This is a genomic window from Parvibaculum sedimenti, from assembly GCF_009184905.1.
Taxonomy (GTDB): Bacteria; Pseudomonadota; Alphaproteobacteria; order Parvibaculales; family Parvibaculaceae; genus Parvibaculum; species Parvibaculum sedimenti.
Genome location: NZ_WESC01000006.1, coordinates 1 through 57,671, shown reverse-complemented (window position 1 = coordinate 57,671; position 57,671 = coordinate 1). Strand labels below are relative to the sequence as shown.

Below are 57,671 nucleotides of genomic sequence, written 5' to 3'. Positions count from 1 at the left end.
TGCTCAACGAGCTTTCGGCGCTTTTCACGAGATCGGCCATGACTTCCGCAGCCGGCTTCACCTTGTGAATGAGACCCATGCCCTGCCCCGCGAAACCGGGAGCGATATCTTTCCGCTTTACCGCCGCCGCCGCCGCCAGCACCGGCATCGCAACCATGGGCTGGAAGGGCATGGGCAACGGCTCCAGACCCGCCGCGACAAAAGCCTCGGACCACTTGTTGCGAATGATCCGGGCCGGCTTTCCGGTGACGGTTCGAGAAACAAGTGTGTCACCGTCACCCGACTCGACAATCGCTTCCTTCTGGAAGTCCTCGATGCCCGCCTCGTCGGTCGCGAGAAACGCCGTACCGATCCAGGCGCCTTCGGCGCCGAGCATCATTGCAGCCGCGATGCCGCGCCCATCGGAAATGCCGCCCGCACCGAGCACGGGAATGCGACCCGCGACCGCATCGACAACCTGCGGAATGAGCGCCATCGTTCCGATGGGTGAATTGTGCCCGCCCCCGTCATGGCCTTGCGCGACGATCAGATCGATGCCGGAATTGACCACCTGCAGGGCATGCTTTACCGCGCCGACGACCGCCATCACCTTGGTGCCGTTGGCGTGGAGCCGGTCAAGCCAGGGCCCCGGATTGCCAAGACCCGCCGCATAGACAGGAACCCGCTCCTCAACAACGACTTCCATTTGCGCTTCGAAGAATTCTTTCGAAAACAGCGGCGCGTTCGATTTGGACGACCGCTGAGCTTCCTCGGATTCCCGCGCCCTGGATTTCAGCGGCGGTATGTTTTCCTTCTTCATAAAATCCTGCGCGAATTTCTGGTACTCAGGCAGCAGATCCATCGGAGACGGACCCGCCTTGCCCTTGTAGGCTTCCCTACGCACGGAGGCTGGTAGCAGGGTGTCTACACCAAATGGCTTGTCCGTCAGCGATCGCGTTTCCCGAATCCATTCGCGCAACTGATCGGGAGAACAAGCAGCCGCGCCAAGCACACCGAGGCCACCCGCATTCGATACCGCCGCCGCAAGACGCGGAACGCTCGCGCCGCCCATACCGGCCAGCAAGATCGGGTATTTAATACCCAGAATTTCACATACTCGGCTATGCAGAGTCATAGCTAACCTCCCATCGGGCGACTTCATCGGCCGCGTTATTTATGATCATAAATTAGCGACGCCCGGGGAGCGGCGCAAGTGCCGCAAAAATGACATCGAAATCGCGAACACTCGCCTAGCGTTTCCGTCGGGGAACCCGCGGCACGCTCAGGTCGTCCGCATCCTGCCAACGCACGATTTTGGACATGATATCGGGATGACGAGCTTCCAGATACTTGTCGGATCGGCTTATGAACCGGGACATTTCGGTGAAAGCGAGGTCTGGATTGCGATCTTCAATCGCCTTGAGAAGTCGTCCGTACGCCTTGATCTGATAGTCACGCTCACCCTCCGTATAAGTTATGCCGACCTCCGACGCATTCGTGATGTTGTGAAGCGAACCGATCAAGAATCCGATCAAGGGATTGCCAGACGCCCATGCAAGCACGTCGTGGAAACGCCTGTTCTCCTCCGCATAGGAGTTGCAAGATACAGACAGCGTCTTCAAAGTGGCCAATGACGTATTCAGCTTGTCGATATCTTCATCGGACGCTCGCTCCGCCGCAAGCGCCGCCATGGTCGGACCGACCGCTTGCCTCACTTCAATTAGCGAACGGAATGTGGTGCCGAGAAATTGCAGCAGCAACGCCATTGTACTGGCAAAATCTTTCGGTCGGGGCTCCTGAACGATCGGCCCGCCGCCGGGGCCGGGCCGCAGAAAAATGATGCCCTGCAGTTCCAGAAACCTGAGCGCCTCCCGCAAGGTCGCGCGGGCCACTCCATACCGTACGAGCATCTCCTGTTCTGGCAGCAAACGATCTCCGACCTCGGCACCTTGCTGCTCGATGTCCTCGACAATCTGCCTCGCAACTGAGAGGGCACGCTTGCCGGACCCTTTCGGAAATCGGCTGACTCGTGAAACGGACACGATCGCTTTCATTTCAGATACCCGCATTTTTCATTTTCAAGACCAATCGCCTCTGATCAGGGAACGGTTGGGAGAAGCCGACTACAACACCATCGTCCGTGTTTGCAACATCTCAGCAATTCATCATAATGGATTTCGGCCTTTAATACACATACGAAAAGCATTGGAAAAAGCGTTTGATGTCAGCAAACCAGACCTTGTTCACCCTTGCCCAAAATCTCAAAATTGCGGCGGACGCATTCGGTCCCGACCAGGGGCGTCCTGTTATGCTCGCCCATGGCGGCGGGCAGACACGCCATGCTTGGCAAGCCTGCGGTAAAAGGTTGGGGGAAAGCGGGTATTACGCCCTCGCCGTCGATTTGCGCGGACACGGCGAAAGCGACTGGTCTCCAGACGGAGACTACAGAATGGAGCGTTTCGCGGAGGATCTCCTCGACGTCGCGGACGGCTTCTCCGTGCCTCCGGTCCTGGTCGGCGCATCTCTAGGCGGCATCGCGGGCATGATCGCGCAGGGAGAATACGCAAAGGCCGGACGGCGCGGGTTTGCGGCGCTGGTCCTCGTCGACATCACCCCTCAGATGAACATGGAGGGGGTTCAAAAAATCCTCGGATTCATGTCGTCGAATCTGGAAGAAGGCTTCGCATCGCTTGAGGAAGCGGCCGATACGATCTCGCGCTACATGCCCGGCCGGCCTCGCCCCGAAAACCTGAGCGGACTGGCAAAGAACCTTCGCCTCATGGAAAACGGCCGCTACTACTGGCATTGGGATCCACGCTTCATCACCGGCACGCAAAAGCCGCAAGGCAGCCGCGAACCCGAGCGCCTCCAAATGGCGGCACGTTCCCTGAAAATACCGACGCTCCTCGTCCGGGGCCGCGACAGCGACCTCGTGACGGTCGAAGCGGCGCGGCAATTCGCCGAAATTGTTCCTCATTCCGAGTTTATCGATGTCGCAAATGCGGGCCATATGGTAGCTGGCGACAAGAACGACATATTTACAAGCGCCGTTCTGGATTTTCTGACGCGAATGGCACCTGCCGCGAGTGCATCGTAGCCCCAGCCCGGGTGGATTCATTCCCGCGTATACGTCTTCGACAGATGAAGACAAGCCAAACAAATAAAGATCGATAAGGGGAAGGGAGAAAGCCGATGTCGAATCTGGTTCTTCGCAAGGACAGCGGGCGTATTTGTACGCTGACGCTCAATCGTCCGGAAACCTTGAACGCGCTCAATGTCCCGCTGTTCGAAGAATTGCGCGGGCATGTAGATGCGCTTCGTGGACAGGTTCACGAGGTGGCATGCGTCGTCATCACGGGCGCGGGCAAGGCTTTTTCAGCCGGCCACGATCTGAAGGACATCCAGAAGGGCGAGCGCCCGCCGGAACCGCATTTCCAGGCGAAGACCATTCAGGCGCTGGCCGAACTGCCGCAACCGGTCGTCGCCTGCATCCGCGGGCATTGCTATACTGGCGGACTGGAGCTTGCGCTCGCGGCAGACATCATCATCGCCGCGCGCTCCGCCAAGTTCGGCGACACGCATAGCAAGTGGGGACTGAGCCCGCTCTGGGGCATGACGCAAAGACTGCCGCGTCGCGTCGGGCTGTCGAAGGCCAAGCAGATGATGTTTACCTCCGATATTTTCGCGGCGGAGGTGGCCGAGCGCATGGGGCTGGTCGACATTTGTGTCGACGATGCCGAACTGGAACAGGCGACAAACGACCTTGCTCAGCGTATCGCCGCCAATTCGACCTACAGCAATCAGGTCAACAAAGGTCTGTTGGGCGCGACCGATGGCATGACCGCCCAGGCGGGGCTGGCCTACGAACTCGCGCATAGCCCCGGTGCCTGTTTCGACGCGCGCGAACGCGTCGCCTCATTCGGAAAAAAATGACGGCGGCCACTCGCCGCGCCGTCTTCAAAAATATGTGGCGGGTGGAAGTTTTCCACCCGCCACCTCCAGGTTCAGCCCGGGATTCTTACCGGCAAGGCCTCATAGCCCTTGATGAAGTTGGAAAAGACCCGCTTTGGTTCGCCGACCACTTCGATCGGCTTGTCGGGCCAGCGCTTCAGGATTTCTTCCCAGACGATGCGGAGTTGCATTTCCGCCAAGCGGTTGCCGACGCAGCGATGAATGCCGAAGCCGAAGGAGAGATGCTGACGCGGCCTTGGGCGATCGATGATGAAACGGTTCGGCTCGTCGATCGCCTCCTCGTCCCGGTTGCCCGAGACGTACCACATGACAACCCTGTCGCCCTTCTTGATCTTCCTGCCGGCCAACTCCGTATCCTGGAGCGCGGTGCGGCGCATATGGGTGAGCGGCGTCTGCCAGCGGATGATTTCCGGTATCATGGTTTCAACGAGCGCCGGATTTTCGCGCAGTTTCCTGTACTGATCCGGGTTCTCGCTGAGCGCGAGCAAACCGCCGGTGAGCGAATTGCGGGTCGTATCGTTGCCGCCGACGATCAGCAGAATGACATTTCCCAAATACTCCATCGGACTCATGTTCTTGGTGGACTCACCCTGGGCCAGCATGGTGATCAGATCGCCGCCCGGTTCAGTTGCATTGACGCGCTGATTCCATAACTCGGTAAAATAGGTGGCGCATTCGAGAAGCTCCGCTTCGCGGGCTGCCTCGCCTTCCGGTGTCTTGAAGGCTTCCTCCGAGGTTGCGACATCGGACCAGCGGGTGAGTTTGCGGCGATCTTCCCAAGGGAAGTCGAACAGGGTGGCGAGCATCTGCGTCGTCAACTCAATCGACACGCGATCGACCCAGTTGAACGTCTCGTTGACCGGAAGCGAATCGAGAATCTTGCCGGCGCGCTCGCGGATCGTGCCTTCGAGTTTGGCCAGATTGGCCGGCGCGACGATCGGACTTACCACTTTGCGCTGCGCGTCATGCTTCGGGGGGTCCATTGCGATGAACATCGGAAGCTTCAGACCCGCATTATTGTCGCGAATCGTGATGCCGCCCTGCTCGACGTCGGACGAATAGATGCCATGGTTGGTCTCGACATGCATGATGTCCTTGTACTTCGTCACGGACCAGAAAGGTCCATAAGCGCTTTCCGCACAATAATGCACGGGATCCTCGCGACGCAGCCGTTCGAAATACGGCCACATCCGATTGGACCTGAAGAGTTCCGGATCGCTGACATTGATCTTGTCGAGCGGAATGGCATATGGATCGTCCAAGGGATAGACGCTCTCGGCTATGTTGACGCTGCTCATGATCTTATCCTCGTTTGTTGACGAATGTTCATCGGCGCAACCACCCCTAGTCGGCGGCGATCGTCACGCGACCGCGTATGCCGCCGACGCTTCCATTGACTTCCTGACGCTTCAGACGCGGTAAAACCTTTTCCGCGAAAAGTTTCATGTTCTTAGTGGCAAGTTCCTGCGGCATGCCGCCATAGCTGAAAATGGAAATCAGCCCCGCCGCATCGACGCGCTTCTGGTTTTCCATGATCTGCTCGAAGACCTGATCCGGCGTGCCCCAGACCTGAAGCTTCGCCAGAAAATCGACAAACTCGTCGACTCCGTGCTTTTCGATATTACGGGCGAGCGCTCCGTAATACTCATAGCCCTTGATGTCCGCGAGCCCCTTGTTGTGAAATTCGTAGTGGTTCAGGGCCGAACGGCTGTATCCCCTTATGTATTTTTCGTACATCTCCTGAGCGACCGATGCGTCCTCATGACAGGCGATGAAACTGGCGATGATCGGCTTGGGCGCCTCGGTACCGTTTATCTCCCTGTAGATTTCCCGGTAGTTGTTGAGTTCGGCGACCGTCGTTTCCCAAGGCTTCTGAGCGATGATCAGAATGCCAATACCAAGCCGCGCCATGATGCGCGCCGACTCCGGCGAAACCGCCGCCGCATAGGTCCGGCCGCGGAAACTCTGGAACGGGAACGGCCTGATGGCCGTTCGCGGCTGTTTGTAAAACTGCCCGTTCGCCTCGATATAACCCGTTTCGAAGGCGTTCAGAATTGCCTCAGCGTATTCGACGAAGCGTTCGCGGGATTCACCCATATTGATGCGGAAGCCCTCGAACTCGATCCGGCCAAGACCGCGGCCAACGCCCAGAATGGCGCGGCCTTTCGAAACATGGTCGAGCACCAGCACTTCTTCCGCGAGCCGGATGGGATCGTGCCATGGCAGCACCATCACCATCGAGCCGAGACCGACCCTGTTGGTGCGGCCAGCCATATAGGTGAGGAACTGTGCCACGTTCGGGCACATGGTGTATTCGTCGAAATGGTGCTCGGCCGCCCATATGGAATCGAAGCCGAGCGGCTCGGCCATGTCGGCCATCGCGATCTCATGGGCGTAGACCTCCTGGTCGGTATAACCGCCAGCGAGGTTCTGGAAGAACGTACTCATACCGACATGCATGGGAAACTCCTTTTTGTTCAATTCCGCTTCACGCGGCGTCGATCCCCAGCGTCTTCCTGATCGACCGATGGAAATATGCAAGAGCCGGCTCGTTGGCACCGAACGTCACGAAATCCTGTGCACCCGAGTGAAAATCACGCTGGATATTTTCCGCCAGCGGAAAATCTTCCTGCTGCACCGTCGCCATCAGCAAGTCCATGTTCTTGGTCCAGTACTTTCTGGCCTTGTCGGTCACGGCGGGTTCGGGCGTATAGAGAGAGACGTGCATTTTCGATTCATCCACGCTGTCGCCCGGATAAACCCGCCACGTCTCCAGATGATCGCCCTGCATGATGAAAACCGTATTCGGAAAGAGCACGTAGACAAGCGCGGAGTGGCGGACCAGATCCCACTCGCTTTCCGGCCTCTGGCGCAACGCGTCGATCGTCTTGCGGGCGGCAATCATGCGCAGATTTCGCGCCATGCCGTCGAACGCGCCGAGGTTCGAGTGCAGGATCGGTGCGATCGTATTCTTGTGCAGCGTGCTCAGATGGTAGGTTTCGAGAAACGTGTCGATCACGAGCTTCCAGTTGAGCCGCGCCCGGAGCACGCGTGTCTCGTAGTGGCTGTAACTCGCAAGGCCGAACGCGACGAGATCGTCCGCCATCCCCCCAAGATGGCCGTCGATGTCGATCGACCCGCCAGGCGTCGGCATGACCCAGATCATGCCGTATTTCTCCACCACTGGCAGAGGCCGCAAGCCGTGGCTCGTCTTGTCGACGCTCTCGAAGCCCTGCTCGAACGGTATCGACCTCAGCCTGCCGCTCCGGTCATAGGTCCATGCGTGATAGGGACAAGTGAACACGGCCTTGCCGCTGCCGCAGCCCGACGCAACGCGCGCGCCACGGTGGCGGCAGACATTGATGAAGGCATTGACCTGCCCCGCTTCATTCCGCACCACCAGGATCGGGACGCCCGAAAAATCGTCGGTTACATAGTCGCCGGGATTGGGCAATTCGCAGCTCAATCCGATCAGGAGTGGCTCATGCCGGAACAGCATCTCCCGTTCTCGGCCAGCCTGATCCGGACTGATGTAGTCACTGACATGATGACGATACGCGGCATCGCCCATCGCGGTCTCACCCGCGTCGAGATAGCCGAAGATCTTCTGCAACTGCTCGACCTGGGCTTCGTGTTTCATGATCGCACTTCTCCCAAAGAGGTCCACTTGATTATCAGTCAGCGGAATAATGGTTCCCGGCGCTCCCGGAACGCCGCCAGACCTTCCGAAACATTTTCGCTCATCAGCGCGTCCACGACTTCGCTCCGCTCCATATCCAGACCTTCCTGGAGCGATCCGTCGAGCCCGTTCCTGCAAAGCTGCTTCATGGCGGCAAGACCGCCCGGATTCTTTTTGGCGAGATCGGCACAATAGGCTTCCGCCTTGCCGACAAGCGCGCCGTCGTCAACGATATGGTTCACAAGCCCCCAGGCCAGCGCCTCGTCCGCCTTGAGCCAGCGGCCGCTGAACATCAGATCAAGGGCACGCCGCGAACCGACGATGCGCGCGAGACGCTGCGTGCCACCCCAACCCGGCACGAGCCCGTAGCGGGCATGCTGGCATCCCATCTGCGCCGACTGCCCCGCAAAAACCACGTCACATGCCATCATCAATTCCAGCCCGCCCGCAAGACACAGACCGTTCACCGCGGCGACAATCGGCAGAGGCGAGACCTCAAGACGGCGCAGGACGCGATGACCGCCCGTGATAAACGCTTCCAGCCGACCCCGCTCCCTGCGAGCGTCGAGGACCTCGTCAAGATCGGCGCCGGTGCAGAAGTGCTTGCCCCGCGCGACCAACAGAACGGCACGAACCTTCCTGTCTCCCTCGAACTTTGCGAGAGCCTCGTCGAGACCGGCCATGACACCCGATGAGAGGCAATTGAACTTTTCAGGCCTGTTGAGCGTCACGATGCCGACGCCGTCTCGCATCTCGATCTGGACCGGGGCTTCCGCGGCGCTCGTCATATCGCCCCCCTCACGCATAAGGCACGGCCACTCGGCCGACTTTCTCACGCGAAATGATCATCTTCTGGATTTGCTCGGTGCCGTCGCCGATCTGCAGCCCCATCACGTCGCGCAATCTCTGCTGATGAGGCAGATCGGTGCTGTAACCGCCATGTCCGTGCGTGAGCAGGCAACGGTGGATGACCTGGAAAGCCGTCTTGGGTGCCCACCATTTGCACATCGCGGCTTCGGTAGTATGCGGCAAATCATTGTCGCGGAGCCAAAGCGTCTTGTAGCAAAGCAGGCGCGCCGCCTCGAGCAACGTCTGGGCTTCGGCCAGCGGTTCGGTGACGCCCTGATATTTAGCCAGCGGATTGCCGAAGGCAACGCGCTCGGTCACATATTTCCAGGTCTCTTCCACTGATACGAAGGCAGGAGCCAGACATTGCAGGCCGATCAGCGCACGGGAATAATCGAACCCCTGCATGACCTTCCGGAAACCTTCTCCCTCCGGACCGACCATGTAGCGCGTCGACACCTTCACATTGTCGAAGAATACCGAGCCGCGGCCGACGGCTTTCGAACCCACATCGTCGAAGCTCGAGCAGGTGATACCCGGCGCGTCGAGCGGCACCAGAAAGGCCGACACGCCGCCGGCGCCGGGATTGCTTTCATCCGTGCGCGCGAGCACAAGAATGTAATCAGCCTGTTCGGCCATCGAGATCGAGGTTTTCTCGCCCGACAGGACGTAGCCGTCGCCGTCGGCGCGCGCCTTCGTCTGCAGATGCGCCGCGTCGGAGCCGCCTCGCGGCTCCGTCAGACCGAGCGCGACAATCGCCTCGCCCGAGCAAATCTTCGGAACGATTTCATCGGCGACTTCAGGCCTTGCATGAGCGGCGATGATCGACCCCATCAGAGAGCCCAGGAGCTGGACATAGCCGACGCTAATGTCGCCGCGTGATATTTCCTCGATAATAATGCCGGTTGTGACGCTATCGAGTCCCGGCGCCCCGAATTTTTCGGGCAAATCGGCGCCGATAAGGCCAAGCTCGCCCATATCCCGGACGAGCTGTCGATCGATCACTCCAGCGGTTTCGCGCGCCTTGTAGGCGGGCGCAAGCCGCTCACGCGCAAACCGCGCTGCAGTGTCTCGAATGGCTCCTTGGTCGGACGTAAATGCGAAATCCAAGATACCACCTATTTCATATGCTTGCGGAATTCCGGCTTGCGCTTTTCATTGAGCGCGTTGACGCCCTCTTTCGACTCCGCCGAGTTGTAGTAGAGGCGGAGCGCCTGCATGCCGAGACCGCCAATGCCGCGAATATTATCGCTGTCGGCGTTGAACGATTTCTTGGCGATCGCAATCGCCGTCGGACTGCGCTCGACAAGCTCGGCGCACCAGGCATCCACCTCCTCGTCAAGCTTGTCGTCGGGAACGACCGCATTGGCGAGACCCATCGCCAGCGCCTCGCGCGCCGGGTAACGCCGACACATGTACCAGATTTCGCGCGCCTTCTTCTCCCCGACCACGCGGGCGAGATAGGCGGTGCCGAAGCCCGGATCGACGGAACCCATCTTGGGACCCACCTGGCCAAAAATTGCGCTCTCGCCCGCAATCGTCATGTCGCACAACGTCGCCAGCACATTGCCGCCGCCGATGGCGTAGCCCCGCACCTTCGCGATCACCGGCTTGGGCACGTCGCGAATGACCGTGTGCAGTTCCTCGACCGGCATGCCGATGGTTCCACGCGTCTCGCCGTCACCATAGGTGCCGTCATGATCCGATTGATCGCCGCCGGTGCAAAACGCCTTGTTGCCCGCGCCGGTCAGCACGATCGCACCGATCTCCTCGTTCCAGCCCGCCTTCAGGAAAGCGTCAATCAGTTCGACGCAGGTGCGGGGGCGGAAAGCATTATAGACCTTGGGACGATTGATGGTGATGGTCGCAACGCCATTTTTCTCGTCATACAGAATGTCTTCGTAGTCCATGGAAATCCCCCGTCAGCCGTGCATGGAGAGACCGCCCGAGACGCTGATCGTCTGGCCGGTGATGAAACCCGCATCGTCGCTCAGAAAGAATGCGACCATGCCCGGATAATCGTCCGGTCGCGCCAGGCGGCGCATCGGGATCGCCTTGGTGAGCGCTTCGGTCAGACGTCCGCCGCCCGACGCATCCACGGAGGCGAGCAGCGGCGTGTCCGTCGGACCCGGACAGATCGTGTTGAAGGTGACGCCCTTCCGGGCGAACTCGCGCGCCATCGTCTTCATGAAGGCGATGACACCGCCCTTGGCCGCGGAATAGACGGCCTCGCCAGACGAGCCCACACGGCCCGCATCCGACGAAATGCTGACGACCCGACCGGCACCCTGCTCGGCAAGTCGGCGCGCAACGACATGGGTGAGATTGAGTGGCCCGTAAAGATTGATGTCGATCACCTTTTTCCAGAAATCGGGCTCTGTCTGGATAAAAGGCTTCGCCTCGTCCCAACCGGCATTGTTCACCAGTCCATAAATCTGACCGACCGCCTTTTCGAACGCATCGACGGCCCGCGCCACTGCCGCATAGTCGGTGATATCGACCTTATAGGCCCAAGCCTCTCCGCCCTTCTGGCGAATTTCGGCGGCGGCGGCCTCGGCACCCTTCTCATTCATGTCGAAGACGGCAACCCTGGCACCCTCTTCGCCAAGCCTGAGCACGATCGCTTTTCCGATACCGCTCGCGCCACCGGTAACGATGACCGGCTTCCGATCGAGTCCGCGCATGTTTGTCGTCTCCCTCGCCGCATGCTTTAGGCATATTTTTATTTTGCCATAGCAATAGCGGTACATTTTTTCTAATACTAGTTCGATTTTCGATGGAGTGCAACATGTTTCGAACGTACATTAGATTTACGATCGGCACCGCCAGACAGACGTCGAGGGGGCGTTCGTGACGAGCGAGCAAAGCAAATCCGACATCAGCCGCGCGAGGATACTGGACGCCGCCGCCAAGACGTTTCGGCAAAAAGGCTACGCGGCGACGACCCTGATCGAAATCGCGAGAGCCGCCGGTATGCAGGCGGGCAGCCTCTATTACCATTTCGGTTCGAAGGACGAACTCCTCGAGGAAGTTCTCGACATAGGCATGAGGCGGGTTCACGAAGCTGTCGAGGAGAGCCAGGAACGTCTGCCTGCGGATTCATCGCACCGCGACCGAATTCGCGTCGCCGTCGAGGCGCATCTTGCAACACTTCTGAAGCATGACGACTACACATCCGCCAATATCCGCATTTTCGGACAGGTCCCCGAAGAGGTACAAAAGCATCACATCAGGCAGCGCGACGCTTACGCCGAACTCTGGCGGCGCATTCTCACCAAGGCGCAGAAATCGGGCGCCTTGCGCCGCGACGTCGATCTCGGTCTCGTACGCATGCTGCTGATGGGCGCCCTCAACTGGTCGGTCGAATGGTACCAGCCCGGCAGGACGTCCATTCGGACGATAGCCGACCATATGTGCCTGATGCTGTTCAACGGAATCGGAATCGAAGAACCCGCGCGAAGCAGGGAAAACGAAACGGTCGCGTGACGGAAAACATTCGAGGGAGACGCGCATGGAAGTCCAGAAGACTCATTTCGGGTTTTCCGATGAGGAACTGAAGGCTCTGCCCACGGTTTATCGCGCCGATCTTTTTTCGGGCAAAACGGTCGTCGTTTCCGGCGGCGGCAGCGGTTTCGGCAAGGCGATCGCCTGTCTCCTGGCGCGACTGGGCGCGAACGTGGCCATATGCGGGCGCAACGAAGAAAAACTTGCCGCGACGGTTCCTTTTCTGGAAAGCATCGGCGCGCAGGTCTTCAGCCGGTCCCTGACCATACGCGATCCGGATCAGGTCGACAGTTTTGTTGAAGCGGTCTGGGATAAATTCGGCGCGCTCGACCTTCTCGTGAACAACGCCGGTGGCCAGTTTCCGCAAATGGCCCTCGACTTCAAGGTCAAGGGATGGAACGCCGTCATCGACACCAATCTCAACGGCACCTGGTACATGATGCAAAGCGCCGCGCGGCAGTGGGTCGAAAGAAAGACCTCCGGCTCGATCGTGAACATCATCGCGGACATATGGCGCGGAATGCCGGGCATCGCGCACACATGCGCGGCGCGCGCCGGCGTTGCCTACCTGTCCAAATCGGTGGCCGTCGAATGGGCGCCGCATCGCATCCGCGTCAACTGCGTCGCACCGGGCGTCTGCGAAACGAGCGGCTTCGTGCAATATCCGCCCGAAGGTCTCAAGACCTATCCTGGCGCAAATCCGATGTTGCGTGTCGGCGATGCCCACGACATCGCCGAGGCTGTCGCCTATCTCGCCTCGCCCGGCGCCAAGTTTATTACCGGCGAGGTATTGACGGTCGATGGCGGCGAGCAGCTCTGGGGCGACCCGTGGCCCCCCGGACGACCGGATTATTTCCAGCCAAAGAATAGCTGAGGTTCAAGCCCGCCTGCGAGGGGAGCGTTACCGATGTTCGATCCAATTCTGACCAGGAAGCGTGTCGAGGCGATGAACGCCGGCGGCTTCTGGCCGGGCAAGACCGCCGCTGACTACCTCGACGGTTGCATCGCTGAAATGCCGGACAAGACGGCCGTCGCCGATTTCAACTCCACAACGAACGAGGCCACCCGCCTCAGCTACCGCGATTTCGGCAAGATCGTCGAACGTATCGCGGTCGGCCTCGCGGAACTCGGCGTGGAGAAAGGCGACGTTGTTTCCTGCCAATTGCCGAACTGGTGGCAATTCACCGCGCTGCATCTGGCTTGCGTACGGATCGGCGCCGTGACCAATCCATTGATGCCGATTTTTCGCGAGCGCGAATTGTCCTTCATGCTTGGCCTTGCGGAAAGCAAGGTACTCGTCATCCCGCGCGCCTTTCGCGGCTTCGATTATCCCGCCATGGTGGCCAATATCCGGGTCGGCCTGCCGCAGCTGAAGAATGTGCTCGTCATCGGCGGCGACGGCGAAACCAGCTTTGAGAAAGTCCTTCTGGATACGCCGTGGGAGCAGCGGCGCGACGCCGGCCGTCTCTTCGCGGCGCGACGGCCCGATCCCGACGACGTAACGCAGTTGATGTATACGTCCGGCACGACCGGCGAACCGAAAGGCGTCATGCATACGTCGAATACGCTGCTCTCCAATATCCTCATCTGCGCCGAGCGCCTCGGGCTAGGCGCGGACGACGTGATGTTCATGGCGTCGCCGATGGCGCACCAGACAGGCTTCATGTACGGGCTGGTGATGCCCGTTGTGGCCGGAGCGACCGCCATTCTGCAGGATGTGTGGGAGCCGAAGCGCGCCTCCGCGTCGATCTCCCGCGAAGGAATCACCTTCACGATGGCGTCCACGCCGTTCCTGTCCGATCTGACCGAAACGGTGGCGGCGGACGGGAGCGACGTCTCCCGTTTGCGCATCTTCCTGGTGGCGGGCGCCCCCATCCCCCGCGCGCTTGTCGAGCGCGCGCGGCAAATCCTCGGGACGAACATCGTGTCGGCCTGGGGCATGACCGAGAACGGCCTGGTGACGACGACATGCCTCGACGATCCGGACGACAAGGCGATCAATACTGACGGACGCGCGCTGCCAGGCATGGAGGTCCAGGTGGTCGACAGCGAGAACAGACCCCTGCCCGCCGGCGAGGAGGGCATGCTCAAGGCTCGCGCCTGTTCGACTTTTGTTGGCTATCTCAAAAGACCGGACTGGTACAATCATGACGCGGAAGGCTGGTTCGATACAGGCGACCTCGCGCGGATCGACGGCCAGGGCTATATCCGGCTGACCGGACGCTCCAAGGACATCATCATCCGCGGCGGCGAGAATATCCCCGTGGTCGAGATCGAAGGCCTGCTCTTCCGTCATCCCGACATTCAGGATGTAGCGATCGTCGGCGTACCGGATGAACGGCTGGGCGAACGGGCATGTGCGTTCATCGTGCCGAAGCCCGGCCGCGAGGTTGGCTTGCGCGAGGTGGTCGCCTTCCTCGAAGAGCACAGGGTAGCGAGGCAATACCTGCCGGAACGGGCGGAAATCGTCGGCGAACTGCCTCGAACACCGAGCGGCAAGGTACAGAAGTTCAAGCTGCGCGAGATCGCCGTCGCCCTGCCGGCATGACATTCCGCAGGCAGCCGGTGGCGGAAGGCCGGCAACAGGCGTGTGACGGACTGTTCGGAAAGTTGGCGACCCCGCGTCGCCGCCCGATGAATGCAACCTGACAATCCGCGGGAATATGCTTATAATGATTTAATGGGGGAAAGTCGGCTAATCGGCATCCCATATGTCACGCCTTCTCAGGCTTCCGGAAACACAATGGAGACGCCGTCATGAGTAATGCCCTGGCTGCCGATCGAGACAAGTCGATTGCGGACGCCTACGCGATCCCGCTTGAAAAGATCGACGTCAGCGACCCGGAGCTCTTCAGGACAGATACGATGTGGCCGTATTTCGAGCGTCTGCGCCGTGAAGACCCGGTCCATTACTGCAAGGAGAGCGAATACGGCCCGTTCTGGTCGGTGACCAAATATAAAGACATCATGCATGTCGACACCAACCACGGCATCTATTCGTCCGAAGCCACCCTGGGCGGCGTCGCCCTCCGCAATCAGGAGGAAGGTTTCTTCCTGCCCATGTTCATCATGATGGACCCGCCCAAGCACGACGCGCAGCGCAAGGTTGTGAGCCCGATCGTCGCGCCCGGCAATCTGGCGAAACTCGAAAGCACGATCCGCGAGCGCGCCGGCACGATTCTCGATTCGCTGCCGATCAATGAGACGTTCAACTGGGTGGACCGCGTGTCGATCGAGTTGACGACGCAGATGCTCGCTACCCTTTTCGATTTCCCTTGGGAAGAACGCCGGAAGCTCACCCGCTGGTCGGATGTCGCCACCGCAGGCACCGCCTTCGGCGACGAGGAGGCCGAGAAGGCCCGCAGGAATGAATTGCGCGATTGCGCCGCCTACTTCACCGAGTTGTGGAATCAGCGCGTCAACGCGACCGAGCCGGGAAACGATCTCATCACCATGCTGGCTCAGGGCGAAGCGACGAAAAACATGGGGCCGATGGAGTATCTGGGGAACATTCTTCTCCTGATCGTCGGCGGCAACGACACGACCCGCAACTCGATCACCGGTGGCCTTCTGGCCCTGAACCAGAACCCGGCTCAATACAAGAAGCTGCGGGACAACCCATCGCTCGTCGAATCCATGGTCCCCGAAATCATCCGTTGGCAGACACCCTTGTCGCATATGCGCCGTACCGCGCTTCAGGATACGGAGCTTGGCGGCAAGCAAATCAAGAAGGGCGACAAAGTCGTCATGTGGTACGTCTCGGGCAACCGGGATGAGGAGGCGATCGAAAACGCCAACAGCTTCATCATCGACCGCAAGCATCCACGTCAGCACCTGTCCTTCGGCTTCGGTATCCATCGCTGCGTCGGCAACCGGCTTGCGGAAATGCAGCTCCGTGTCGTCTGGGAGGAAATCCTGAAACGCTGGCCCGACAAGCCGATCGAAGTGGTCGGCGAACCGGAGAGGGTTTTCTCAAATCTGATCAAGGGCTACTCGAGCATGCCGGTCAGAATTCCAGGCTGAAGCAAAACACGGGAACGCATTTCCGGGCATCAGTCACAGGATGTCGCGGGCGGGCTGTGTCACCGACGCTACCTGCAAGGAGAGGGCATGCGAAAGATAGGCCTCGGCATGTGCTGGAACGACCTCACGGTCGGCGAGGAATTCCGCACCATCGGCCGGACGATCACTGAAACCGATCTGGTCAATTTCATCAACACGACAGGCATGGTGGAAGTGCTTTTCACCGATGTCGAATATCTCAAGGCCCACGGCCCTATGAACGGCCGCGTGGTGCCCGGCGCGCTGGTCTATTGCATGGCCGAAGGTTTGCTCGTCCAGTCGATGATGCAGGAGACGGGCCTCGCCTTTCTGCACATGGAGTTCAACGTCAAGGGACCTACCTTTGTCGGCGACACGATTCATGTGGAATGCGAAGTTCTTCAGGCGCGACCGACATCCAAGGGGCGCGGTCTGGTCCGCACCCGCAACCGCATCGTGACTCAACGAAACGAAACGGTGATCGAATATACGCCATTGCGAATGATGGCTGGCCGGTCTGACGCCTCCGGAACATAAAATCCTGCGTCCCGCCCCTCAGCGCTCCTCGGGAAATCCCCGGCCCGCGGCAAGAGAGGCCGCCGTGCGCATGGCGCTCAGCATCATCGCCGGATCGGCCGTGCCCTTGCCCGCAATGTCATAGGCCGTTCCATGCGCGACCGTCACATGCAGGTAGGACGGCCCGAGGATGATGGCGCAATTGCCGGAAAAGCCCCATGTCTTGACCGCGATGTGTCCCTGATCGTGATACATGGCGAGGACGATGTCGTATCTGCCTTCGACGCATTGCCGGAACACGGAGTCGGGACTTACGGGCCCTTCGACATCGATGCCTTCCGCCCTCGCCCGCGCGACGCCGGGCGCGATGGCTTCGCGGTCTTCATCTCCCATTGCGTGAGGGTTGAGTCCCGCGACGACAATCCGCGGGCGCGCGATCCCCCAGTTCCGCATAGCGCCGTCTATCTGCCGCAAGGCAAGCGCCACGAGATCGGGGCTGATGATTTCACAAACGCGCCGGAGCGGAATATGGTCGGTCAGATGCGCAACACGGAGCGGTCCGGTCAGCAGAACAAGATAGCTTTCGCCGGGTGTCGGACTGACGATGCTCGGCACCTTGCGGGCAAGTTTGAGGGAGCCGGAACTGATGGGTCCCATGACGCCAGCCGCGATGGCTCCGCCGGATGCAAGGGCGCTCATTTCGTCGAGCCACAGCGCCGACACCTCCCCGCCGCGCACCGTATCCTCCGCGAGCGGCAGTTCGGACGTTTTCATGGCGCCTGAATCGATGATGTCGATGATAGCGGGGTCGTCGCTCAGATCATCGATCGATCGGATCACCCGCACGCTGCACGACGCCCCGGTGATTTCCACGGCGCGCTCCATTGCCGCCGCGCTGCCGATCAGGACAGGAATGGACAGCTTATGCACATGGCCGGTCGCGAGGGCGCGGGCAATCACCTCGGGACCGACCCCTGCCGGATCTCCGATCATCGTGCCGACAATGGGTCGCGCTTGCTTGCTGTTCACGGTCTGCTGTCCTCAGACGTTGTAGACATCGATCATCGTGTCGGCGACGTCGTTCAGAACGACGGTCTTCTTCCGGACGATAAGCCAGGTATCTCCATGCGTCGCCAGATCATATTCCGCCCATCCGTAATAGGTGAGTGTTCGATCATCGCGAATTGACTGAACCGTCCAGGAAGTTCGCACACTGACGCCACCTTCCTGTCCTTCAACGGAAAGCAGCGTAAACATGTGGCAGGTCCGCATGAGCGGCATCGTCGCGGACGACCGGCGCGATCGAATGCGGTAGATGCGATCCTCCAGACCGGCACGGTTTGGATAGTAAATCAGCGAGATTTCGCTCTGCGGATCGACCGTGAGTTCCCCATCATCGTCCCATGCCGGCAACCAGTATTCGGCGTCCTCGCGATAAAGCGCCAGCCAATCATCCCATTTGCGCTCATCGAGGCAAAGCGCTTCCCTGCCAAGAAACCGCTGCACCGAAATCCAGCATCGTTCGCCGTTCGTCATTCCGCGGCCCTCGAATGATCGTTTTCGCGAGTGAGGGACGCTTCCGCCCGTTCCTGCGCGATCGCGTGTTTCATTCGCTCGATCCATTCCTTGTGCATGGTGACGAAAAGTCCTTCATCGGCGACATTGACGCTGCTCAAGGTCGCGTCGATGTCGAGCCCCTTGCCAAATTTTCCCGACCCTTGAACGCCTCTCGTAGCCCCGCGCGACAAGTCGTTATAGCGACCACCATCGCGGCCATATGCGATCTGGCAATTGTTGAACTCCGCCAAATCGTCGGGCGTGGCCATGCCGCTGGCATTGAAAAAATCCTCATACTGTCGAATGCGCATCGCCCGCGCCCGCGCACTTTCTCCAACCGGCGCGATGCAATATGTCGTTATTTCTGTTTCATCGACCGAGATCGGACGCACGATACGGACTTGCGTGCTGACCTGATCCATCAGGAATACGTTCGGAAACAAAAGAAGATTTCGCGTGGTTTCGGTCATCCAGCGGGTGCGCTCCTCGCCGAATTTCTGCTTGTACTGATCGACAAACTCAAAACTGGGCCGGGAAGGAGAACTGGCCGACGCGTTCCAGATCAAAGCGTGTCCGTGATCGAATGAGAAAAAACCGCCCTGATCTGTCTTCATCCACGCGGACACATTTGCGCTCTTGGTAGGGTTCGCTGAACCGCCCGTCATCCGGTTTGCGACGGTCAACAGGTAGTTGGAATGCACGGTCGGCACGTGATACCCGTCGAGACCGTTCTCGGTCTGCATCTTCCAGTTGCCACGATAGGTATACCGCCCGACTCCGCGGATGATTTCAAGCTTCCCTTCGGGCGACTGGTCCACCATGAGGTCGATGAAGGTCTTCGCACCCGCAAGGTAATCGCTCAGCGGCGGCACGTCTGCCGAAAGGCTGGCGAAAATGAATCCCTTGTAGGATTCCAGGCGTCCGACTTCGCTCAGGCCCAGATCGCTCCGGTCGAAATGTTCCGGATACGCGCCATTTTCCTCGTCTGTTACATTCAGCAGCACGCCGTCGTTGCTGAATGTCCAGCCGTGAAACGGGCATGTGAATGTCGTTCGCCTGCCCCGTTTTTCCCGGCACAGCCGCGCGCCGCGATGCGTGCATGCATTGATAAAGCATTTCAATTCACCCGACCGGTTCCGGGTCAGAAGCACGGATTGACGACCGATTGTCAGGGTCAGAAAGGCGCTTTCGTTGACGAGCTGGCTTTCATGGGCGAGAAACACCCAGTTGCGCTCAAAGATGTGCTTCATCTCGAGATCGAACAATTTAGGATCAGTGAATATGGCGCGATCAAGCATGAAGCGACCGCTCGACGGGTCCTCGACAAGACACGAATCCAGACTTTGACGAATGTGATCGAATGAGTTGCTCGCACCGGATGTACTCATAGCGCTTCCTTCCTCGCCGTTTGGCCGGCCACAAGACCGGCACGCGATTGTTTTTCCACCCCAGCGACAAACCGGCTTCGACCTTTACCGAATCCAGAGTCCATCGCATCGCATCGCAATGCGTCACATGGTCGTGTAGCCTCCGTCGACGACAACCTCGGAGCCGGTCATATAAGAGGACTCATCGGATGCCAAAAACAGGACCGCATAGGAAACCTCGACGGGTTCGGCCGGTCGACCAATAAGCGTGGCGCTCAAGACCTGTTTGGCGACATCCGCATCGCCGAGAAGATCCTTTGTCATATTCGTGCGGATGATTCCGGGGTGCACGGAATTCACGCGAATCTTGAAAGGCGCATAATCCACAGCCGTCGATTTCGTCAGCAGGCGAACGGCGCCCTTCGATGCCTGATACGCCGCCGTGGCGGGCGCGCCGATCAGTCCGTAGATCGAGGAAATATTGACGATCGAACCGCCGCCGGCCGCCTTCATCGCGGGCAATATATATTTCGTGCCGTAGAATACGCTCTTTACATTGACGTCGAGAACACGTGCGAAGTCTTCATTCGAGGTGTCCTGCACAGCGGAAAAGACGAGAATACCGGCATTGTTCACGAGGATGTCGACGCGTCCGAAAGTGGACATCGCTTCCTGTGAAATCCGTTCCCAATCCGAGACGCTCGACACATCGTGTTTGAAAAATCGCGCCTGCCCACCGTGATCGTTAATCTCCTCAACCACGGCGTTGCCGCCCTTCTCGTCCATGTCGGTCACGATCAGCGTTGCGCCTTCACGCGCAAGCAGCAAGGCGTGGGAACGCCCCATGCCGTTGGCGCCGCCCGTCACAAAGGCGATTTTCCCGTCTACCCGTCCCATGCAGTCCTCCCATCGGGGTGCCGCGCCGCCTCCGGCGCCATCACTCAAATCGTCGTCTAGGCAACCCCAAGCTCGCGTTTCGCGAAATCGGTAACGCCCTTGTAGTCGGCCTTGCCGTTCGACGCGCGAAGAGGCACGGCCCCAACCAGAATGCGTTTGGGCGTTTTGTAGCCAGCAAGGTGCGAGCGGACGTGTTTGCGCAAATCCTCTTCGTCAAACTTCGCGCCGGTCGCCAGCATGACGATGCCGGTGACCGCCTGACCCCATTTCTGGTCGGGCACACCGACGACAAGCGCGTCCTCGACGGCGGGATGCGTCTTCAGAACTTCCTCGATCTCCTCCGGGTAGACCTTCTCGCCCGCCGTGTTGATGCAGACGCTGCCGCGTCCCAGCAATGTCAGGCTGCCGTCTTTTTCCACAACGCACCAATCGCCGGGAATTGAATAGCGAGCCCCGGCGATGGTCTTGAAGGTCTTGGCGGTCTTTTCCGGATCCTTGTAATAGCCAACAGGAATCGGCCCCCCCAGGGCGATGATGCCCGGCTTGCCGCTGCCGGGTTCGACCGGCTGATCGTTTTCATCGAACACGCGGCACCGGCCGCCGATCTGGAACCTGGCGGTCTTGACCTCGCCGGCGCTCGTCATGATCGAACTGCCGAAACCGAGTCCCTCCGAGGCGCCGAAGGAATCCATCAGGATGACATTCGGCAAATGCCTGAGCAGGCCGCGCTTCACTTCCGTGCTCCACATAACGCCGGAAGAAACGATCGAGACGACGCTGGCCAGGTTGTATTTGCCAGGCGCCTCGTCGAGCGCAGCCAGCATCGGCCGGGCGAAAGCGTCGCCGACGATCGCCAGCGAATTGACACCATTGCGCGAAACCGCCGCCCAGAGCTCATGCGCGTCGAGGGTCGGGCTCTCCAGCGTGACGATGCAGCCGCCACTCATCATATTGCCAATAGCCGTAATGAAGCCGGTGCCGTGCATCAGCGGGCAGGCAGGCATCGCCTTGGGCCCCGGACCGGAAGTCTTGATAAATTCGACCAACGCGGGAAGTGTCTCCGGGATCGGACCCAGCGCTCGAAGCGTCGTAAGCTGAGCTTCGCGCATGTCGTCGTGGCGCCACATGACGCCTTTGGGCATGCCCGTCGTGCCACCTGTATAGATGAACAGTAAATCGTCCGGAGACCGCTCGATGCCGAGAGGCGCGCCATCTCCGCCGGTGACGATCTTTTCGTAATTTTCCGCGAAGGGCGCGGCGGATCCGTCTTCGTTCACCTCAATGAACGTGGCGACTTTCGTCAGCCGGTCTTTCAGTTCGACGATGATGTCCCGGAACTCGGAACCGTAAACGACCGTTTGCGCGTCGGAATCATCGAAGATGTAGAAAACTTCGTCCGCCTTGTAGCGGTAGTTGATGTTGACATGGACAAGACGGCTCTTGAAGCAGGCCGCCATGGTCTCGACATATTCGGGCCGGTTTCGCATATAGAATGCGACCTTGTCGCCGGGTCTGGCGCCGCGCGCGATAAGCGCGCGCCCGAGATTGTTGGATCTCCGTGCCGTTTCTCCCCATGTGATCACCCGATCGCCATGAATAAGGGCGGGCGCATTCGGCGGCAAAACCGGCGAGATACTGTCGAGAATGTCACCGAAATTCCACGCCATATAATCCTCCCTGAAAAATCCGGTCCTCGCGGGTCGGCTTTCTTGCGATCAAGCCGTTCCGTCCTTAACCGTCCGTTGTCTCAACCGACCCGTCGCCGGACGTTCCGGCAGGAAGTCAAACCTGCCGGAATGCCGTTCAACGAAAATTCCGCATCATGCGGACGTGAACACCGGCAGCGCGTATCCGTCGCCGGCTTCGGAGAATTTGACCCTGACTTTCTGTCCGATGCGAATCTTGTCGATTTCGCAATCGACGATATTCGTGAGCATCGAAACCCCTTCATCAAGCTTAACATAGGCGATGACATAAGGCGGCTTGGCTTGCCTCGTGACCGAATAGCTGTAGATCACGCCATTGCCCGAAGCCTCGACGAACGCCGTGTCCTCCGAGAAGCAATGCGGGCAAATAGTCCGCGGATAGTAGTGCGCCTTGCCGCAGGCGTTGCAAGCCCGGATCAGGAGTTGCCCCTTGGCGGCGCCTTCCCAGTAGGGCTTACTCTCGGAATTGACGACAAGATTGATCTTGTTTTTCTGATCGGTGTTCATGCGGCTTCATTTCCAAGAATAACGGTTGCGCTGCCCATACGCGATCCCAGAAGCCCGCCGGTTCCATGCGCCAGTGCAATATCGCAATTGCGAACCTGAACCTTCGGATGAGCCTCACCGCGAACCTGACGAACCGCTTCAAGAACCTTGGTCATGCCGCCGCGATTGCCCGGGTGATTGTTGCACAATCCCCCGCCATCCGTGTTGAAGGGCAACTTGCCGACGCCGGAAATCAGATTGCCGTCCGAGACGAACTTCCCGCCCTCACCTTTTTTGCAAAAACCCAGATCTTCGAGCGTTTCCAGCACTGTAATAGTGAAGGAATCATAGACGGAGGCGTATTTGATATCGGCGGGCGTGACACCGGCTTCAGCGAACGCTTTGGGCCCGCTCCAACGCGCGCCGGAATAGGTCAGATCGACCTGGCCCGCCGCGAGATGCTTGGGCGCCTCACCGGCGCCGAGAACCTTGACGCGGGTACGCTTCAGCGACTTCGCCACTTCCGGGCTCACCATCACAATGCCGCCGCCGCCGTCGGTGATGACGCAACAGTCGAGCCTGTGCAATGGATCGGCAATCATCGGCGAATTGACGACATCCTCCACGGTCACAACGTCGCGGAGCCTGGCATGTTCATTGTACTGGGCGTGATGGGATGCGGCGACCTTGATCCATGCGAGTTGCTCGCTGGTGGTACCGTATTCGTACATATGCCGCATCGCACACATGGCGTACATGTTCGTGACGTTGGGGCCATAAGGCATTTCGAACGGAAAGTCCGGCGCTTGCTGGTTGTAGTAACGGACGGGCTTACCTTCTTTCGCGTCGGCAACCGGCCTGCCTGCCAGCGTGATCAGCGCCACATTGCAATGCCCCGCGGCGATGGCCTGCGCTGCGTGATTGACATGGACGATGTAGGAAGACCCGCCGGTCTCCGTGCTGTCCATATGACGCACATTGTTGAGGCCCATGTATTCGATCATGTTGATCGGGCCCAACCCCGGTGCGTCGCCGGCGCAGAAATATGCGTCAACATCGTCCTTTGAAAGACCTGCGTCCGCCAGCGCGCCCTTCGCGATCTCGGCGTGAAGTTGCGGCAGCGTCTTGTCCAGCGCCGCGCGGCACGGATGCTCGTAGATGCCGACTATGTAGGATTTTCCGTTGATACCCATCCCTATTCCCTTATCATGATTTCCTTATTGCTTAGCGCATTCATGGGGGATACGTCCAGTCCGTCCACGAAAGGCGGAAGCGCCGGTTATGGCCGATCGGAAGAACAGGTCGAGCGAGGGAGGAACGGATTGGGGACGGTGAGGATTGAAAACGCGGGCGGCGTCAGGACCATCACGCTTGCACGCGTTGAAAAGCGCAATGCCCTTGACGGAGGAATGCTCGAGGGCCTGACCGCCGCCTTTCGGCAGACACCGCCGGAGGAAGAACGCGTCACCGTTATTCGCGCCGAAGGCTCTGTGTTCTGTTCTGGCCTCGATTTGCGCGTGCGAGACGCAGGAACGCTCGGGGCGGTATCCATCGAAACGATGCTGCACGCGATCGAGACTTATCCCTTGCCGGTGGTCGCAGTCGTTCAGGGCGATGCAATCGCAGGCGGCAATGAACTCGCGCTGCACTGTGATTTTGTCATCGCCAGCACGGACGCGCGATTTGGCATGTCGCTCGCCAAAATCGGCCTCGCCCCCACCTGGTTCCTGGCGAAGAAAATTCTCGAAGTCGCCGGGCCGGTCGGCGCGCGGGAAATGCTGCTACTGGGCGACCTGCTGACCTCGCGCCGGATGCACGAACTCGGACTGATAGCCCGGATCGCGCCTGCCGCCGGACTGGAGGAGGAGGCCTCGAAAATCGTCTCCCGACTGGCCGCCAACGCGCCGCTGTCCTTGCGGGCCATGAAGGCGGTGCTGGTGCGCGCCATGACTTTCCGCGACGGCGTGCCGCATGACGATATAGACCGGCTTGTGCGCGCCGCGGGAGACAGTGCCGACGCGCGGGAGGGCATTGCCGCCCTTCTCGAACGCCGGACGGCGGTTTTCAAAGGCCAGTAAGAAAGGTGACAAGACCAATGTCTGTTCGAATGAAAAAAGCCTGGCAGGAGCTCACGACCGCCAACGTCGCGGCGCTCGGCGGCGAGCTTGGCATCTACCAGATCGCCGACGAAAAAGAACATGTCCTCCGCATCGGTTTCGCTGGCGGGCGTTCCCTTTTCGGGTTGCGGGGTGAGCTCCTCAAGGCGCTGGAAGAATATCGCGACCGCCGCACCCTCTTCCGCGTCGAAATAAATTGCCAATACATGAGCCGTTACGAAGAACTTCTGATGGTCCATATGGCCGACCACGGATCGCTTCCGGCGGGAAACGCCTTCGAAGGCAACCGCAAAATCGGCCGGCTGAGCATCGGCTGAGATATCCGAAACGACGCGAAAAAGGACAAGGCCGCGAAGGCCGGACGACAGCAAGGGAAGGAAGATCATGGATTTTGCCATGACGGACGAGCAGCGACTCATCATCGAACAGGTACGGCGCTTCGTGCGCGAGGAAGTCGCCCCACTTGAAGACAAGCTCGATCCCGACGAGAGTCGGCTCGGCCCCGACGATTACGCGCGCCTCGTCTCGAAGGTGAAGGACATGGGCCTGCACGGCCTCGGCGTTCCTCCCGAATACGGCGGCCCAGACATCGATACCGTCACCATGACGCTGATCGCGATCGAAATTTCGCAGCATCGCGCAGGCCTATATTCGCCCTGCTACGGAAGCTTCGGCGGCGCCGGGCTCGCCCACCTTTACGAGGCGAGCGAGGATCTGAAAAAGCGTTATCTCTATCCGACGCTGAACGGCGAGAAACACGGCTTTTTCGGACTGACCGAACCGTCCGGCGGCTCCGATCCGGCGCGCGCCATACAAACGCGGGCGGTCAAGGATGGCGATGACTGGGTCATCAACGGCGCGAAGATTTTCATCTCTGGTGCGGACAAGGCGGAATACGGCATCGTTTTCGCACGGACCGATGTCGGCAAGGGCCGCAACGGCATTACCTGCTTCATCGTCGATACGGATACGCCCGGGTTTCACGTCCGCCGCGTCGTCCACACGCTTCGATCTGCCTATTATGCGACGGAGCTTCAGTTCGAGAACATGCGCGTGCCATCAGCGAATGTGCTGGGCGAGGTGAACAAGGGATTCGCGATCGCCAACGACCGGCTGAGCCGACAGCGCATTCCTTATGCGGCCAGTTGCATAGGCATCGCCATCAAGGCACAGGAAATGTGCATCGAGTACGCCAAACTGCGCGAGACTTTCGGGGCGCCTCTCGCCACACGGCAGGCTGTGCAATGGATGGTGGTGGATAACGAAATCGACATCCGCACCGCCAGGTGGGCGACGCTGGACGCCGCCTGCAAGGCGGATCGCGGCGAGCCCTTCCGCACCGAAGCCGCGATGGCAAAACTTCTCTCCACGGAAGGCGCCAGCCGCGTCGTCGATCGCGCCATCCAGATTCACGGCGGCTACGGCGTCACCAAGGATCTGCCGCTGGAGCGCTGGTACCGCGAGATGCGGATCCGGCGCATCGGCGAGGGGCCGAGCGAGGTGCAGCGCCTGGTCATGGCTCGCAATCTTTTCGGCGCATCGCTATGACGACGGCGGACCCGGCCATGGACGACGATGAAGCGAGACCGCAGCCGCTGCAAGGGGTGAAGGTGGTCGATCTGGGTCAGGTATATCAGGGCCCCTACGCCGCCTTCCTGATGGCGAAAGCCGGAGCCGATGTCATAAAGGTCGAGCCGCTCCACGGCGAGCCGGTGCGAATACGCGAGGCGCTGGGCGGCGGAGCGTCGCTGCCGATGGCCATGCTCAATTCCAACAAGCGCGCCATCACGCTCAATCTGAAGACCCCACGGGGATGTGAACTTCTCAAGGCTCTCGTCAGCCGCAGCGACGTCCTGATCGAGAATTACGCACCGGGTGTCATGGACCGCCTGGGCGTGGGCGCGAAAACGCTGTTCGAGGTCAATCCGCGCCTCGTATACGCCTCGGCGACGGGCTACGGCCTGTCAGGGCCGGAGCGGGACAGCCTCGCCATGGACCTTACCGTTCAGGCCGCATCAGGCATCATGAGCGTGACGGGCTTTCCGGACGGACCGCCTCTGAAAGCCGGCCCTGCGGTCGCCGATTTCATTTCCGGCACCCACCTTTACGGTGCGATCGTGACGGCGCTGTTCGAGCGCGAACGGACGGGACTCGGCCGTATGGTAGAGGTGGCGATGGTCGAAACCATCTATCCGACGCTTGCCTCCAACCTCGGCATGATCCAGTCCGATCTAGGGCCACCGCCGCCGCGCACTGGCAACCGGCATGGTGGCCTCGCGATCTCGCCCTACAACGTCTATCCCTGCAGGGACGGACACGTCGCGATCATTTGCCTGGTCGAAGCCCACTGGACGAATCTGCTCAAGGCCATGGGACGCGGGGAACTGAAAGACGATCCGCGCTTCATCGACAACGCCGCTCGCGTCACGCACATGGACGAGACGGACGCCGTCGTCGAGGAATGGACGAAAAACCTGACGCGCGCCGAGATTTTCGAGGCGTCGCGCGCATATCGCTTGCCCACCGCGCCGGTGCGCAATCTCGTCGAAGTAATGAACAGCCCGCATATGCACGAGCGCGGCATGCTGCAATGGATCGACCACTACAGTCTGGGACGCATTGTGGTGCCGAACAGCCCCTTGCGGTATCACGGCACGCCGCAGATGATGGGCGCGTCCAACGCGAGGCTCGGCGAGCACAATCGCGAAATTTACGGCGGCGTGCTGGGGCTCAGCGACAGCGAAATCGACGCCCTGATGGCCGACGGCGTCATCTGACGTCGAGGCTGGGCCGATCTTCCCTGCTACTTGTCGAATATGGTTCGGACAAGAAGTAGGCGCGAAAGCGGCCGCTGCCAAAATTCCCACCAGATCGCTAGATCCGTTTCTTGCCGACACCGATCTGCAGCAGATCTTCGCCAATGACGAGCTTCCCGCCAAAACCATGCTGAGCGGTTTGCAATTCTTCCGATCGAGCGTTCCCGGGCACGATGTGACTCAGCACCAGCATCGATACGCCCGCATCCGCCGCGACCTTGCCCACCTTTTCAACCGGAGTGTGAGCGTTAAGCAAATGGTTATGTATGGATTCCTCAACTTCCGATCGCGGCGCGGGCAGTATCTTGTCAACCCATGCGGACAAAATGACTTCGTGAACGAGTATGTCCGCGCCCCTTGCAAGACGGATCAGATTTTCGCTAACGCAGGTATCCCCCGAAAAGACGATTGATCCATCATCAGTATCGAAGCGGAAAGCGAATGCCGGCCATACGGGAAAATGATTTACGAGGATTGCGGAAACGCGCACACGGTCATCTTCGTAGACCTTGAACGGCTCCATCTTCGGTTCGGGCGTCTCATTGGGACTCTTGAACCCCGCGATTTCCGGAATGACGATGTCCTGAGCCACAATCGTCAAGTTGGGATCGGGACGATGAGTGTCGCGGACGCGATCATTGAGGTCGGTCGCAAATGCCTGGTAGAGATAGCCTGTCATGTCTTTCGTGCCCGGCGTCGGGTTTTCGGGGTTGATCACGGGGAGTGACGTCGGCGCAACTCCGGATGGCGCGAAGACCGGTTCCATTTCACCACGGCGACCGGGCCCGAAGACCTTCAGTGGCGTCTTGACCTGTAGGCCGGCAAACGTGCCATAGAGGATGAGCGTAGGATAATCAGCGATGTGATCCGAATGGAGGTGCGTCAGGAAAAGGGCACGTACGTCCTTTATCGCGCTGGCACCGTCCGTCTCGGATCCCCAGGCATCCTGCAGCCGCCGTCCCGCGCCGTCACCGCAGTCGACCATATAAATTGCGTCACCCACGGCAACGGCCGAAGAAGTGCTGCGCCGATCAGTTCCCGGCCAAAACGCAGGACCGCCCGCCGTTCCAAGCAGCATCAGCTTTGTACGGTATTGGGCGGCCTCGATTTTCGTCGCTTCAATACGCTTTCGCTGGCTCACGATTTCCGCGGCGCTTGCCGGCTTTCCTAGCACGAGGCTCGCGGCGGCGCCCGCCGCCACGCCGGTCAGAACCTGTCTCCGCCCGACGGCCACCTCAATCGCTTCTCCGATAACATGACACATATTATTTTTTCTCCTCGTCATTCTTCATTTTCGACCGGCATCACCGTATCAGATACTGATTATCAAAAAACCGACTGTCCAAATTCGTACGATTCATCAATCCTGTATATCCGTATACGCACGAACTCGCGACATTCCTCAGTGCCGCAAGGCGGCTATTGGCATTGAGTTCTCGCGCTAGAATGCGTAACTCACATTGAACTGCGCAAAGTCCTTGTCATACATAAAGTTCTGAAATCTGTTGCCAAAACTAGAAGTCCAGTTCACGGATGCGTTCCATGTGTTCTGCGGGGAACCCGCAACGCCGAGGGTAATTGTCTTACTGCCCTCGATAAAACCAGACCCCGTCGGACCGGCAGAATATCCGCCCACATCATGCGCCCATTGAACGGAAGGCGTCACAGTCCAAGCCGTGCCGAACGCATTGTTGTATTGTGCCGGCACCACCAGCCGGTAGCCCCATGAGAACGAAGTAACGTATTGAGCACCCGCACTTTTGTTTCCACTCGCGACCGGAGCAAGCGCCTTGGCCAAAGCCTGGGAGCCGCAAGTAACTCCAGAACCGAGCGTCCAGTTGACGAGCGGCTGATCGTGATAGTTGCCGGTCCGCGGAAGCGCAAGATCGTTTTGATGGTCGCCAAGTTCCGGTAGATACTGGAACCCGGCACTGAACACCAGCGGGATAAGGTCCGCGCCAAGCGCAGACGGGACCGGATTCTGTGTGCTCAATACACTGATGACTGAAGACTGCCCAGTCAGCACTGCCTCCCTGTCGTAGCCTGGCGTATTTGCACCGGGGGCCGCCAACGAGCGGCAATCGGTGAGAATCGGTTCGGCCGAAATAGAATTCAGATAAGCGCTCAAAGCGTTCAGATCGGCCGTCGCGTCGCCTGGCCGCTGAAGCCAAGCATCCGTTTGGGAGAGTTTCAACTGGTCGAGGCTGTTGGCGTTGGATTCGGGATTCGGGATCCGCGACCTGGAACGGCATATTCGGCGAGAACGCCAGTTCACCCGAGAGCGCCGAACCGTCGAGGAAGTCCGCGAGCGCCGTGTTGAAGCTGAACCCCAGCATGTGTCCTCCACGTACTGGATAACGCTATTTTTGGTGGACCAGCCGGCGAGCACCACAAGCCCATTTAGCGGTCCACCGGGCAAGCAGTTATGACCAAGTCCTGGTATGTTCATCGCGCCCGCCATTCCAAGCACGCCTCCCTGCGCTTTATTTGCGATGACGGCCGCGTTCGCGCAAGCTGTCGCCATGTTCACCGGGGTCACTGTTCCGTCGAAGGACGTAAACTCGCTTGTTGCATTCGAAATGGCGCCGATCGGCAAGTTGCTATGAAAATTAGCTAGGCCGACTTGCCGGAACGCTACGGACCTTACACCACCTGCTACAATCGCTTCCGCCGCTGGACCAAGGCTGGCATCTGGGACCGGATCATGGGCGCGGTGACCGCTGCCCATGATGGCGACATCCAGATGATCGACGGCACAAGCGTGCGCGTCAGTCACTCTGCCGCTACTATAAAAAAACCACCCGGGTCGACATATGGGTCGAAGCCGAGGAGGCTGACGACCAAAATCCACGCGGTCACCGACGCAACCGGGCTTCTCATTCGCCTTGCCGTCACAGCCAGCGAAACACATGATGCCGTTCCAGCGAGGGAGTTGCTATCGGGTCTCTAGAGGGGGGCAGTTGATTCTGGCCGACAAGGCCTACGACGCCGACTGGATCAGACGGCAGATCGAGGATCAGGGCGCGACCCCGAACATCCCGAGCAAGGCAAACCGCAAGTGGAAGGCCTGCTTCAGCGCTACGCTCTACAAGGATCGCAATTTCTTCGAGTGCTTCTTCAATAAGCTGAAGTTCTTCCGACGCATCGCCACCCGATACGACAAACCCGTTTCGACCTTCATGGCTATGATCAAGCTCGCCTCAATACGCATCTGGCTGCATGCTTATGAGTCCACGGCCTAAATCAAGAATACAAAGTACAATTTACATAAAAATTTACAAATGTTCTCTCTGGAATACTCGCCTTATCCTGGTTCAACTCTTCTACTATTGTTTTCTCTATTGCACGTGGATGTGACCCGAGCGATCGAGACAATATATGGATACTCGACTTTCGGATGCCAACCTCGAATACCATTACATGGAGGTCTCGAGGGATGCCGGATTCGCAGCCCAAGAGCCAAACTGAATTGATCGACTTCGGTTCCGAAACTGCTCCGGCTCGGTTGTCCTACGTCGAGCGGGTGGTCCACGGTGGAGTCAGCGTCAGCCGCTGCACACTGCAGCCCAACGCGAGGACGGAGATCGGCGCCACGCAGTTCGCTGTTGCCATTCACGAAGGCCCACCAATTGACATGGAGTGGCGCCTGCCGGACGCGCGCGAAATCGAGCGCCGGCGGATCGTCTCGGGTAACCTTCATATCACTCCGGGCGACCAGCCGGTCTTCCTGCGCTGGACAAGCTTACCTAGCCTTCTCGTCATTGCAATCGAACAGCCGTTCATCACGCAGGTCCTGGGCGAGGCTTTCGATGGGAAGGAGCCGACCTTCAGGACTCAGATCGGCATCCACGATCCGGTCATCGATGGCATGACCGCAGCGTGGCGCCGGGAACTGGCGGAACGCGGCGCGGGCGGGCGGCTCTACACAGAAGGGTTGGGTTCGGCGCTCGCCGTACATGTCTACCGTACCTATGGTGATGGTCTCAGCCGGCCGCCGCCGGTGATCGGCGGACTCGGCGCGCTGCGCCTGCGGCGCGTCGTCGACTACATCGAAGCACACCTCGCCGACGACATTAGCCTCCGCGACCTGGCCGCGCAGGCTGGCTTGAGCACGCATCATTTCGGCGAGGCATTCAAGGCCTCCACCGGCACATCGCCGCATCGCTACCTGGTCGAACGGCGCATCCGCCGAGCAAAGGAACTGTTGCTCGGCGCCGAACAGTCGATCGCCGAGATCGCGCTCTCCGTTGGCTTCGCCAGCCACAGCCACTTCACCGACAATTTCCGCAGGATGACAGGCACAACGCCGTCCCGCTTCCGGATAGACCGGAGCTGATTTGCATGTGGATGGTCGAGTCCGGTACGCGGGGGCCCTTCGCGGAGTCGTCCCGCATTCCGGACGATACGCGCGAAGCGGTAGCGCGGCTGCGCGGCGTCGAAGCCGCCGAAAGCCTGACTTACCAGCCGGCAGAGGCTCTGCACGCCGGCCGCAAAATCCGCTTGTACGTCGTGGGTTTCGAGCCTGGCCGACCCGGCGGCCCGCTCGCTATCGTCGCCGGTCGCGGTATTGCGCGGAGCCACTACGAGATGGTTCTCGATCGTCGTGCCGGCCTGGGTATCGGCGAGTGGGTGCGACTCGGCCGCAACATGTTCACCGTCGTCGGCTTGACCGAGAATCTCGTGAACTCGGGGGGCGACCCTGCCGCGTTCATTACATTGCTGGATTCGCAGGAGCTTCAGTTCGAACTGGCGTCGCCCGCGGCGCGGCGAGATCTGGCGCGGAGCGCCAATGCATCCACGACGGACATGGTCAACGCCGTGGTGGCGCGCGTGAGCCCGAACGTTCTGCCGGAACAAGCAGCCGCCACCGCGCGGCGTTGGAGGTACCTGGGGGCTATGACCGAGGCGCAGCAGGAGGACGTCCTGACCCGCTCCGTGATCGAGCGCACGAGCCCTCAGATCGATTGTTTACCGTGATCCTCATGTTGGTCGCCACGGCGATCATTGCGCTCATCGCCTACACGATGACGCTCGACAAGCGTCGCGAGATTGCGACGCTCAAGCTGATCGGGGCGCCGGACCGGAGGATCGTCGGACTGATCATCCAGCAGGCGCTCGCGATGGGCATCATCGGCCTCCTGTTCGGGGCCGTCATGGTCAATGCGATCGTCGGCTATTTTCCTCGCCGCGTGGTGCTCCAACTGCGGGACGGGCTCGTTCTGGCCGGTATCGTCGTGCTGGTCCGCCTGCTCGCCAGCACGATCAGCGTGCGCTATGTGCTGAAGATCGACTCGGCGACGGCGCTGGCAGGCTGAGCGATGCCGACCAAAATCCTGCCATTAATCGAGCTTCGCGAGATCTCGAAACGTTTCGGCTCTGGGAGCACGCGCGTCGACGTTCTCCGCGACGTCAGCCTCCACGTACATCCCGGCGAGTTGATCGGCCTCGTGGGGCCCAGCGGCTCCGGGAAGAGCACGCTCCTCAACGTGATCGGTTGCATCGTGGAGCCGAGCAGCGAGCAAATGCACCTCGATGGCGAGCAGGTCTACGACGGCCGTTGGCTGCGGGGCGACCTCCGGCGTTTACGGCTCGAAAAGATCGGGTTTATCTTCCAGTGGTACAACCTTCTGCCCTTCCTCGATGCGGTCGACGATGTGGCGGTGGTTCTCGACCTCGCCGGCGTCGAGCGGTCGGCGGCGCGCAGGCCGCGCGCAAGAGTTGTTGGAATACCTGGACATCGGCAAGCGCCGCGACGCGATGCCGGCCAACCTCTCGGGCGGTGAAGCTCAGCGCGTGGCGATCGCGCGGGCCCTGGCGAACGAGCCACGGATCATCCTCGCCGACGAGCCGACGGCGGCCCTAGATTCACAACGCGCCGGCACCGTCATGGACCTTCTTCGCCATGTCGCCCGCGAGCGCCAAGCGGCGGTTATCGTGGTGACGCACGACGAGAAGGTCTTCGATCGCTTCGACCGCATTGTTCGCCTGCGGGACGGACGGCTGGAGGACGACGGCACTCGGGCCCGAGCGGAGGCCACCGGTTGATCGCGGAATGCATCAGCAACATCGGCAAATAGTCAAAATCCAAAGGCCGCCCAGACACTTAAGTCTGGGCGGCCTTTATCATATCTGGATTTCGAGCGAGTTATAACAAAAGTGGTTGCGGGGGTAGGATTTGAACCTACGACCTTCAGGTTATGAGTTCTGCGATCATTGCCGCTCCATTACACCTTGTTATGAGCGGATAGCCCCCAAATCTGCCCAATCGATTTGGGCAATTATGCGCCACAGCCGCATTCAAAGGCGCATCGTCGTACATAAAGGCTGCAAGAAAATCTGGCATTATGAGCGATCCTTGGTCCGGACATCCAGCGCGAGGCTGCGGAAATTTGGACAGGGACATGATCAAGCGTCAGCAGCACTCAGCCAATCCCGCTGAGCGACGAGAGGACTCCAAGGACGGGCTTCCCGGACTTCCACACGTCGAGTCTCACCCTATTCGGCGCACGATCCGCCGGGCGCATTTGCGGGAGATCGTGCCGCTCGCCGATTCGACCATCTATGAGATGGAGCAACGAGGCGAGTTTCCAAGGCGCTTTCATCTCACGCCCCGCTGCGTGGTCTGGGATCTAGCCGAGATCGAAGCATGGATCGAAGAACGCCGCCTTGCGTCCGATTCCTTTCAAATGAAACGCGCGCCAATCCCTGACGTTAGACAACGCAAAATCCGCCCGGTCAGACAGTAGGTTCAGCGACCATCAACTCCATCGACGGCGGGTAGAGCGTCGGTGTGTGCTTGCGACCTTCGACCCAGGCATCGACCATATCGGCCCATTCCTGCATCATGTGACGGCGCTGATACTCATACTCAGCCTTGTTGTAGATGCCACGCGACGAGCGTCCATCCTCGTGCGCCAGGCACTTCTCGATCCAGTCGCTATTAAAGCCGAGCTCATTGAGGAGGGTTGAGCCGGTCCGACGGAGATCGTGGACCGTGAAAGGTTCCAAAGGCAGCCCCTCTTTCTTGGCCCGCTCAACAACAGCATAGGTAATCCGATTGAAGGTCGCGCGCGACATCGGCGCGTCCGCGTCATAGCGGGATGGCAGCAGATAACGCGAGTTGCCTGCACAGGTTTTCAGCGCGATCAAAATGTCGAGCACTTGCTGCGAGAGATAGACGTTGTGCGGCTTGGATCGTTTCATCCGCTCCTTCGGAAGGGACCAGACCGCATTCTCGAAGTCGACCTCGTCCCACGTAGCGTCCTGCAGTTCGCTCTTACGAACCATCGTCAACAGAAAGAGCTTCATTCCCAGTCGGATGGTAGGCAGCGTCGGAACATGTTCGATCTGCTTCAGCATTATCCGGATTTCACTGGGCGACAGAGACCGGTCCTTCGGAACGAATGTCGCGATCGACGCCGGTCCAACCTCGCCAGCGGGGTTCGGCACTTTCTCGCCGTGCAGGATTGCGAAGCTATAGACGAGCTTGATGATGTCGCGAACGTGGACTGCGGTCGCAGGAGCACCACGATCCTTCACCTTTGCGCACAACGCCCGCACGTCACCCGACGCAATTTCCGTCAGAAGCCGGTTTCGCAAAGGCGGTAGAATATCACGCTCAAAGATCGCCCGCCTCATCGCCCGCGTACTGTCTGCCATCCTGGCTTCTTTGAGCCACCGTTCGCCAAATTCACCAAAGCTCTTGGCCTCCTTGATGCGGCGCTTCTCTCGCTGCTTTTCTTGTGCTGGCGACCGCCCTTCTGCGATCGCCCGTCGCGCGTCGATGCACTTCTCGCGGGCGCGGGCAAGCGACAACCCCGATGGCCCATATCGCCCGATGGTCAATGTCTCGCGGCGACCGTTGAGCCGATAGTCGTATCGAAAGGTCACCGTACCTGAGGTCGCGACGACGACATACATACCGTCACGGTCCGCCACCTTGTATGGATTATCCTGTACTTTCAGGTTCTTAAGAGCAATGTCCGTCAGCATCGCCTGTCTCCAGTCGGTCCAAAAACCGTCGGATCAGTCAAAAAATACCGTCAGCCTTTTTTGGAGCACCCTTAACCGGTATTTCTCTAGTTCTTTCCGACGCTTAGGCCATTAAAAATACCGTCATGACCATTTATTGGCTGACGGTATCTCCAGATTGAGGTTGAGGCAAGAGAGATCGATACCGTCAGGAATACCGTCAGATTGAAGCGCTAGACACCGATAGATGACGATAGATCTTGGCAGGAAAAATATTTTATATCAGTTGGTTAACCCGTATTTCCGATAGTCTCCGAAACATCTGGAACCACATCGTTTCATTCCCACTCGATTGTTCCCGGCGGCTTCGAGGTCACGTCGTAGACGACGCGGTTGATGCCGCGGACTTCGTTGATGATGCGCGTGGAGACGTGGCTCAGGAAGTCGTGGCTGAACGGGTAGTAATCCGCCGTCATACCATCCGTCGATGTCACGGCGCGGAGCGCGCAAACATAGTCGTAGGTGCGCTCGTCACCCATCACGCCGACCGTGCGCACGGGGAGCAGCACGGCGAAGGCCTGCCAGATATCATGATAGAGGCCGGCGTGGCGGATCTCTTCGAGATAGATCGTGTCGGCCTTGCGCAGCAGTTCGAGCTTCTCGCGCGTGATCTCGCCCGGCACGCGGATGGCGAGGCCCGGCCCCGGGAAAGGATGGCGGCTGACGAATTCTTCCGGCAGGCCAAGCTCCTTGCCGAGCACGCGAACCTCGTCCTTGAAGAGTTCGCGCAGTGGCTCCACGAGCTTCATGTTCATGCGCTCGGGCAGGCCGCCGACATTGTGGTGGCTCTTGATCGTGACCGAGGGGCCGCCCGTGAAGGAAACGCTTTCGATAACGTCCGGATACAGAGTGCCCTGCGCGAGGAAACCCGCGCCGCCGATTTTCTTCGCTTCCGCCTCGAAAACGTCGATGAAGGTCGCGCCGATGATCTTGCGCTTCTGTTCCGGGTCGCTGATGCCGTCGAGCTTGCCGAGGAAGAGCTCGCCCGCGTCCACATGGACAAGCGGGATATTGTAGTGATGGCGGAAAAGGTTCACCACCTGCTCCGCCTCGCCCGCGCGCAGAAGGCCGGTATCGACGAAGACGCATTGCAGCTGGTCGCCGATCGCCTCATGCAGCAGTACGGCGACGACCGAAGAATCGACGCCGCCCGAAAGGCCGCAGATGACCTTGCCGGAGCCAACCTGCTCGCGCACCTTCGCGATCTCGTTCTCGCGGAAGGCGGCCATGGTCCAGTCGCCCTTGCAGCCGCAAATCACATGCGTGAAGTTGCGGAGCATGTCGCGGCCGCGCGGCGTATGCGCGACTTCGGCATGGAACTGGATACCGTAGAAATTGCGTGTCTCGTCGGCGATGGCAGCGAAAGGCGCATTGCGGCTCACCGCCACGACCTTGAAGCCTTCCGGGATCGCGACGACGCGGTCGCCATGGCTCATCCAGACAGGTTCCTGCTCATCGACGGTGAACAGCCCTTCGAAGAGCTTGCAATCCTCGGTGACCGTAATGACCGCGCGGCCGAACTCTCGCTCTTCCGAACTTTCGACCTTGCCACCGAGCTGCGCGCACATGGTCTGCTCGCCATAGCAGATGCCGAGAACGGGAAGACCGCAGGTGAAAACCCAGTCGTCTGCGCGGGGCGAACCGATGCCCGTGGTGCTTGCCGGACTGCCTGAAAGGATGATGCCCTTAGGCTTGAAGGTATCGAGCAGCCCCTCTGTGCGGTTGAAGGGAACGATCTCGCAATAGACGCCGCTTTCGCGAACGCGCCGCGCGATGAGCTGCGTGACCTGGCTGCCAAAATCAATGATGAGAATACGATCGGTCATAATCAGCCTAGGGATGATTTACGGGTGAAGTGGAATTGAGTGCTGCGGTGAGCGCAACCGTCTGCGAGCATGTCGCGCAGGTGAGGCGAAGCAATCTGAGCCTGTCCTTTGCCTCGGCAGTCTTGCCGTCGGCCAGATCGAGCTTGCCCGCGCCGAGCAGCGCATCGGGCTCGGCCGGCTCGACATCAAGGGCGAAAAGGAAATATTTGCGCGCGGCGTCGCGTTGGTTTTGAGACTGGTAGTACCGGCCGAGTTGCGCCAGTGCGCGGGCGTTGGCGGGGTCGGCTACAATAGCCTCTTCCAGCAGGCGTTTGGCGCGGATCGCGTCGCCATCGGCAAGCGCGGCCATCCCCTTGTCTGCGAGCCGGACAGAGGCCTGTTGCGAAGCCGCGTTAACCTGGGCAGCGGCAGGCAGCGCGCTCGCGAAGAGCGGCGCCAGAACGCAGAGGGAGCGGAGGAAAACGGCCGTCATCCGTCGTGGCCTCGAAGGGGAACGTGATCCGTTGGACCACCCCTGCCCGATTGCGTCAAGAGCCCTCCATCCGCGCATGATTTCAGGTCTTTCTCTGCATGATGGCGACAAAGAATCCGTCCGTTCCGCACCGGACGGGCGAGAGCCGAAGAGCAAGACCGGGCGGCGCATGGGGCACCGGCAAGTCGTCCGGCCAGCGAGCCTGCCAAGGCAGCTGCACAAAATCCTCACACTGGCCGAGGAAACCCGCGATGCGGTCTTCGTTCTCCGATGGAAGAAGCGAACAGGTGACGTAGACGAGCCGTCCGCCGGGGCGGACGAGACGCGCGCCGCGAGCCAGAACTTCGGCCTGCGTCACCCGGTAGCTTTCGAGCAGTTCCGGCGTGAGCCGCCAGCGCGCATCGGGGCTGCGTCGCCAGGCGCCCGTGCCGCTGCACGGCGCATCGACCAGCACGCTATCTGCTTTGCCCTCAAGATCGGGAAAGTCCGCATCGGCGCCGCCCGGCAGGATATGCGGCTTGATGAAGCGCGTCTGGATATTGCGCGTGCCCGCCCGCTGCGCGCGGGGCATCAGCTTCGCGAGGCGACGGCGATCCGTGTCGCAGGCGTGTATCTGCCCGCGATTGCCCATGAGCGCCGCTAGCGCCAGCGACTTGCCGCCGCCGCCCGCGCAGAGATCGACCACCTGTTCACCTGGCGCAGCGCCCGCGACGAGGCAGGCAAGCTGCGAGCCCTCGTCCTGCACTTCGACGAGCCCGTCGCGGAAGGCCTTGAGCCCCGTGATGTTGGCGCGGCCCTTGAGACGCAGTCCCCAGGGCGAAAGCGGGCAAGACTCCGTTTCTACATTCTCGGCGGCCAACGCTTCCATCGCCGCCTCGCGCGTTCCCTTCAGCAGGTTGACGCGCAGGTCGGTCGGCGCGCGCTCCATCAGAGCGACCATCTCGGCTTCGAGATCGCCACCGAAGGCGCGCTCGAATTCGGCATGGAGCCATTCGGGATAATTGAGCCGCACGGAAGCCGGCGCATCGGCGGCAGGCAGCACCGCGGCGCGCAGCGCCGCCGCCTCATCCGGCGCGAGCGCGGCGGGCGCATGGCGCGCGCCGTCGGCCAGCGCCATGGCGCCCGCATGTCCAGCCCCGTCGATGAGCGCGACAGCGCCAAGCGCGAGGAGACGCGGCGTATCAGCGCCCAGCGCAGCGGCAAGTTCGGCACGATGCCGCAGTACGCTATAGACGAGTTCGCTCACCGCCGCGCGATCCTTCGATCCCGCGAAGCGGCTCGCCCGAGCCCAGCCATCGACCACACGATCGGCGGGGTGCCTCATCTCGGCGATGGTTGAAAGAATATCGATCGCCGCCTGAAGACGGGCCCCGGGGGTCATGTTTCCGCCTGACTGAAATTAGCTGCCGACGCCGGGATAGTTCGGCGCCTCGCGCGTGATCGTGACGTCGTGGACGTGGCTCTCGCGGAGGGAGGCAGACGAGATGCGCACGAACTGTGCACGCTCCTGGAAGTCCTTCACCGTCGCCGAGCCGGTATAGCCCATGGAGGCGCGCAGCCCGCCGACGAGTTGGTGGATGACATTGCCGACCGGCCCCTTGTAAGGCACTTGTCCTTCAATACCTTCGGGGACGAGCTTCAGCGAATCCTTCACATCCTGCTGGAAGTAGCGGTCCGCCGAGCCAAGCGCCATGGCGCCCACTGAGCCCATGCCGCGATAGGCTTTGTAGCTGCGGCCCTGATAGAGGAAGACCTCGCCGGGGCTCTCTTCCGTGCCTGCGAAAAGCGAGCCGATCATGGCGCATTCGGCGCCCGCCGCGATCGCCTTGGCGAGGTCGCCGGAGAACTTGATGCCACCATCGGCGATCACCGGAACGTCGGCCTTACGTGCCACCTCGACCACATCGAGGATGGCGGTGAGCTGCGGTACGCCAATACCCGCGACGATGCGCGTGGTGCAGATCGAGCCCGGACCGATGCCAACCTTGACCGCGTCCGCGCCTGCGTCGATCAGCGACTTGGCGCCGTCGCCCGTGGCGACATTGCCCGCAATGACCTGCGTGGCGTTGGAAAGCTTCTTGATGCGCTCGACGGCTTCGGACACGCGCGCCGAATGCCCATGCGCCGTATCGACGACGATGACGTCAACACCCGCGTCAATCAACGCCTCGGTCCGTGCGAAGCCCTCGTCGCCCACCGTGGTCGCGGCGGCGACGCGCAGCCGACCCTGATCGTCCTTCGCGGCGTTTGGGTGCAACTGGGCCTTCTCGATGTCCTTCACCGTGATGAGGCCGATGCAGTGATAGGCGTCGTCCACGACGAGAAGCTTCTCGATGCGGTGCTTGTGGAGAAGGCGCTTGGCCTCTTCCTGCTTCACGCCGTCCTTCACCGTGATGAGGTTCTCTTTCGTCATCAGGTTACGAACCGGCTCTTGCAGATTGGTTGCAAAGCGCACATCACGATTGGTGAGGATGCCGGCGAGCTTGCCCGAGCCTTCGACCACCGGAATACCGGTGATGCCGTGACGCTGCATCAGGGCGAAGGCGTCGGCCAGCGTGGCGTCCGGCTCGATCGTGACCGGGTTCACGACCATGCCCGATTCGAACTTCTTGACCATGCGGACATTCTCGGCCTGCTCTTCAGCCGACATGTTGCGATGAAGGACGCCGATGCCGCCGGCCTGCGCCATGGCGATGGCGAGACGGCCTTCGGTGACCGTGTCCATGGCCGCGGAAATGAGCGGAATGCCAAGGGCAATCGAACGCGTCAGTCGCGTTTTCGTATCGGCCTGACTTGGCAGGATAGAAGAGGCCGCAGGCAGCAAGAGAACGTCATCAAACGTCAGTGCTTCGCGGATCATTCGCCAACCTCCTGCCCTGCAATAGCGGGCTAAATCCAGATCATGTGTTGGCGGTGGCTTCTACCATCGTTACCCAGGAATGCAAAGGAAGATTGGGCGACGGCGGTTTGACGCAGCTTCCGATGATTGTCAGCCCCGCTTCGGTGCCCGGCCGACAGCACCGAAAAAGCTCACTCAGACTCTACGCTTTGCTTTCGAAAGCCTTGAGCCAAAACATACATTTCTGCCGAATCGGCTCGGCTCGCAGCCGGCTTCACATGGCGCACATTCTTGAAGTGCTGCTTGAGCGTGGCCAGAAGCTCGTTCTCCGTCCCGCCGCGCAATACCTTGGCGCAATAGGTGCCACCCTCGCTCAGAACCTCGGTCGCAAACTGGGCCGCCGCCTCGCAGAGCGCCATGATCTTCAAATGGTCGGTCTGGCGATGGCCCGTCGCATGGGCGGCCATGTCGGAGAGCACGACATCCGCCTCGCCACCCAGAATCTCCTTCACCTGATCGTCGGCGCCGTCGGACAGGAAGTCGAGCTTCATGATGGTGGCGCCGGCCATGGGCTCCATGTCGAGAATATCGACGCCGATCACCCGCCCCTGCTTATCGCCGCGACCCTCGAGCGCCTTCACGCGCTCGACCGCAATCTGGCACCAGCCGCCCGGCGCGGCGCCGAGATCGACCACCCGGCCGCCCGCCTTCAGGAAGTGGAACTTGTCATCCATCTCGGCGAGCTTGTAGGCCGCGCGCGACCGGAAGCCCTCCTTCTTCGCAGCGTGGACATAGGGATCATTGAGCTGGCGCTGAAGCCAGAGTGTCGAGGACAGTGTGCGCTTCTTCGCCGTCTTCACCCGCACCTTGAGCGCGCGCGGCGCATTGCCCTTTGTAAGGCCCTTTGTAGGCTTTTTGCCTGTCATGCGGACTATTCTCCTGCGGCGGCGCGCCGGGCGCCGCGGCGGCGGCGACGGCGGCGCGTACGCGCCATATCTGTTTCCATGAGTGACAGAAGAATGCCTTCACGCAAACCCCTGTCGGCAACCCTGAGCCGTTCGGCGGGCCAGGCTATCGCGATCGCCTCGAAAATAGCGCAGCCGGCGAGCACCAGATCGGCGCGCTCGCGCCCCACGCAAGGATGCGCCGCACGGGCCTGATAATCGAGCGCAAGGAGATCGCGCGTCACCCGGTAGACATCGCCGGGCGTGATCCAGATACCGTCCACCCGGGATCGGTCGTAGCGCTCGAGGCCGAGATGGACGCCCGCGATGGTCGTCACCGTGCCCGAGGTTCCGAGGAGGTGAAAACTCTCCTCCCCGTCGGTGCCCCGCGTCGCCCGAAGCCGCGCGATGAAGGGCGCAATGCGCTCGCTCACCTCATCGACCATGCGGTCATAGAGTTCAGGCGATATGTCGATGCCGCCATGGCCTTCGGCCAGCGTAACCACACCGCAGGGAAGCGACGTCCAGTCCTCGATATGGGGCCGGTCGCCCGATCCACCGCCACCTTGCTGGCGCACCCAGATAAGCTCGGTCGAGCCGCCGCCAATGTCGAAGACCAGCGCCGACGAACATTCGCGGTCGAGCAACGGCGCGCAGCCCGCAACCGCGAGCTTCGCTTCGTCCTCGTTGGAGACGATTTCGAGGTCGAGCCCCGTATCGTGCTTCACGCGCTCAATGAACGCCGCCCCGTTGGCCGCCCGGCGGCAGGCTTCCGTCGCGATAAGACGCGCCCGGGTGACGCCTCGGCGCTTCATCTTCTCGGCACAGACGCGCAGCGCATCGGTAGCGCGGTTCATGGCCTCGTCGCTCAGCCGACCGCTCGCCGTCAGCCCCTCGCCCAGGCGCACGATGCGCGAAAAGGCATCGACCACCTTGAAGCCGTCGCGCGAACGCCGCGCGATCAGAAGGCGGCAATTATTCGTGCCGAGATCGAGCGCGCCATAGAGATGCTCATCGCCGGGCCGGGTTCCACGCTGCCCCTCGGGACGACGCCCACCGCCATTTGGACGCGCGGCCTTGCCCTGCGATCCGGCACGGCCCGCGGTTTGCGGCGCGGCGGGGCGTTGGGCCGGCTTTGGGGATTGCTTCGCGACCTCAGCGTTTGCGCCGCTCGCGGATGCTTTTCCACGACGCGCGCGGCGACGCCTCCGCCCCTTGCGAGGGGCGCGCTCGGCAGAAGCGCTATCGGCAGCCGGAGACGAAACCGCAATACGGGCGTCATGTGACGCCACGCCTTGTTCCGCCTGACCAGCCTGGGACGCCGAAGGGACATTGCCCTCGCCGCCCCGGTCACCTTCTGGGTGCACGGTCGACCTGACCCGGGGAGCTGCGAATGCCCCATGCGGGGGCCGCGCTGCCAGCCGGACTCCTGTTCTTTCAGTTGAGGCGGAGTGTAACAGGTCGGTCCCACGGGTAAAGCCATACGAAGCGGGAAACGAAGGACGAAGACCTCAGTCCTCCTCATCCTCACCGCGAATCTGGTTCAGAAAGCGGCCGAGCCTCGGGTCGTCGCACAAGGCCACGTTGAACCGCATCCAGGGCGACCGCTCCAGATTGGGTCGAAAGACCTCACCGACGCCAAGGATAACGCCCTGCCTTCGCGCACGCTCGGAAAGCTGCTTCGCGTCGTCAATTCCGGGAAAGCGCGCCCACAGGAAGTTGCCGCCGCGCGGTTCGAGAAAAATTTCCATTCCCGCGTCGCGCAGAAGACGCAACGCCGAGTTGCGCGCCTCGACGATGCGTTCGTGCATCCGCCTGAGATAGCGGCCGTAATGCCCATCCGTCAGCAGCCGGCAGACAAGTTTTTCACCGAAGAGCGATGTCGAGATGGAGGATAGCACCTTGATGTTGGCCAGATTGTCGATCAGTTCCCTGCTGGCGGCGACGAAGCCCACGCGCAGACTGCCCGAAAGTGCCTTGGAGAAACTCCTCACATAGAGGACCCGATCCAATTGATCGAGCGTAGCCAGCCGCACGCCTTGTATCGGATCGAGGTCGCAATAGGTGTCATCCTCAACAAGGATGAGGTCGAGCTCCTTCGCAGCCTGCAACAGCCGGTGCGCGACTGCCGGGGAGGTATCGGAGCCGGTAGGATTCTGCAGAGCCGATTGGGTGAAGAAGATCCTCGCGCCGTGTTCAGTGGCAAGCCTGCACAAAGCGTCAACGTCGGGACCGTCGACCCGCCTGGGCACGCCTATGAGCCGCGCACCGTGAAAACGCAGGTAGCCGAAGAGATTGTAGTAACCTGGATCCTCGACCAGCACTGCGTCGCCAGGCTTGATCAGACTACGAAGGATGAGGTCAAAACCCTGACTGGTTCCACCTGTCGTCAATATCTGTTCCAGGCCCAGTTCGACGCCAAGCCGGGCCATCATCCCCTGCAGTTCCCGCCGTAACGGCAAATATCCCAGCGGCGGCCCATAACGTGTGAGGTGAGTGATGTCGCCCCGCCCCAGCGACCGCACGACCTGCTGCATCGCCTCGACATCCATCCAGTCGTCCGGCAGCCATGGACCTCCGACCTTCAGCCAATCGTCCGAGGTTTCGAGTACCTCACGGATCAACCACGCGACGTCATAGTTGCGGGTATCTTCCGGCTCTGGCGCCAAACGGCGATGACCTTCGGCGACGTAGAAGCCAGCGCCGGGCCGCGCGTCGAGATAACCCTGAGCTGTCAACCGGTCATAGGCATCGACGACCGCGTGCCGGCTCGTTCCGCATGCAGCCGCCATGGCGCGGATTGAAGGCAGGCGGGTGCCGCTCACCAGCACCTTCCGCTCAATCTGCCTCAGTACCGCGTCGCAAATACGGTCTGCCGCCGGACGGGTATCGTCCGGGCGCTGCCCTAGCTCGACGATGAGACCTTGCGAGACGATGGCCATGAAAGACTGTACCACCGGCTGACCGGTACAGTGGCGGACAATTGCGGCCGAATTGTCCGGGCCAATTTCACGCGGAACCTTCAGCATTCCCCCATTGCACAAATGGAGGACAACCTCATGGGCAGGTTCTTGCAAATGCTTTACGCCGTTGGCGCCTATGCGCTCTTTCTGGTCGTGTTCCTTTATTCGATAGGTTTCGTGGGCAACTTTCTGGTGCCCAAGTCGATCGATGGCGGGGAACCCGCGACACTACTGTCATCGCTGGCGATCGACGCGTCACTGCTGGGGCTCTTCGCCATCCAGCACAGCGTCATGGCCCGCCCTGCCTTCAAACGTTGGTGGACGCGGATCGTCCCCGTCGGCATCGAGCGCAGCACCTATGTCGTCGCGACAAGCCTCGCCATGGCGCTGCTATTCTGGCAATGGCGTCCGCTTGAGGCGACGATCTGGGCGCTTGACGGGCTTCCTGCGCAGCTCGTTCTTGGCACCTGTCTGCTTGGCTGGGTCGTCGTTCTGATTTCGACCTTCATGTTGAGCCACTTCGAATTGTTCGGGCTCACGCAAGCCTATGCCGCCTTCAGCGGGCGCGCCGTCCGATCGGCTATGTTCCATACGCCCATGCTCTATGGACTGGTCCGCCATCCAATCATGCTGGGCTTCATCATTGCCTTCTGGGCGGCGCCAATCATGACGCTCGGCCACCTCGTCTTTGCCGCGGCGACCACGCTCTATATCCTGATCGCCTTGCAGCTCGAGGAAGCCGATCTGATCGCCAATTTCGGCGACACCTACCGAGACTATCGCCGCCGAGTGCCGATGTTGGTCCCTTCTACCCGCAGGCGTGGCTCAGCCCCCGAACCGCGCCTCGTCCGTCGATAGGCAGGCGCGCAAGAGACGGCCATCCGTCGCATATCGGGGATCCGAGACGACCCGGATCCCCCACCATGATGGAAAACATCAAGATCGCCCAAGCGCCGGCAGCAGCGGCGATGGCTTCCTAAGGGCAGATTTTTCGTCGGTCTGGCAAAGATTGGCTGGGGGACTAGGACGATCATCAACGAGTGACATTTTCATTTTGATTTCAAATGCTTGCTTATTTTCATAGGGTTAGGGATAAAGGGCTGTACTAAACTCCTGTACTAAACTCTGAGGGAAAATGCCCCCTAAACCCACCCGCGAGCCCTCCTACCTCAAACAACGAGGGAACCAATGGTGGTTCCAGATAGGGGTGCCGAAGGACGTGCGAGCAGCGTTTGGCAAGGCACTCGTAGCAGTGCCATTGGGGACCACTGACAAGCGCGAGGCGCGCGGCTTGGCGTCTGTTGAGGTGGTCAGGGTAAGAGAGGTCTTCGCCCGCCTCCGGGGCAAGGTAAGCCTCACTAGCGCCGACATCGAAGGGGCAGCGAGGGACGCCTATCAATCCCAGTTGGCGATCTATGCTGGGCTGGGGCAGAACCCCTCCGATGAAGACGATGACATAGACACCGCAATCAGCCTCTATGGGGACGCGCTGAGGGACCGGCGCTACGCGCTTGTGGCAGGCGAGGCCGCTGAAGTCATCGGGAGTCGGGGAGCAACTGTTGCAGTCGGTAGCCCGATTTACAACGCGCTATGCGCCGCCCTCTGCCTCGCCCACCTAGAAGCCTTCAACGGGCGTAGGGCCTTCCTGAAGGGGCAGGCGTTCACTCCTAGGGCCAACTTCACCCGCACCGAACTCGATCCCCTGACCTTGCAACCTGTCATAGCGTCCCGCCAGCAGAAGGTGAAGGCCGGGGCCTCTGGGAAGGACGGACGGTTCTCGACGGTCGCCAGCCGGTATGTTGATGCTTCTATGAGGGATGCGACGGTGGCTTGGTCCCAGCAGACCAAGGCGCAGTATGAGGCCACCTTCAGACTGTTTGAGGACTACGTTGAGGATTGCCCGCTGGCGTCGGTGACGCGCGAGGATGCCGCCTCCTTCCTTGACGCTATCGCCACACTCAATCCGTCCTACGGGCGCGGCAGGGGCGCGAAACAGATGTCGTTCTCAGAGCTTCTTCAGAAGTTCAAGAGCAACGACGGTGGCTTGGGTAACAAAACCCTCAATCGACATCTCACCGCCTTAAACGGCCTTTGGAAGTGGGCTCGCACGAACGGGGTAGTCACATCCGACAATCCGTTCAGTGGCCTCATGCGGCGCGTGTCGAAGAATGACGGTTGGGTTCCCTTCAACCTTGAGGAACTGAACGCACTATTCGGCTCCACACTCTACAAGGAGGCAACACTTGAGGAGAGGCTGAGGCCAAAAGTTCACACGATGAAGCAAGCCCTGCTATGGGCTCCGATCATCTCCCTGTATTGCGGGCTGCGGTCGAATGAAATTTGCCAGCTAAGGCCCGGCGACGTGGCGAAGGAGGATGGCGTCTGGCGCTTCAACGTGTCCGAAGAGGGAGAGAACCAAGAGTTGAAGACGGACGCTTCTGTGCGGAAGGTGCCTGTCCATTCCAAGTTAATAGAGTGCGGCTTTCTGAAGTACCTCAAGCACGTTGAGAGGGAGACGTTACTGTTTCCCGGCCTTAAAAGCGGTGGGCGTGACAAGAAGTACAACACTCAATTCGTGCAACGCTTCTTCGACCTGAGGATGGACGCGGGCATAACCCGAGACAAGGTTGTCTTCCATTCCTTCAGGAAGAACGTGGGGACGGCGCTAGAGCGTGCGAGGGTGCCCGAGAGCGAAGCTGTGCAGATACTCGGTCATGAGAAGCTTTCTATGAGCTACAGCATCTACAGTATTGGACTGACGCTTCCGCAATTGTCGGATGTGGTGGAGAAGATCGCTTATCCAAAACTCAATCTCAGACATCTGGCGTAAGCGATTAGTTGATGCGCGTGCCTTGCCTAAGTTCATAGGGCACCGACACAGCCTTTCGACTCATGAAGTTCGCGGCATGAGCAGCGGCCACATTCCGGTTGCCGACAATCTCGATGACGTTCTCAGCATTGGACCTCTGTGCTGCCTTGGTGAAGTTGAACGAGCCGGTCAGCACAATCGGCCTCGCATCCCCTTTATCAATGATGACGACTTTGTTGTGGGCGATCTTTGGTTTGACATCGACCAGCACCGGGATGTGCGCGTTAGCGAGGAAGGTTGCGCCAGTGTAACGGGCCGTCCGTTGGCTCTTGTCCACTATAGCCAGCACCTCGACGCCACGTTCAGACGCCTCGGCGATGGCATTGGCGATGGGCGCGGACGTGAACGAATACGCCTGAACCTTGATCGTGTGTTTGGCGCTGGCGATGGCGGCGACAATCATACCCTCGCAGTCCATGCCGGGCGTGAAGCAGACACGGTAAGCCGCGCCGCTTTGGAACGGGCGCAGCTCATCGGCGCTGACCGGCGACCACAAGACGACGATTGCCATCGTCGCTCTTGCCCATTTCGCGTGCATTGCAGAATTTCTCTCAGGTAATGGCAGGGGACGGAGGGAGAGAGGCCGCAATAGCCGACCCTGGCCGGTACATGTCCGAAACTCAAGCTGCCATATGCCGTGTAGCTGGCATCCCGTCGGGTGATCGATAAAAGCCTCACCTGCTTCTACACCACGAGTCCGGTCGACCAATCAAATTCGCCTTGATCACTATTCTTGACGTCTAGAACTTCCTGAATTTTCGAAACTATTTCTCCATACCGAGCCCTTGTCGCAAAAATAAGAAGCTCCCGGACGATAGGACATTCCTGAAAATAGCGCCGATAAATTCCTCCGAAATTTCGTATCCACATTATTTCAGAAAATGGACGGTCGTATCCAGGATCGAAGTCTCGTAGCAAACGCTCTATGGTGTCAGCCTGAAAGTCTGCCGAACATCCGTTAGCAGGATGCCATCGACACGTGAGGCTTTTGGCCTGATTTATGACAACGCACAGAGTGACTGAAGGGCGCGAAACATTCCAATTCTTGGAGTCGAGGAGCGACGTCAACCCCTCGTTCTCCTCCAAGAACGCGTCGCTTATTTCATCCATCAGCCTTTGATTTCCAGCATCCGAACCAATTCCATTTAGGCGTACCTCTGCTTTTGCCAGTTCAAGGTATTTCGCACTTGAGAGCGCAGAGTTCCAAACCATAGGCATTTCAGTAATTGCCAATTGTCGCCCCTCAGTCACACGAATAAATCAGCCGCTTTCCGGCGTTGGTCTTCTAAGTCAGTCAATGTGAACTTAGCATATTATATGCTGCAAAGCTCAGCCCGGATGATCTCGGTGGAGAGATGCAGCTGACCGCCTAGATGACGAAGCACTCGTCCTCTGCTAATCGGAAATTTATGAAGCAACACGGACAACCGTCCCCCTCCGGTCCGCTCTCGCTCCCAATGCTTGTGAGTTCCGCTCGCCATGCGATGAACTGCCTTAGCCATCTGCACCTCCCGGAATTCAACATGTAAGTCTGGTTGAAGATCATTCTTGATGGCTAAGACGACAGAGATAGCGGCGGCGATAATGGCTAGCGGATCGACGTTCGCTTGTCGTAGCCGCGCCCATGTAGCCTTCGCTCGCTTCTCAGGGGGCAGTCCGCGTAACCTGAACGCTTCCACAGCAGGCCCACTACGTCGCATGAGCGAGGCAATAGCATCCACCGCGTTGCGGACTTCGATGTCATCGCTATGCGCCTGCAACCACGCCGTGGCGGTGGCCCGATGTGGCGAAAGCTCGGCGGCGGTGTAGGACTTCTTGGTGTAGCTGCCGTGGCGCTGAAAATGATCTTCGTGGCTTCGACAATAGAGCCGATTGAGTCCCTTACCGGATGCGGCGCGTGTCGGCTTCTTGCAATCGAAGATGCGGCAGCGGGGATACGGTGTGGCCTTTGCGGCAACGCGCTGTTGGACATCTGTGCTCCGCTTATGGCGGCGTTCAGTGGACCCGCTCATTCCTTACGGGCCCCTCTATGGTGAACGTAGGTTGTATATAAGATTATATAGACCATACTACCCCCCTCACCATCTCCCCCTAGGGTAGTACCTAGATGGTCCATCATCCTCAATCTCACTTGAGCCTCTTCGCTTAGGGTATTCGGAGGGTGATGGTTGTAGGTAGGTCATCCGGGGGCCTATTCCCTCGACACCTGGCCTATCAGGCCCGTGTGCTTCTTAAAGATGTTGACCATCGCCGTCTCTGTAACGTCGGCGTCGCTCGCCTTCACGATCACAGCATCATGAACAGGGAGAGCAACAACGCCCTTGCTCATCAGCGAGAGGAGAACTTCAACAAGGATGTTGCTCTCGACGTATTGAAGTGAGAAGCCGAGGTCAGGCACGATCTTCGTCGCCACCGGCTTGTGAAACTTGAGCAACAATTTCAAGGCGTCACTGATCGCAAGACCATTGGGGAACAGAGGTCTTGTGTTGGCCGGCATCCGGCTAAAGACGGGGCCATTGAAGAGGGCTGCATTCCACAGCTTCTTCCACCCCTCTCGATGTATTTCATAACCGGGCACGGCATAGCAGTCCGCTGGCGGCGTCGCCCCACAGAGGCCGTAGAGAGTGCGTGCCGACATTTGCCGGTAGTCGATGGTCACGACTTCTTCATCATCGATTAGCAAACCTGAGGCTCGCTCTTCTTTTTTAAGCCCTTGCCAAAAGCCACCGAACAATCGACCCCCCTGATTGAACGCTCCATTGTTGAACATGCGCCGCATCGATCGGTCATCGATGTCTACAGGGTGTTTGGTCTCCAGTCCTTCATCGAAGTTCAGCTCAGCTTCATCAAGCCATGTGTTGATCATCTCCAAGTCACTTCTGAGGCGGATCGTTGCCGGTGTCTCGGCGTAGGCGATTGTCTGCTTGCTACCAAGCCGCCCCTCTTTGGCTCCCTTCAGGACGATGATCTCGCGCCCTTTGCGCTGCCTGAGGTCGCCAAGCGTGATCTCACTTTCACGCATGAGCTTTAGAAGCCTCCAGCCAGCGGTGCATGTCGTCCGCCGACCGGGTCCGAATGCGCCTCGATAGCCTTCTTTGAGGCGGAGGAAGGATAGTTCCTTCGACGCCAAACGTTTCAACGCTTCGGGAAAGGTCTTGTTGAGGGCTGGTGCCCGATACCGATTTGCGCGGCTCAGCTTTTCCTTCGACATGGGCGTCATGATGGCCCGGTCCGGCGAGGCGAGCGTGCAATACATCGCGTCACAGACGATGGCCTCGATCATCAACTCGAATGTCTTTTGGTCGGTAGCCTTCCGCCGTCTCTGGCGAAGTCCCTTATGCTCTTCGTAGTGCTCAAGCTCATTGATGATGTCGGCAACGATGGCCTTTGCCGAAGGTGACTTCGCGCTGCGCCAAGGGTCGAACGGACGGTCACGGATAGGGGGCTCTTTGGGGGCAGGTGAGACAGACACCTTCGCCTTGCCGTCACGTAGATATAGACGTCCCGTCATATGCCTCGCCTTTACACGTCGATGAAGTCACTTGAAGGCGGAAGGCACTAAGCATGCGGGCCCGCAACCGATTAGGTCTCAGTTCAGTCTTGTTCGCTGATGGTTTGTGCCAGCGCACGGAGTTTATTCAGGCGGGGTATCCATCGGGCGTGAACTTATGTCCTGGGTATGCCTCTTCAAGTTCGGCCACCGTCCGATAGATCATTGCCACCGGCTGAGACAGCGGGATTGTCTTGGTCATTCGGAGCGTGGCCTAGGATGCGATAGACGTGAGCCTTGGAAAGCTTGTACTCGGCCATGAGGTCTTTGATAAGCACCCCCTCGGCACGCTTCCGTCTGATCTCTGCCTTGCCTGCGTCTTCGATTTTGCGTGGCGGCCCGAACCGCACCATTTTCTCTTTGGCCTTGGCGATGCCATCCATCTGCCTCTCTTTGCGGATGCCGGTCTCAAACTCTGCGATGGAGGCGAGCACATCGAACAGAAGCTTCCCGTGGGGAGTGGAGGTGTCGATGCTCTGGTCGAGCACCACCATGTTCACGTTCTTGCGCTTCAGGCCGTCAGCAATCTGATGAAGGTGGAGTGTCGAGCGAGCGAGCCGGTCGAGGCGGCTAATTACGAACGTGTCGCCATCTCTCAGGTAGTCGAGACAAGACTTCAACTCGGGGCGGGAACTATCAAGGCCGGATCGCTTCTCGCTGAATACCTTGTCGCAATCCTTCAGCTTGGCTAGCTGGACCTCTAGCGACTGCCCGATAGAACTCACCCGCGCGTACCCGACCCGTGCCATGTTCGTCTCCCAATGTCTTTACCTCATGAGAATTGTCTTATGAGACATGGAATGAGACATGTCAAGCGTAATGTCTCTTAGAGTATAGAAAATGAGACTAGGCGTGCGGGCGCATAGCGAGTCGCTGAGTCGATTGGGGGCTTAGGTGGGAATTCCCTGCCTAGGCCCTTAATGCTTCCCCAGCGCCTCCTATGAGTCGCCTGAGGTGTGTTCTCGGTTCCCAGCCGGTCGCCACCTGTGTTAGCGTGAACAGAGGGAGAACATAGACTGGGCACCCTGCCATGATGCAACGCGCGAACCTGATGAAAGAGAGACGCAGTAGGGCAGAGAAGACCATGCTCGTCCGGCTCCCCCTCCTAACGCCCCCGCAGGGCTTCGGGCGGGACCTGCGCGAGATGCTCCGTTGGCTTGATGAGACTGTCGGGAGGGGCGGTTACCAGTGGTTACCGTCTGGTATGAGGCTACCGGATGCGGTCCATCTCTTCCTCCCAGACTTGGTGACCGCACAGGCGTTTGCCGAGCGGTGGCCGGTGGTGGGTATTGAGGTGACGCGGGAAGGCGGCACTGAGGATGAGGCGAGGGGCGACTAGGTGGCGATGAGGGGCCTCGGTTGTTGCAGAGGCGCAGGCACCCCAAGGGGGGAAATGACCGGCGACCACCCCACGATAGGCCGCTTGTAAATTTGTGATATTTCAGAGAGCCCGATTAATGAGGCTAAGCGGTGCTCTGCGATCAATCTTCATCAACGCATTTTTGTGGCCAGGTCTGGAAATGGGCTGGCATCTATCTCAAGACCAACAAGAAACTTGGCGTCAATCATTGGGAGGTGCAGCCTAAATTACTGCGGGTGTTCGATGACGTCCACAACTGGATCGAAAACAAGACCTATCCTCCCGACAAGATCGCGGTGCGATTCCACCGCGACATCGTTTGGATGCATCCGTTCCCGAATGGCAATGGTCGCTGGTCACGCCAGATGGCGTACATGCTGGCTGTCCGAGTTGGCCAGCTACACTTTACGAGGCGCGACAGTGTTCACCGCGTGCCGGACGAAATCCGAAAGGCGTATATCGCCGCGCTACAGGCAGCCGATAACCAAGACTATAGTCTGCTGTGGGCGTTTGCCCGCTCCTGACCGCTGACTAGCCGATTTTGGCGGGTCTTGTAAGATTGCCCAGCGCCCCGACAGCTTGCTGTGAATCCGCATGCTTTTTTTGTGTTCAATAAGGTTGGGCATTCTCTATATGTTCTCCTTCAACTTTCCTCTCCGCACCCTCCAACCGTCAGGCAAGCCATGAATTACGACCAGTTGTCTCGCTCTGCGCTGATTCGACTGCTTCAGCAGAACGACGCTGCGCTCAACGACGCGGGCAAGGACGGCATCGTGATGAACTACACGGGCCGGGCCGCGCCGTGGCAGATCATCCGGCTAGTGAAGCCGAAGCTCTCTAGAATCGTAAAAAAGCTCTGCGTCGGCGATGAACAACAACAGTGCGAGAATGAAATTTGGGATGGCGAAAACCTCTCGGCGATGGTCACGCTCTACAAGTATCGCGGCCAAGTTGATCTGATACTCACCGATCCGCCCTACAACACCGGCGAAGATTTTAGATACAACGACAAGTGGGACAAAGACCCGAACGACCCGGACTTGGGTGAGCTGGTTCCCAAAGACGACGGCTCGCGTCATAGCAAATGGCTTCGCTTTATGACGCCTCGCGTCTGGATGATGCGGGAAATGCTGAAGCCGGGCGGTGTCATTGCCATCTGCATCGATCACCGCGAACTTTACCGCCTCGGCATGTTGATGGACGAAATTTTCAAAGAAGAAAACCGAATCGGGATCATCAACTGGCAGAAGAGCTACTCGCCACGGAGCGACAACAAGGGCCTCTCTACAGCCACCGAGTATGTTCTCGTCTATGCAAAGAACGCCGAGCGAGCAAAGACGGGCCTTACGGAGCGAACGGTCGCGATGAACTCGCGCTATCAGACGCCCGACAACGATCCAGATGAATGGAAGTCAGGTGATGCGTCGGGTCCAAACGCTTCGACTCATCGGAAAATGGTCTACGCCATTCAAAGCCCGTTCACAGGCGAACTTTACTACCCGCCGCAGGGCCGGTGCTGGGCTAATGAAAAGAAAAGTATGAGAGCCTGGCTCGAAGCATGGGGCAGCTCATATCAGGAAGTATGGGTCGGCGACGGCAATGAAATTCGTGAAAAAGGAAAGACGATACGCGTCAATGCGCTCGTCCTGAAGGGAACCTCATTCAAGAACGGCAAGCAGGTTGGCGGAGAGCCAATTCTCAAGGCCGCGCGTAAAGCTGCTCTGCTTCGCATGAAGGAAGGGACTTGGCCGGCGCTGTACTTTGGCTTGAAAGGCGAAGCGGGACCGCAGCTCAAACGGTATTTGAAGGACGTTAAGAAGGGCAAAGTGCCTATGACTTATTGGGCGGACGAAGATTACGAGACGCCGCTCAACATCGGCACGCAATCGTGGGATCATGTTGAGTCAGGTCACAGCCAAGCAGGCGTTACGGAGCTCGATGAAGTTGTGGGACGCGGCCATGATTTCAAAACCGTCAAACCGCTTCGACTCATCAAGAAAATTATCCAGATTTGGTGTCCGCCCGAAGGCATTATCCTTGATCCATTTGCAGGTTCGGGAACGACGGGGCAAGCGACCGTGGAACTCAATCAGGCGGTTGGAGCCAAGCGCCGTTTCATACTTATTGAACAAGGGAACACGGAAAAAGGCGACCACTACGCCAAAACACTGACCGTCGAGCGTATCCGGCGGGTGCTGACTGGCGATTGGGCATCTGGCAAGCGCGCGCCAATTCCTGGAGGCTTCCGTTTCATCGAACTGAAGAAGGAGAAGATTGACGCCGAAGCGGTCAATGCGCTCGCGCGCGAAGAAATGATCGACTTGCTTCTGACCAGCTATTGGGACAAGGCTGAAAAGGCTAAATCATATCTGCGACGCCTGCCGGCAGGGCAGCATCGCTATCTCTTTGCCGTGAACACCAAGAATGAGGGCTTCTTTCTCGTATGGCAGTCGTCTGATGATGAGTCAGTGCTGAATAGGGAGGTGTTCAAGTCCATCGTCCTCGAAGCGAAGGCTGCCAAGCTCACACCTCACTACCACGTATATGCGACGTTTGCGCCTTACACAGGCGCTGGCATGGAGTTCTACAAAATCCCCGACAGAGTACTGGAGCATATCGGGTTCAATCCGCGATCCGACGCCTACAACAACGAGGAGTGTGCGGATGCTTGAGCTTAAGGTTTTTCAGGCGGATAGCGCGAGAACGATGGCAGATCGTTACGCCTATTTCGCCAGCCATCCTGATCGACCACGCAAAGGCACAAAGCCGCGCCCGTTTTTTCAGGCCTTGTCCGCGCTGACAGGCGCCGGTAAGACACCGATTCTGGCTCAGGCTGTCGTACTCATGCGAGCTTACTTCGGCTGCGAGCCGATTGTGCTTTGGATGTCCAAAGCCAAATCAGTAGTAGCCCAGACCTACACGAATTTCGCCGATGGAAAATACAGCCATATCGTGGATGGATTCGAGGTCATTAATGTTCAACAACTCAATCCGACGCTTATCGCTGACGGCTCCACCCCGCTGCTGCTAATGACCACCACGGGATTGTTCAATAACAAGGATCAATCCGAAGGCGCTCTCAACATTTATAAGAAGGACAACGACCTTTTCGGCGATCAGTCACCCTGGGAGCGGCTCATTGAACGCAAATACGACGGAAAGCGCCGTCCACTGCTCATTGTCTATGACGAAGGGCATAATCTCTCGGAACAGCAGACGGAATTGCTGGCTGAATTGGAACCAGACGCATACCTGCTCGCTAGTGCGACGCTAAAACTTCCCGCGAATTTCCAGAAATCGGTCATCCAGCCTATTTCGCTCTGGTTCGAAGAAGTTTCCGATTCCACGCCTTTCGTGATGCTTAATGCCGTCGATTCGGACGGAAAGCCAGAAGCCGAGCGCTTCATTACCACCGCCGTGAGCAGCGAAAAGGTCGTCGAAGCACAGCTCGTTAAGAAGGCCATTCAGTTCGATGGCACGACAGCCGCGATGGAACAGTGCCTGGACGATCTATGCGAACGCATGAACGTGCTCAACAACGAGATTGCGAACCAAGACCTGAATTTTAAGCCAAAGGCGATCTACGTTTGCAAAACTAACATCGCAGACGACGGCGAGAAAGATGACGCCACAAAACCGTTTGAACATCGGAAAGCCCCACCCATTCGCATTTGGCGTTACCTGGTCGAAGAAAAAGGAATCTCGCCGAAAGACATTGCCATCTACGCCAACCTCACTTTTGTCGATGGTAACAAACCCAAAGTAGTAAACCTCTTTTCAAAGGGCGAGAACGATTTCGATGAGTTTCAAGCGGGAAATTACCATCATGTTATTTTCAATCTGTCATTGCAGGAAGGCTGGGACGACCCTGCATGCTATCTCGCTTACATCGACAAAAGCATGGGGTCGTCAATCCAAGTAGAGCAGATTATTGGTCGCGTTTTGCGTCAATACGGCGCAACCCACTACGAAAGCCCTCTGCTCAACAGCGCCCACTTCTTTCTTCGCGTCGATAGCCAGAGCGTATTCTCGGACGCCATTCAAAAGGTTCGGACAAAGCTACAGTCTGAGGGCGCTCCAATTGAAATCAGCAGTAATTTTGGAACCAAGGGTAGCGTCGCCGAAGATCTATCGCCCAAGGATGACGTGCCGGTGGAGCTGCATCACATCTTTGTCGATTCCGAAGCGGCCAGGAAGCGTATCGCTGAGATCGTGAGTGATTTTCTGACTTTTGCGGAGGGCCACCCGGACACCCTCGGCGAGGCCCACACCACGACGCAGCTTGTGGACTTACATGAGCTGGGCAAGGATCAAGGGGCGTTGGAGTGGAAGCCGGACGGCAACACCAATCCAATGCGACTTCGCTGGCTCGTAAACACCGCTATTAAGTCGCGCTCATCGCGCGCTCTTGCCGTCGTCGATTTGAAAGAAAAAAAGTTCGACGTGCGTATCCAGGTCCAAAGCAGGGTTGACAAGCTAACGCACAAGCTAGCGCAAGAGGTCGTATCCGCTTTCTTCCAGCACTCTGACCTAGTGTACGAGAGCGTGAAGCCCTTCAAATTCGGAGTACTTCGTGTGCCTAAAGATGCTCCCGCTTTCAGCAATGCACTCTATGATCGTTACACTGGCTTCAACAAGTTTGAATTAGTCTTCGCCAGGGCGCTCGATATCACTGGTGCGACATGGCATAGAAATCCTGTGAGTGGCGGATTTTTTATTCCTCTTCTTTCCGAGGGTGATACTGCCTCCTTCTATCCTGACTTCATCGTTTGGAGGAAAGGGCTTATTTATTGTCTTGATACAAAAGGCGGCCACCTCTTGTCAGATGCGGTTGCACGGAAGCTTTTCGACATCAGAGAAGATGGGAAGACGAAGATTCTTGTGCGCTTCATTACGGAGGGAAAGCAAACGGAACTTCGCGGTAAAGCCATCAAGGGCGGATACACTGTTTGGAAGATGAAGTCGGGGCAGTCTACTCCCATTCATGTTGCGGACCTCGACGCCGCCGTGACAGAAAGTTTGAAATAGGAAGACTGTTGGCCGTCCGACTTGAATGCTGTCCTCAGACGGCTGGCTATTTCCACTCCACGAATGTTCCAGACGAACGCACGGCGGCCCGCTGACCGGCCAAGCTGTTCGAGTATAGTTCCGTCGTCATATCGGCCTGGCGCCGTGCAAACTGAAGTTTCCCCCATCGGGGATTAGAGCCGCGGCATGATTATGCCCTCTCGGGCGGGTTGAGCAACAGGCCGGCACACGGAGCCATCACAGAGTGGAACGTGAAGGCCTGTTGCGATGAGCTTGGCGGCGAAGGCCGCCGGTGTCCGGTAGTCG

54 protein-coding genes and 1 pseudogene (1 of these 55 running past the window's edge) are annotated in these 57,671 nt (G+C 59.4%); 24 read left to right on the top strand and 31 right to left on the bottom strand.

Annotated elements, in window-relative coordinates:
- Both F2P47_RS07775 and F2P47_RS07770 read right to left on the bottom strand, forming a co-directional pair.
- Positions 1-1,114 carry the 5' portion of an NAD(P)H-dependent flavin oxidoreductase gene (locus F2P47_RS07775; RefSeq protein WP_152215783.1) on the bottom strand. Its footprint begins 20 nt before the window's first position, so the window shows 1,114 of its 1,134 coding nt (coding positions 1-1,114); the start codon lies at positions 1,112-1,114; its stop codon lies beyond the left edge, outside the window.
- A 115-nt stretch (positions 1,115-1,229) separates the two neighbouring features.
- A complete protein-coding gene (locus F2P47_RS07770) occupies positions 1,230-2,033 on the bottom strand; it encodes a FadR/GntR family transcriptional regulator (protein WP_152215782.1) in 804 nt (267 codons plus the stop codon).
- A 167-nt stretch (positions 2,034-2,200) separates the two neighbouring features.
- On the opposite strand from F2P47_RS07770, the gene F2P47_RS07765 reads away from it, so the two are divergent.
- Entirely contained in the window at positions 2,201-3,076 is an 876-nt protein-coding gene (locus F2P47_RS07765; RefSeq protein WP_152215781.1) for an alpha/beta fold hydrolase, read from the top strand.
- Between the two features lie 95 nt (positions 3,077-3,171).
- A complete protein-coding gene (locus F2P47_RS07760; RefSeq protein ID WP_152215780.1) occupies positions 3,172-3,912 on the top strand; it encodes an enoyl-CoA hydratase/isomerase family protein in 741 nt (246 codons plus the stop codon).
- A 71-nt stretch (positions 3,913-3,983) separates the two neighbouring features.
- Here the strand turns inward: F2P47_RS07760 and F2P47_RS07755 are convergent, their stop codons facing one another.
- The 7 genes from F2P47_RS07755 to F2P47_RS07725 are packed head-to-tail and all read right to left on the bottom strand — an operon-like array spanning position 3,984 to position 11,160.
- Positions 3,984-5,249, bottom strand: coding sequence for a cytochrome P450 (locus F2P47_RS07755; RefSeq protein ID WP_152215779.1), 1,266 nt, complete (start codon positions 5,247-5,249; stop codon positions 3,984-3,986).
- Between the two features lie 46 nt (positions 5,250-5,295).
- On the bottom strand, positions 5,296-6,411 hold the full coding sequence (locus F2P47_RS07750) for an LLM class flavin-dependent oxidoreductase (RefSeq protein WP_152215778.1): 1,116 nt from the start codon (positions 6,409-6,411) through the stop codon (positions 5,296-5,298).
- Positions 6,412-6,439: 28 nt separating this feature from the next.
- Complete coding sequence (locus tag F2P47_RS07745; protein WP_152215777.1) at positions 6,440-7,591, bottom strand: aromatic ring-hydroxylating oxygenase subunit alpha; 1,152 nt, start codon at positions 7,589-7,591, stop codon at positions 6,440-6,442.
- A 38-nt stretch (positions 7,592-7,629) separates the two neighbouring features.
- The gene (locus F2P47_RS07740) at positions 7,630-8,418 is read right to left on the bottom strand and encodes an enoyl-CoA hydratase/isomerase family protein (protein ID WP_246176799.1); all 789 of its coding nucleotides are present in this window, start codon (positions 8,416-8,418) and stop codon (positions 7,630-7,632) included.
- Positions 8,419-8,428: 10 nt separating this feature from the next.
- Positions 8,429-9,586, bottom strand: a complete 1,158-nt coding sequence (locus tag F2P47_RS07735; protein ID WP_152215775.1) for an acyl-CoA dehydrogenase family protein — start codon at positions 9,584-9,586, stop codon at positions 8,429-8,431.
- A gap of 8 nt (positions 9,587-9,594) precedes the next feature.
- Complete coding sequence (locus F2P47_RS07730; RefSeq protein WP_152215774.1) at positions 9,595-10,386, bottom strand: enoyl-CoA hydratase-related protein; 792 nt, start codon at positions 10,384-10,386, stop codon at positions 9,595-9,597.
- 12 nt (positions 10,387-10,398) lie between these two features.
- Complete coding sequence (locus tag F2P47_RS07725) at positions 10,399-11,160, bottom strand: SDR family NAD(P)-dependent oxidoreductase (protein WP_152215773.1); 762 nt, start codon at positions 11,158-11,160, stop codon at positions 10,399-10,401.
- A 166-nt stretch (positions 11,161-11,326) separates the two neighbouring features.
- Here F2P47_RS07725 and F2P47_RS07720 point away from each other — a divergent pair, with 166 nt between their 5' ends.
- The 5 genes from F2P47_RS07720 to F2P47_RS07700 all read left to right on the top strand — a co-directional run bounded on the left by F2P47_RS07720 (position 11,327) and on the right by F2P47_RS07700 (position 16,558).
- The gene (locus F2P47_RS07720) at positions 11,327-11,962 is read left to right on the top strand and encodes a TetR/AcrR family transcriptional regulator (protein ID WP_152215772.1); all 636 of its coding nucleotides are present in this window, start codon (positions 11,327-11,329) and stop codon (positions 11,960-11,962) included.
- A 25-nt stretch (positions 11,963-11,987) separates the two neighbouring features.
- Complete coding sequence (locus F2P47_RS07715; RefSeq protein ID WP_152215771.1) at positions 11,988-12,854, top strand: SDR family oxidoreductase; 867 nt, start codon at positions 11,988-11,990, stop codon at positions 12,852-12,854.
- A gap of 33 nt (positions 12,855-12,887) precedes the next feature.
- Positions 12,888-14,528: a cyclohexanecarboxylate-CoA ligase gene (aliA, locus tag F2P47_RS07710; RefSeq protein WP_152215770.1), complete on the top strand. Its 1,641-nt coding sequence runs from the start codon at positions 12,888-12,890 to the stop codon at positions 14,526-14,528.
- Between the two features lie 209 nt (positions 14,529-14,737).
- A complete protein-coding gene (locus F2P47_RS07705) occupies positions 14,738-16,003 on the top strand; it encodes a cytochrome P450 (RefSeq protein WP_152215769.1) in 1,266 nt (421 codons plus the stop codon).
- Positions 16,004-16,090: 87 nt separating this feature from the next.
- Positions 16,091-16,558, top strand: coding sequence for a MaoC family dehydratase (locus F2P47_RS07700; protein WP_152215768.1), 468 nt, complete (start codon positions 16,091-16,093; stop codon positions 16,556-16,558).
- A gap of 18 nt (positions 16,559-16,576) precedes the next feature.
- Here F2P47_RS07700 and F2P47_RS07695 read toward each other — a convergent pair whose 3' ends face one another.
- From F2P47_RS07695 to F2P47_RS07665, 7 genes are all read right to left on the bottom strand, one after another.
- Positions 16,577-17,566: a PdxA family dehydrogenase gene (locus tag F2P47_RS07695; protein WP_204886576.1), complete on the bottom strand. Its 990-nt coding sequence runs from the start codon at positions 17,564-17,566 to the stop codon at positions 16,577-16,579.
- A 12-nt stretch (positions 17,567-17,578) separates the two neighbouring features.
- Positions 17,579-18,073: an aromatic-ring-hydroxylating dioxygenase subunit beta gene (locus F2P47_RS07690; protein ID WP_152215767.1), complete on the bottom strand. Its 495-nt coding sequence runs from the start codon at positions 18,071-18,073 to the stop codon at positions 17,579-17,581.
- Entirely contained in the window at positions 18,070-19,482 is a 1,413-nt protein-coding gene (locus tag F2P47_RS07685; protein ID WP_152215766.1) for a Rieske 2Fe-2S domain-containing protein, read from the bottom strand. Before F2P47_RS07685 ends, F2P47_RS07690 begins: the two co-directional genes overlap by 4 nt.
- A 123-nt stretch (positions 19,483-19,605) precedes the next feature.
- Positions 19,606-20,358, bottom strand: coding sequence for a glucose 1-dehydrogenase (locus tag F2P47_RS07680; RefSeq protein ID WP_152215765.1), 753 nt, complete (start codon positions 20,356-20,358; stop codon positions 19,606-19,608).
- Between the two features lie 56 nt (positions 20,359-20,414).
- The gene (locus tag F2P47_RS07675; protein WP_152215764.1) at positions 20,415-22,025 is read right to left on the bottom strand and encodes an acyl-CoA synthetase; all 1,611 of its coding nucleotides are present in this window, start codon (positions 22,023-22,025) and stop codon (positions 20,415-20,417) included.
- Between the two features lie 153 nt (positions 22,026-22,178).
- Positions 22,179-22,571 (bottom strand): Zn-ribbon domain-containing OB-fold protein, encoded by a 393-nt coding sequence (locus tag F2P47_RS07670; protein WP_152215763.1) that lies wholly within the window; start codon positions 22,569-22,571, stop codon positions 22,179-22,181.
- Complete coding sequence (locus tag F2P47_RS07665; RefSeq protein WP_152215762.1) at positions 22,568-23,743, bottom strand: thiolase domain-containing protein; 1,176 nt, start codon at positions 23,741-23,743, stop codon at positions 22,568-22,570. Before F2P47_RS07665 ends, F2P47_RS07670 begins: the two co-directional genes overlap by 4 nt.
- Between F2P47_RS07665 and F2P47_RS07660 the strand changes: the two genes are divergently transcribed.
- The 4 genes from F2P47_RS07660 (at position 23,699) to F2P47_RS07645 (ending at position 27,444) form a co-directional block, all read left to right on the top strand.
- Positions 23,699-24,628 carry an enoyl-CoA hydratase/isomerase family protein gene (locus F2P47_RS07660; protein ID WP_152215761.1) on the top strand — a complete coding sequence of 310 codons (930 nt, stop codon included), beginning with the start codon at positions 23,699-23,701 and terminating at the stop codon, positions 24,626-24,628. The two genes, F2P47_RS07665 and F2P47_RS07660, sit on opposite strands and share 45 nt — an antisense overlap.
- A gap of 29 nt (positions 24,629-24,657) precedes the next feature.
- The gene (locus tag F2P47_RS07655; protein WP_152215760.1) at positions 24,658-24,984 is read left to right on the top strand and encodes a DUF7508 domain-containing protein; all 327 of its coding nucleotides are present in this window, start codon (positions 24,658-24,660) and stop codon (positions 24,982-24,984) included.
- Positions 24,985-25,051: 67 nt separating this feature from the next.
- Entirely contained in the window at positions 25,052-26,215 is a 1,164-nt protein-coding gene (locus tag F2P47_RS07650; protein ID WP_204886574.1) for an acyl-CoA dehydrogenase family protein, read from the top strand.
- Entirely contained in the window at positions 26,212-27,444 is a 1,233-nt protein-coding gene (locus tag F2P47_RS07645) for a CaiB/BaiF CoA transferase family protein (RefSeq protein WP_246176798.1), read from the top strand. Before F2P47_RS07650 ends, F2P47_RS07645 begins: the two co-directional genes overlap by 4 nt.
- A gap of 97 nt (positions 27,445-27,541) precedes the next feature.
- On the opposite strand, the gene F2P47_RS07640 is transcribed toward F2P47_RS07645, so the two are convergent.
- Together F2P47_RS07640 and F2P47_RS07635 are read right to left on the bottom strand one after the other, a co-directional pair.
- Positions 27,542-28,747 (bottom strand): MBL fold metallo-hydrolase, encoded by a 1,206-nt coding sequence (locus F2P47_RS07640; RefSeq protein ID WP_152215942.1) that lies wholly within the window; start codon positions 28,745-28,747, stop codon positions 27,542-27,544.
- Positions 28,748-28,924: 177 nt separating this feature from the next.
- The gene (locus tag F2P47_RS07635) at positions 28,925-30,211 is read right to left on the bottom strand and encodes a DUF1302 family protein (RefSeq protein ID WP_425500033.1); all 1,287 of its coding nucleotides are present in this window, start codon (positions 30,209-30,211) and stop codon (positions 28,925-28,927) included.
- On the opposite strand from F2P47_RS07635, the pseudogene F2P47_RS17910 reads away from it, so the two are divergent.
- The 7 genes and pseudogenes from F2P47_RS17910 to F2P47_RS07600 all read left to right on the top strand — a co-directional run.
- Positions 30,104-30,725, top strand: a pseudogene (locus tag F2P47_RS17910) (IS5 family transposase); the annotation flags it as partial. The gene F2P47_RS07635 and the pseudogene F2P47_RS17910 sit on opposite strands and share 108 nt — an antisense overlap.
- Positions 30,726-30,919: 194 nt before the next feature.
- Positions 30,920-31,819 (top strand): helix-turn-helix domain-containing protein, encoded by a 900-nt coding sequence (locus F2P47_RS07620; RefSeq protein ID WP_185681005.1) that lies wholly within the window; start codon positions 30,920-30,922, stop codon positions 31,817-31,819.
- Between the two features lie 5 nt (positions 31,820-31,824).
- A complete protein-coding gene (locus tag F2P47_RS07615; protein ID WP_152215754.1) occupies positions 31,825-32,460 on the top strand; it encodes an ABC transporter permease in 636 nt (211 codons plus the stop codon).
- Between the two features lie 5 nt (positions 32,461-32,465).
- Positions 32,466-32,798 carry an FtsX-like permease family protein gene (locus F2P47_RS07610; protein ID WP_343032305.1) on the top strand — a complete coding sequence of 111 codons (333 nt, stop codon included), beginning with the start codon at positions 32,466-32,468 and terminating at the stop codon, positions 32,796-32,798.
- A 3-nt stretch (positions 32,799-32,801) separates the two neighbouring features.
- Positions 32,802-33,266, top strand: coding sequence for an ATP-binding cassette domain-containing protein (locus F2P47_RS18045; protein ID WP_281349280.1), 465 nt, complete (start codon positions 32,802-32,804; stop codon positions 33,264-33,266).
- Positions 33,205-33,528 carry an ATP-binding cassette domain-containing protein gene (locus F2P47_RS18040; RefSeq protein ID WP_281349279.1) on the top strand — a complete coding sequence of 108 codons (324 nt, stop codon included), beginning with the start codon at positions 33,205-33,207 and terminating at the stop codon, positions 33,526-33,528. The genes F2P47_RS18045 and F2P47_RS18040 overlap by 62 nt, the downstream gene beginning before the upstream one ends.
- Before the next feature lie 452 nt (positions 33,529-33,980).
- Positions 33,981-34,229: a helix-turn-helix transcriptional regulator gene (locus F2P47_RS07600; protein WP_425500034.1), complete on the top strand. Its 249-nt coding sequence runs from the start codon at positions 33,981-33,983 to the stop codon at positions 34,227-34,229.
- Here the strand turns inward: F2P47_RS07600 and F2P47_RS07595 are convergent.
- The 8 genes from F2P47_RS07595 to F2P47_RS07560 all read right to left on the bottom strand — a co-directional run bounded on the left by F2P47_RS07595 (position 34,219) and on the right by F2P47_RS07560 (position 44,624).
- A complete protein-coding gene (locus F2P47_RS07595) occupies positions 34,219-35,475 on the bottom strand; it encodes a tyrosine-type recombinase/integrase (protein ID WP_152215751.1) in 1,257 nt (418 codons plus the stop codon). The two genes, F2P47_RS07600 and F2P47_RS07595, sit on opposite strands and share 11 nt — an antisense overlap.
- Positions 35,476-35,792: 317 nt before the next feature.
- A complete protein-coding gene (guaA, locus tag F2P47_RS07590; RefSeq protein WP_152215750.1) occupies positions 35,793-37,340 on the bottom strand; it encodes a glutamine-hydrolyzing GMP synthase in 1,548 nt (515 codons plus the stop codon).
- Positions 37,341-37,347: 7 nt separating this feature from the next.
- Positions 37,348-37,812 carry a tetratricopeptide repeat protein gene (locus F2P47_RS07585; protein ID WP_152215749.1) on the bottom strand — a complete coding sequence of 155 codons (465 nt, stop codon included), beginning with the start codon at positions 37,810-37,812 and terminating at the stop codon, positions 37,348-37,350.
- Positions 37,813-37,894: 82 nt separating this feature from the next.
- Positions 37,895-39,193, bottom strand: a complete 1,299-nt coding sequence (locus tag F2P47_RS07580; protein ID WP_152215748.1) for an RsmB/NOP family class I SAM-dependent RNA methyltransferase — start codon at positions 39,191-39,193, stop codon at positions 37,895-37,897.
- A gap of 18 nt (positions 39,194-39,211) precedes the next feature.
- On the bottom strand, positions 39,212-40,672 hold the full coding sequence (gene guaB / locus F2P47_RS07575; protein ID WP_152215747.1) for an IMP dehydrogenase: 1,461 nt from the start codon (positions 40,670-40,672) through the stop codon (positions 39,212-39,214).
- A gap of 170 nt (positions 40,673-40,842) precedes the next feature.
- A complete protein-coding gene (locus F2P47_RS07570) occupies positions 40,843-41,577 on the bottom strand; it encodes an RlmE family RNA methyltransferase (RefSeq protein ID WP_152215746.1) in 735 nt (244 codons plus the stop codon).
- Between the two features lie 5 nt (positions 41,578-41,582).
- Positions 41,583-42,887 (bottom strand): Ppx/GppA phosphatase family protein, encoded by a 1,305-nt coding sequence (locus tag F2P47_RS07565; protein ID WP_246176796.1) that lies wholly within the window; start codon positions 42,885-42,887, stop codon positions 41,583-41,585.
- A gap of 219 nt (positions 42,888-43,106) precedes the next feature.
- Complete coding sequence (locus F2P47_RS07560) at positions 43,107-44,624, bottom strand: aminotransferase-like domain-containing protein (RefSeq protein WP_204886572.1); 1,518 nt, start codon at positions 44,622-44,624, stop codon at positions 43,107-43,109.
- A 30-nt stretch (positions 44,625-44,654) separates the two neighbouring features.
- Between F2P47_RS07560 and mddA the strand changes: the two genes are divergently transcribed.
- Positions 44,655-45,416 carry a methanethiol S-methyltransferase gene (gene mddA / locus F2P47_RS07555; protein WP_152215745.1) on the top strand — a complete coding sequence of 254 codons (762 nt, stop codon included), beginning with the start codon at positions 44,655-44,657 and terminating at the stop codon, positions 45,414-45,416.
- Positions 45,417-45,693: 277 nt separating this feature from the next.
- On the top strand, positions 45,694-47,388 hold the full coding sequence (locus F2P47_RS07550) for a site-specific integrase (protein ID WP_152215744.1): 1,695 nt from the start codon (positions 45,694-45,696) through the stop codon (positions 47,386-47,388).
- Between the two features lie 4 nt (positions 47,389-47,392).
- On the opposite strand, the gene F2P47_RS07545 is transcribed toward F2P47_RS07550, so the two are convergent.
- From F2P47_RS07545 to F2P47_RS07525, 5 genes are all read right to left on the bottom strand, one after another.
- A complete protein-coding gene (locus F2P47_RS07545) occupies positions 47,393-47,938 on the bottom strand; it encodes a phospholipase D family nuclease (protein WP_185681003.1) in 546 nt (181 codons plus the stop codon).
- A 173-nt stretch (positions 47,939-48,111) separates the two neighbouring features.
- Positions 48,112-48,660, bottom strand: a complete 549-nt coding sequence (locus F2P47_RS07540) for a hypothetical protein (RefSeq protein ID WP_152215742.1) — start codon at positions 48,658-48,660, stop codon at positions 48,112-48,114.
- 80 nt (positions 48,661-48,740) lie between these two features.
- Positions 48,741-49,439, bottom strand: a complete 699-nt coding sequence (locus F2P47_RS07535; RefSeq protein ID WP_246176794.1) for a hypothetical protein — start codon at positions 49,437-49,439, stop codon at positions 48,741-48,743.
- A 179-nt stretch (positions 49,440-49,618) separates the two neighbouring features.
- The gene (locus tag F2P47_RS07530) at positions 49,619-50,938 is read right to left on the bottom strand and encodes a hypothetical protein (protein ID WP_152215741.1); all 1,320 of its coding nucleotides are present in this window, start codon (positions 50,936-50,938) and stop codon (positions 49,619-49,621) included.
- A 176-nt stretch (positions 50,939-51,114) separates the two neighbouring features.
- Entirely contained in the window at positions 51,115-51,726 is a 612-nt protein-coding gene (locus F2P47_RS07525) for a recombinase family protein (protein WP_152215740.1), read from the bottom strand.
- 302 nt (positions 51,727-52,028) lie between these two features.
- Between F2P47_RS07525 and F2P47_RS07520 the strand changes: the two genes are divergently transcribed.
- From F2P47_RS07520 to F2P47_RS07500, 4 genes are all read left to right on the top strand, one after another.
- Positions 52,029-52,316 (top strand): hypothetical protein, encoded by a 288-nt coding sequence (locus F2P47_RS07520; RefSeq protein WP_152215739.1) that lies wholly within the window; start codon positions 52,029-52,031, stop codon positions 52,314-52,316.
- A 131-nt stretch (positions 52,317-52,447) separates the two neighbouring features.
- Complete coding sequence (locus F2P47_RS07515; protein ID WP_152215738.1) at positions 52,448-52,861, top strand: mobile mystery protein B; 414 nt, start codon at positions 52,448-52,450, stop codon at positions 52,859-52,861.
- Between the two features lie 159 nt (positions 52,862-53,020).
- On the top strand, positions 53,021-55,009 hold the full coding sequence (locus tag F2P47_RS07505) for a site-specific DNA-methyltransferase (RefSeq protein ID WP_152215737.1): 1,989 nt from the start codon (positions 53,021-53,023) through the stop codon (positions 55,007-55,009).
- Complete coding sequence (locus F2P47_RS07500) at positions 55,002-57,365, top strand: DEAD/DEAH box helicase family protein (protein ID WP_152215736.1); 2,364 nt, start codon at positions 55,002-55,004, stop codon at positions 57,363-57,365. Before F2P47_RS07505 ends, F2P47_RS07500 begins: the two co-directional genes overlap by 8 nt.
- The last annotated feature ends 306 nt before the right edge of the window (positions 57,366-57,671 follow it).

Coding starts and splice junctions, on each gene's coding strand:
- F2P47_RS07770 (WP_152215782.1), bottom strand. CDS start 2,033: ATGAAAGCGATCGTGTCCGTTTCACGAGTCAGCCGATTTCCGAAAGGG.
- F2P47_RS07765 (WP_152215781.1), top strand. CDS start 2,201: ATGTCAGCAAACCAGACCTTGTTCACCCTTGCCCAAAATCTCAAAATT.
- F2P47_RS07760 (WP_152215780.1), top strand. CDS start 3,172: ATGTCGAATCTGGTTCTTCGCAAGGACAGCGGGCGTATTTGTACGCTG.
- F2P47_RS07755 (WP_152215779.1), bottom strand. CDS start 5,249: ATGAGCAGCGTCAACATAGCCGAGAGCGTCTATCCCTTGGACGATCCA.
- F2P47_RS07750 (WP_152215778.1), bottom strand. CDS start 6,411: ATGCATGTCGGTATGAGTACGTTCTTCCAGAACCTCGCTGGCGGTTAT.
- F2P47_RS07745 (WP_152215777.1), bottom strand. CDS start 7,591: ATGAAACACGAAGCCCAGGTCGAGCAGTTGCAGAAGATCTTCGGCTAT.
- F2P47_RS07740 (WP_246176799.1), bottom strand. CDS start 8,418: ATGACGAGCGCCGCGGAAGCCCCGGTCCAGATCGAGATGCGAGACGGC.
- F2P47_RS07730 (WP_152215774.1), bottom strand. CDS start 10,386: ATGGACTACGAAGACATTCTGTATGACGAGAAAAATGGCGTTGCGACC.
- F2P47_RS07725 (WP_152215773.1), bottom strand. CDS start 11,160: ATGCGCGGACTCGATCGGAAGCCGGTCATCGTTACCGGTGGCGCGAGC.
- F2P47_RS07715 (WP_152215771.1), top strand. CDS start 11,988: ATGGAAGTCCAGAAGACTCATTTCGGGTTTTCCGATGAGGAACTGAAG.
- aliA (WP_152215770.1), top strand. CDS start 12,888: ATGTTCGATCCAATTCTGACCAGGAAGCGTGTCGAGGCGATGAACGCC.
- F2P47_RS07705 (WP_152215769.1), top strand. CDS start 14,738: ATGAGTAATGCCCTGGCTGCCGATCGAGACAAGTCGATTGCGGACGCC.
- F2P47_RS07700 (WP_152215768.1), top strand. CDS start 16,091: ATGCGAAAGATAGGCCTCGGCATGTGCTGGAACGACCTCACGGTCGGC.
- F2P47_RS07690 (WP_152215767.1), bottom strand. CDS start 18,073: ATGACGAACGGCGAACGATGCTGGATTTCGGTGCAGCGGTTTCTTGGC.
- F2P47_RS07685 (WP_152215766.1), bottom strand. CDS start 19,482: ATGAGTACATCCGGTGCGAGCAACTCATTCGATCACATTCGTCAAAGT.
- F2P47_RS07680 (WP_152215765.1), bottom strand. CDS start 20,358: ATGGGACGGGTAGACGGGAAAATCGCCTTTGTGACGGGCGGCGCCAAC.
- F2P47_RS07675 (WP_152215764.1), bottom strand. CDS start 22,025: ATGGCGTGGAATTTCGGTGACATTCTCGACAGTATCTCGCCGGTTTTG.
- F2P47_RS07670 (WP_152215763.1), bottom strand. CDS start 22,571: ATGAACACCGATCAGAAAAACAAGATCAATCTTGTCGTCAATTCCGAG.
- F2P47_RS07660 (WP_152215761.1), top strand. CDS start 23,699: ATGCTCGTAGATGCCGACTATGTAGGATTTTCCGTTGATACCCATCCC.
- F2P47_RS07665 (WP_152215762.1), bottom strand. CDS start 23,743: ATGGGTATCAACGGAAAATCCTACATAGTCGGCATCTACGAGCATCCG.
- F2P47_RS07655 (WP_152215760.1), top strand. CDS start 24,658: ATGAAAAAAGCCTGGCAGGAGCTCACGACCGCCAACGTCGCGGCGCTC.
- F2P47_RS07650 (WP_204886574.1), top strand. CDS start 25,052: ATGGATTTTGCCATGACGGACGAGCAGCGACTCATCATCGAACAGGTA.
- F2P47_RS07645 (WP_246176798.1), top strand. CDS start 26,212: ATGACGACGGCGGACCCGGCCATGGACGACGATGAAGCGAGACCGCAG.
- F2P47_RS07640 (WP_152215942.1), bottom strand. CDS start 28,747: ATGTGTCATGTTATCGGAGAAGCGATTGAGGTGGCCGTCGGGCGGAGA.
- F2P47_RS07635 (WP_425500033.1), bottom strand. CDS start 30,211: ATGGGCAGCGGTCACCGCGCCCATGATCCGGTCCCAGATGCCAGCCTT.
- F2P47_RS07620 (WP_185681005.1), top strand. CDS start 30,920: ATGCCGGATTCGCAGCCCAAGAGCCAAACTGAATTGATCGACTTCGGT.
- F2P47_RS07615 (WP_152215754.1), top strand. CDS start 31,825: ATGTGGATGGTCGAGTCCGGTACGCGGGGGCCCTTCGCGGAGTCGTCC.
- F2P47_RS07610 (WP_343032305.1), top strand. CDS start 32,466: ATGTTGGTCGCCACGGCGATCATTGCGCTCATCGCCTACACGATGACG.
- F2P47_RS18045 (WP_281349280.1), top strand. CDS start 32,802: ATGCCGACCAAAATCCTGCCATTAATCGAGCTTCGCGAGATCTCGAAA.
- F2P47_RS07595 (WP_152215751.1), bottom strand. CDS start 35,475: ATGCTGACGGACATTGCTCTTAAGAACCTGAAAGTACAGGATAATCCA.
- guaA (WP_152215750.1), bottom strand. CDS start 37,340: ATGACCGATCGTATTCTCATCATTGATTTTGGCAGCCAGGTCACGCAG.
- F2P47_RS07585 (WP_152215749.1), bottom strand. CDS start 37,812: ATGACGGCCGTTTTCCTCCGCTCCCTCTGCGTTCTGGCGCCGCTCTTC.
- F2P47_RS07580 (WP_152215748.1), bottom strand. CDS start 39,193: ATGACCCCCGGGGCCCGTCTTCAGGCGGCGATCGATATTCTTTCAACC.
- guaB (WP_152215747.1), bottom strand. CDS start 40,672: ATGATCCGCGAAGCACTGACGTTTGATGACGTTCTCTTGCTGCCTGCG.
- F2P47_RS07570 (WP_152215746.1), bottom strand. CDS start 41,577: ATGACAGGCAAAAAGCCTACAAAGGGCCTTACAAAGGGCAATGCGCCG.
- F2P47_RS07560 (WP_204886572.1), bottom strand. CDS start 44,624: ATGCTGAAGGTTCCGCGTGAAATTGGCCCGGACAATTCGGCCGCAATT.
- mddA (WP_152215745.1), top strand. CDS start 44,655: ATGGGCAGGTTCTTGCAAATGCTTTACGCCGTTGGCGCCTATGCGCTC.
- F2P47_RS07550 (WP_152215744.1), top strand. CDS start 45,694: ATGCCCCCTAAACCCACCCGCGAGCCCTCCTACCTCAAACAACGAGGG.
- F2P47_RS07545 (WP_185681003.1), bottom strand. CDS start 47,938: ATGGCAATCGTCGTCTTGTGGTCGCCGGTCAGCGCCGATGAGCTGCGC.
- F2P47_RS07535 (WP_246176794.1), bottom strand. CDS start 49,439: ATGAGCGGGTCCACTGAACGCCGCCATAAGCGGAGCACAGATGTCCAA.
- F2P47_RS07530 (WP_152215741.1), bottom strand. CDS start 50,938: ATGACGGGACGTCTATATCTACGTGACGGCAAGGCGAAGGTGTCTGTC.
- F2P47_RS07525 (WP_152215740.1), bottom strand. CDS start 51,726: ATGGCACGGGTCGGGTACGCGCGGGTGAGTTCTATCGGGCAGTCGCTA.
- F2P47_RS07520 (WP_152215739.1), top strand. CDS start 52,029: ATGAAAGAGAGACGCAGTAGGGCAGAGAAGACCATGCTCGTCCGGCTC.
- F2P47_RS07505 (WP_152215737.1), top strand. CDS start 53,021: ATGAATTACGACCAGTTGTCTCGCTCTGCGCTGATTCGACTGCTTCAG.
- F2P47_RS07500 (WP_152215736.1), top strand. CDS start 55,002: ATGCTTGAGCTTAAGGTTTTTCAGGCGGATAGCGCGAGAACGATGGCA.